We start from the raw sequence: 57,671 nt of genomic DNA, 5'->3' as shown, positions 1-57,671 counted from the left end.
GCGATGATCTGTTTGTGACCAACACCAAGATCCTCAAGCGTGGGATTGATGAGCAGATCGGTAACTCCATCCTGATCAAATTCAACCAGATTGGTTCGCTATCGGAAACGCTGGACGCCATCAGGATGGCCCAGGATGCTGGTTTTACTGCAGTAATTTCTCATCGCAGTGGTGAAACAGAAGACACCACGATTGCGGATCTGGCCGTGGGGACTAAGGCCGGTCAGATTAAAACAGGTTCACTGTGTCGCTCTGACCGCGTTGCCAAATATAACCGTCTTTTGGTTATTGAGGCAGAGCTGGGGAACGTTAACTACCCAGGTCGCAAGGCCATTAAAGGGCAGTAAACACAAAAAACGAAGCCATTGCGTACGACTTGTCTTCAGTTTTTGTAAGAAATATCTTACATGTGGCGTAGAGAATAGCGCAAAAACAAGTGTTTATCCGGGCAGATGTAACATTCTTGCCGGTTAATTGGTTGTTTTATGCTTTAAATGTTACACAAGGCGGGCCAAGTGGCCCGCCTTGTGTATTTTGGACGCCCTTGAGCCATCGGATAAATCTGCCACAATGCGTATATGGACAAGGGGAGGCAAGGAAGCTCTCAAGCAGGATGCAACGGGATAGACAGGTACGCTGGGTGATACCAAGAAGGTTGGCCTCGGCAGGGAATGTACCTGGGGATTGTTGGCACAGGCTGTGCCAATGGAGTTGCTAGGAGCAGGCGGCCTTCGGGCCGCTTTTTTTATGTCTGGCGCTTTTTATGCCTGGATGGCTAGCCTTCGTTGAGGCGGTTACGTTCGCGTCACATCATGACGTCACTTTACTGCTGGCTGAAGGCGCATTTCCTGAACAAAAACTGCGGCACTCATGAAAAAATCGAGCGCCGTAGTACGGTTGACCAAGAACGCAACATCCAGGTGTTTAGCGTTCCAGTTTTTCAAGCTTACCCGACTTGCCATCCCATTCTTCTGCATCGGGTAGCGGGTCTTTCTTCTCGGCGATATTGGGCCATACCTCAGCCAGCTCGGCGTTGATTTCGATAAACTGTGTTTGCTCGTCAGGCAGTTCATCTTCGGAAAAAATCGCCTCCGCCGGGCATTCCGGTTCGCACAAGGCGCAATCGATGCACTCATCCGGATGAATAACGAGAAAGTTGGGGCCTTCGTAAAAGCAGTCGACCGGGCAAACTTCCACGCAGTCAGTGTACTTGCATTGGATGCAATTCTCGGTCACGACAAACGTCATTGCTAATTCCCTCTTCACGTGCTGGTTATGTCGTCAGGTGGCATTTCCAGACTGGTTTAATAACATTTAAGAATAAAAAACTTTTTTTATATAAATAAGATGCTTTATTTTAGGGCGTGACACCTACCGGCGGCAAGTGCCATCTGCCTCCAATTCTATTACAGGCGTTCACGCCACTGATATAACAGGGCAAGTGCCTCACGCGGAGACAGGTCGTCAATGTGCAGCGATTCCAGTGCCTCTACGACCGGGTGCGTGGCCTGAGCAAAAAGATCATTCTGCAACGGGGTGTTGCGCGAAGACTCCGTGTCCGGCAGCGGGCCAGGCAAACTGTCGGTGTCACGCTTTTCCAGGCTATGCAATGTTTCTCTGGCCCGCCGGATAACCGCTGTGGGAACGCCTGCCAGCTGGGCAACCTGCAGGCCATAACTCTGGCTGGCCGGGCCCGGCTCAATGCGATGCATGAAGACAATACGGTCGCCATGCTCGGTCGCTGTCAGGTGAATGTTGGCAACACCGTCAGCATGCTCCGGCAATGCTGTCATTTCAAAATAGTGCGTGGCAAACAGGGTCAACGCGCGAAGACTGGCGAGGTGTTCGGCACTGGCCCAAGCCAGTGACAGACCATCAAACGTGCTGGTCCCACGGCCAATTTCGTCCATCAATACCAGGCTCTGCGACGTGGCGTTGTGCAGAATATTAGCGGTTTCGGTCATTTCCACCATAAAGGTTGAACGCCCGCCAGCCAGGTCATCGGAGGAGCCAATACGGGTGAAAATACGATCAACCGGGCCGATTTCCGCTGCATCAGCAGGCACAAAGCTGCCGCAATGCGCTAGCAGAGTGATCAGCGCTGTCTGACGCATATAGGTCGATTTACCCCCCATGTTCGGGCCGGTAATGATCAACATGGCCTGCTCGGGGCTAAGGGTGACATCATTGGGAACAAAAGGCGTTTCGCTGACCTGCTCGACGACCGGGTGTCGCCCGGCATGAACCCGGATGCCGGTTTCTTCCTGCAAAGTCGGGCGTACCCAGTTCAGGGCGTCAGCACGTTCGGCAAAGGCGCATAGCACGTCCAGCTCGGCCAGAGCACGAGAGGTTGCCTGGAGGTCATGCAATTGGCCGTTTAAGTCATCGAGAAGGCGTTCGTAAAGCCATTTTTCGCGGCTCAATGCGCGTGATTTAGCGGATAGGGCCTTATCCTCGAATTCCTTGAGCTCAGGAATGATAAAGCGTTCGGCGTTTTTCAGCGTCTGACGCCGAATATAATCGGCGGGCGCCTGCTGTGCCTGAGCGCGGGGAAGCTCAATAAAGTAACCGTGCACACGGTTATAGCCTACCTTGAGATGGCTGAGTCCTGTGCGTTCGCGTTCACGGGTTTCCAGTGCCACCAGGTACTCGCCGGCATTTTCCGCCAGGCCCCGTTGTTCATCCAGGGTGTCATCAAAGCCTTTGGCAATCACGCCACCTTCGCGAATTACCACCGGCGGGTTTTCAATAATCGCGCGTTGCAGGGTGTCGCTAAGTTCCGGATACGGCTGGATGTGTGCGCGCAGTTGATCAATTGTGCTGCCGTTTTCAATGGCACTCAAATGTTCACGCAGTTGGGGTAGTGTGGCCAATGCATCACGCAGCCTGGCCAGGTCTCTTGGGCGGGCGCTGTAGAGTGCCACGCGGGAAAGAATACGTTCAACATCGCCGACCGCGTTCAGGGTCTCACGCAAAGCTTCGTAGGCTACCTCTACCTGTAGCAGGGCAACGCCCGCCTGACGGTTGTTGACTATATCGCGCTGGCGCAGCGGGCGGTTAAGCCAGCGTTTGAGCAGCCGCGAGCCCATTGCTGTCGCACAGGTATCCAGTACGCTGGCCAGGGTGTTTTCGCTGCCACCGCCCAGATTGGTGTCAATTTCGAGGTTGCGCCGACTGGCGGCGTCGATCACCACGGCATCATCACGATTTTCAACACTGATAGACGTGACATGGGGCAGGCGGGAGCGCTGGGTATCGCGTGCATAGTCAACCAGTACCCCAGCCGCCACCAGCGCTGTGGTCAGGTGGGCGCAGCCAAACCCTCGCAGGTCCTGCACTTCAAACTGGTCGCAAAGGCTGCGGGTGGCGCTATCCAGGTCATACAGCCACTCACCCTGACGGCGCAGGCCGCGCAGTGATGACAGCGGCTCAGGCAGCGTCAGGTTCTCCGGTACCAGCAGTTCCGCTGGCGAGAGGCGAGTCAGCTCGGCGAGCATTTCTTCATCGCTATCGACCTCAAGCAGGCTGAAGCGACCACTGGAAAGCTCCAGCCAGGCAAGGCCCCACTTGGCCTGATGAGGCGCAATCGCCGCCAGAACATTATCGCGTCGCGCATCCAGCAGGGCTTCATCATGCAGGGTGCCAGGCGTTACGATACGAACCACCCGGCGCTCTACCGGGCCTTTGCTGGTGGCGGGGTCGCCGATCTGTTCGCAGATGGCAACGGATTCCCCCGAGCTGACCAGGCGTGCCAAATAGCCTTCTGCGCTATGAAAGGGAACGCCCGCCATCGGGATTGGCTGTCCGCCGGATTGGCCACGCTGGGTTAGCGTAATATCGAGTAACGCGGCGGCCCGTTTGGCATCGTCGAAAAACAGCTCGTAAAAGTCCCCCATGCGGTAAAACAGGAGAACCTCGGGGTGTTCACGTTTGATATTCAGGTATTGTGCAATCATCGGCGTATTTGCCGGGCTGGTAGTGGCCATGAGCGTCCTGAAATAAGCAGGGCGCAAGCTGAAAAGGCTTGCGCGCGGTTCCATAAATAACGTTTTACGCTTGAATGGGTTAGCGGCTTTTGGCCCCTCACATTCTTTGGGCACGCAAAAGCCGTTATTCTACGCTGAAGTCATCATCGACATGAAGGAGTGAGCATGGAACCAGACGTCGAAAGTCTGAAAAATCTTGATTTGACGCTACTCGCGCAACGCTTAGGTAAGCTCTGCCAGCGCCATCAGCTTGAAGTCACTACCGCTGAGTCCTGCACCGGTGGCGGTATCGCTAGTGCCATCACGGCAGTGCCTGGCAGTTCTGCCTATTTTTCGACGGGCTACGTGACCTACGCCAATGCCGCTAAAACGCGACTTCTGGGCGTGGAAGATACGCTGCTTGCCAATGACGGAGCGGTTAGCGAGGCGGTCGTCAAGGCGATGGTGGCAGGTGCCTGTAGAGAAAGTGGGGCGGATCTCGCCGTGGCAGTGAGCGGCGTGGCAGGCCCGGATGGCGGAAGCCCGGATAAACCGGTCGGCACGGTCTGGCTGGCCTGGGGGAGCAGGAATGAGCAGCACGCTGAATGTCTGCATTTTCCAGGAGACCGCCATGCCGTAAGGGAGCAGACGGTGCGCCAGGGGATTGCGACCCTGATCGTGTATATTAGCCATCAATACGGCGAATAAAGCGCAGCCTTCGCGTTGGGAATAAACGCATGTAATCCATGCCAGGGCATTTGCTTATGCCGCGTTTTTTGGCATACTACTGGCTAACTATACAGCATTTTTTTGAGGATTTTATCAATGGCTCAGGACGAAAACCGCACCAAGGCGCTTAACGCAGCGCTAAGCCAGATCGATCGCCAGTTCGGTAAAGGCACTGTCATGCGTTTGGGGGACACCCCGCGCGTGGTCATGCCGTCTGTGTCGACAGGCTCTCTGGGGCTGGATATCGCCCTGGGTATCGGCGGTCTGCCGTTCGGGCGTGTCTGCGAAATTTTTGGCCCGGAGTCATCGGGTAAAACTACCCTGACACTATCGGTTATCGCCCAGGCACAAAAACAGGGCAAAGTCTGTGCCTTTGTTGATGCCGAGCACGCGCTGGACCCGAGCTATGCGGAAAAACTTGGCGTTAATCTTGATGACCTGCTGGTTTCTCAGCCGGATACCGGCGAGCAGGCCCTGGAAATCACTGACATGCTGGTGCGTTCGGGGGGTGTCGACGTCATTGTGATTGACTCGGTAGCCGCACTGACACCACGGGCGGAAATCGAAGGCGAGATGGGTGACTCCCACGTTGGCCTGCAGGCGCGCTTGATGTCTCAGGCGCTGCGCAAAATTACCGGCAATATCAAAAACGCCAACTGCCTGGTGGTGTTCATCAACCAGATTCGCATGAAAATCGGCGTGATGTTCGGTAGCCCGGAAACCACTACCGGCGGTAACGCGCTGAAATTCTACGCCAGTGTGCGTCTGGATATTCGCCGCACGGGGTCGGTCAAGTCGGGCGATGAAGTCACCGGTAACGAAACTCGCGTCAAGGTCGTCAAAAACAAGATAGCGCCGCCGTTCAGGCAGGCCGAATTTCAGATTCTCTACGGCAAGGGGATTTATCATGCCGGTGAGGTGATTGACCTGGGTGTTCAGTGTAGCCTGGTCGACAAGGCCGGAGCCTGGTACAGCTATAAAGGCAAAAAGATTGGTCAGGGTAAAGCCAATGCGGCCCAGTATCTGGAAGATAACCCGGATACCATGGAAGAAATCGAAAGCCAGATCCGCGGGCAGCTTTTAGCGCAACCTGAGCCTAAAGATAAAAATAAAGAAGAAGGCGCGGATAAAGAAACAACCAGCGCTAAAAAAGGCAAGAAAGCCGCGCAGGAAGATGCCGCCGCTTTCGAACCCAACAGCGACGACTTGCTGTAACGTCCATGTCTCAATGGTTTGGGCCGTTTCATGGCATTTGATACGTCACAGCGTTCCCCCCGTGAGATCGCCATTGCCTTGCTGGCGCGGCGTGAATATTCCCGCGCCGAGCTGGCCTCAAAGCTGGCCGCCAAGCAGGTGCCGCCAGACGAGATAGACGCCTGCCTGGAGGATCTGGCCGCCAGGGAGTGGCAGTCAGATTCCCGTTTTGCGGCCAGCTTTATCCGTACGCGTATTTTGCGTGGCCAGGGCAAACGCCGCATTGAAAGCGAGCTACACCAGCGCGGCGTTGATAGCGCTACCATCCAGGCAGCGCTATCCGATGTTGTTGAACAGGAAGCGGTGGATTGGTTTGAGCTGGCGCGGGAAGTGCTGGAGAAGCGCTTTGATTCTGCGGGGGAAAGCCCTAAAGAGCGTGCCAAACGTGAGCGCTTTTTACTTGGCCGTGGCTTTGATTTCGAACAGATTCGCTATGCACTCTCCTGTCTGTAAGCGGTGCCTGCAGGCGCTTTGAGCCGTTCTTTTCGTACTTTGTTAGCGGCTTCTTATACTATTTTCAGCGTCTTCTCCTTCTCTGCGGCTTTAGTCGTTTGACAACTACGCTATAATGTCGCCTTTGCGACCCCGTCGGGTAGCGGCTAAAGCGCCCTGGGGCATCACGCCTTCTTGTTTACGGATACCCTATGAAAAGCGCAGAAATCAGACAGGCCTTTCTTGATTACTTTGAACAGCACGGGCATACCCCGGTGGCATCCAGCTCGCTGGTGCCGGGGAACGACCCGACGTTGCTGTTCACCAATGCAGGCATGGTGCCGTTCAAGGATGTGTTCCTTGGGCATGACCCGAGGCCTTACGTGCGTGCTGTCTCAGCGCAGCGCTGTGTGCGTGCCGGGGGCAAGCACAACGATCTGGATAATGTGGGTTATACCGCTCGCCATCATACGTTTTTCGAGATGATGGGGAATTTCAGCTTCGGCGATTATTTCAAGCGTGAGGCAATTAGCTTTGCATGGAATTTTCTGACTCAGACCCTGGGCCTGCCCAAGGAAAAACTCTGGGTGACCGTGCATATCAGTGATGACGAGGCCGAACGCATCTGGAAAGATGAAGTTGGTATCGACCCGACACGCTTCTCCAAGCTGGATGAGGATAATTTCTGGCAAATGGGAGATACCGGCCCCTGTGGCCCAAGCTCGGAAATCTTTTTTGATCACGGCCCTGACGTTTGGGGTGGGCCTCCCGGAAGCCCGGAAGAAGACGGCGACCGCTATATCGAAATCTGGAACCTGGTCTTCATGCAGTTTGACCGGGATGCCGAGGGCACGCTGAACCCACTGCCAAAACCGTCGATTGATACCGGTATGGGGCTCGAGCGCGTGGCGGCTGTCATGCAGGGTGTCCATTCCAACTATGAAATTGACTTGTTCCAGAACCTTCTTAAGGCGTCAGCTGCGGCGACTGGGCATGCGGATACCACGACACCTTCGTTACGCGTGATCGCCGATCACATTCGCTCCTGTGCGTTTCTGATTACCGATGGCGTGCTGCCGTCCAATGAAGGCCGAGGCTATGTACTGCGGCGGATTATTCGTCGTGCGGTACGCCACGGCCATAAACTTGGCGCCAGTGAGCCATTTTTCCACACCCTGGTGGAAGCGCTGGACGCGGAAATGGGCGGGGCCTACCCGGAACTACGCAAAGCGAAAGAGCAGATTGCCCGCATTCTGCTCAAGGAAGAAGAGCAGTTCGCGCGTACCCTGGACCATGGTATGGGGCTTTTGGAAACGGCGTTGGAAGAGCTGGATGGCAAGGTGCTGTCCGGTGCGACGGTGTTCAAACTTTATGATACCTATGGTTTTCCTTACGACCTGACCGCTGATGTTTGCCGTGAGCGCGGTGTCACTCTTGATGAAGACGGTTTTCAGCGTGAGCTGGAAGCTCAGCGTGAGCGGGCACGGGCAGCCAGTCAGTTCGGCGCGGATTACAGTGCCTCGATTTCGCTTGAGGGTGAAACCACGTTTACGGGTTACGAACAGCTGAGCGATGATGCCACCGTGACCGCCATTCTGGATGACAGTGGCAATGAGCGGTCGACCCTGGAGGTCGATCAGAAAGGGGTTGTTGTGCTTGATCGCACACCGTTTTACGCCGAATCCGGCGGTCAGGTGGGCGACAGCGGGTATCTGCATGTCGACGGCGGGCGTTTTCAGGTGACAGATACCCAGAAGCAGCGTGGTCATCACCTGCATCATGGGATCATGGTGGAAGGCGCGCTTAATGTGGGTAGTCATGTAAAACCGCAAGTCGATGCGTCGCTGCGTGCCGCCACGGTTCGTAACCATTCGGCAACGCATCTGCTGCACAAGGCGTTACGCATGGTGCTTGGCGAGCACGTTCAGCAGAAAGGTTCATTGGTAACGGCTGAGCGCCTGCGTTTTGACTTTAGCCACTTTGAGCCTTTGACCCGCGAACAGCTCAAGGAAGTCGAGCGTCTGGTCAACGAACAGGTTTTGGCCAACGCGCCGACGAAAACCGAACAGATGAGCCTGGATGAAGCCAAGGCGAAAGGGGCTGCCGCGCTGTTTGAAGCCAAGTACGCGGATGATGTGCGAGTGCTGACCATTGGCGCCGATGATTTTTCCATTGAGCTGTGTGGTGGTACGCATGTGGCGCGCAGCGGTGATATCGGCTGTTGCCACGTTGTTTCGGAAGTCGGTATTGCGTCCGGTGTCCGGCGTATTGAAGCGATTACGGGCGAAAACGCGTTGCAGTATTTCTATCAGCAGGAAGCTCGCGTCAATCGCATTGGCGAACGCATTAAGGCTAAGCCGGAGCAGGTGGAATCTCGTGTTGAGTCACTGGTTGAGCGTAATCGCCAACTGGAAAAAGAGTTAGAGCAGCTCAAGGCGAAACTGGCCAGCGCAGCAGGCAGCGATATGCTGGATCAGGCGCAGGATATCCAGGGCGTCAAACTGGTTGCTACCCAGCTGGAAGGCGTGGCAGGTAAGGAGCTGCGCAATGTCATGGATCAGCTCAAAAACAAGATGGGCTCCGGTGTCATTGTTCTGGGGGTTGCGGATAAAGAGGCCTCCAAGGTCAGCCTTATTGTTGGCGTTACCCAAGACCTGACAGATCGCATTAAAGCGGGTGAGCTGGTCAATCATGTGGCTTCACAGGTCGGCGGTAAAGGCGGTGGCCGTGCGGATATGGCCCAGGCGGGAGGCAGTCAGCCAGATGCCTTGCCGGATGCTTTACAGAGTGTTTCCAACTGGTTGGAAACAAAGCTTCGTTGATTTCAAGGCCGGTGACATCAGCGTTACCGGCCTTTATAGTTATGGGTGTACATATTTTTTAACACTTAACCCTTCATTTCCGAACGCAACAGGAAAAAAACCTATATGGCACTTTACGTTCAGAAGTTCGGCGGTACCTCGGTGGGCTCTGTCGAGCGCATCAAGGCAGTGGCGGAAAAGGTAAAAGGTTTTCGAGATCAAGGGCATCAGATAGTTGTCGTAGTCTCGGCCATGAGTGGTGAAACCAATCGCCTGACGGATATGGCAACGGCGCTGAACAGTGAACCATCACCGCGTGAAATGGATATGCTGCTCTCGACGGGTGAGCAGGTGACAATCTCATTGCTTGCCATGGCCCTTCAAAGCCTGGGAGTGCCTGCCACGTCTCATACCGGTGCGCAGGTGGGCATCCACACGGATAAGGCCTACACCAAGGCGCGTATTCAGCGCATTGAAACCGATGACCTGCGAGAAGACCTTGATGACGGCAAAGTCGTCGTGGTGGCAGGTTTTCAGGGGGTCGACGAGGAAGGCAATATCACCACGCTTGGCCGGGGTGGCTCGGATACCACCGGTGTAGCGTTAGCCGCTGCCCTGAAAGCGGATGAGTGCCAGATTTATACCGACGTCGATGGTGTTTACACCACTGACCCGCGCGTCTGTTCGAAAGCGCAGCGCCTGGAAAAAATCACCGTAGAAGAAATGCTGGAACTGGCAAGCCTGGGTTCCAAGGTGCTGCAGATCCGTGCCGTTGAATTTGCAGGTAAATACAACGTTCCCCTCCGGGTGCTGTCGAGCTTTCAGGACGGCCCCGGTACGCTTATTGTTGCAGACTCTGACCAAGACGAGGACTCCATGGAAGAACCGCTTATCTCCGGTATTGCCTTTACCAAAAACGAAGCCAAGCTGACTCTGTTAAACACCCCAGACGTGCCAGGTGTCGCATCGCGTATTCTCGGCCCGATTGCCGATGCCAATATCGAAGTCGATATGATTGTGCAAAACGTGGCACCTGCAGGTGATTACACCGATTTCACCTTTACGGTTGCTAAAGGTGATTACAAGGCGACCAAGCGTATTCTGGAAGAAACGGTTATACCTGACCTGGGTGGCGGTGAGCTGCGTGGTGACGACAATATTGCCAAGGTATCGCTGGTGGGGGTCGGGATGCGCTCACATGCCGGTGTGGCATCCAAGATGTTCCGCGTGCTGGCTGACGAAAATATTAACATTCGTATGGTGTCGACATCAGAAATCAAAATTTCTGTTGTGATTGATGAAAAACATATGGAACTGGCAGTTCAGGCGCTTCATGACGCCTTTGGCTTGAGCAAGTCGGATATTGAATCCGAGTGATTTTACGCCTCTGATCCTTCCTGACGACGAAAAGTTCATCACCATCAGGTGATGAGCTTTCTTTCAACGAAGAATTGATGTGTTATATTCGGTGTTCCAAAAGTGAAATAAAGTGTCATGCCCGTTAGGGCGAAATATTTCGCTGGCGGGATCCCGTTGCATTAAAAACGTCTGAGAAGGAGATCAGCCATGCTCATCTTAACCCGCCGAGTCGGCGAAACCCTGATGATTGGTGATGACATCACAGTGACTGTGCTAGGTGTCAAAGGTAATCAGGTACGCATCGGTGTGAACGCACCGAAGGATGTCTCTGTCCATCGCGAGGAAATCTATCAGCGCATTCAGCGTGAGCGCTCAGCTGACGTCAGCGAGGAATGACCTGATTTTTCGCGAGACGGAAAGCATGATGGAAATGAGAGCGGGCCATTCGTTGTTACCTCAGTGGGTGTCGTTTCGTTTCAGCGGCGCGTTTCTGGCCCGCTTCTCTGGTTAAACTGAAAAAAATTGTCGCAGGACTGGACAACGCCAGGTTAAATCGGTAATATTTGCGCCGTGCTGTTGAGGAGAGGTGGCCGAGTGGCTGAAGGCGCTCCCCTGCTAAGGGAGTATAGGGTTTATAGCCCTATCGAGGGTTCGAATCCCTCTCTCTCCGCCAACCAGCGGTACAAAAGTTTAGTCTGTATGCGCCCGTAGCTCAGCTGGATAGAGTATCTGACTACGAATCAGAGGGTCGGAGGTTCGAATCCTCCCGGGCGCGCCAGCTAGATGTTTTAACAGGCATCTTTAGCCTGAACAGAAGTACATTTTTATACGCGCCCGTAGCTCAGCTGGATAGAGTATCTGACTACGAATCAGAGGGTCGGAGGTTCGAATCCTCCCGGGCGCGCCAGATTCCAAACCCGCTCTCTCCTGAGAGCGGGTTTTTTGGTCGATATACGAATGAATTGAACTGGGTTGAATTGAACCAGCTTGAGTTGAGCCAGGTTAATGTGTTTCCTTAAGCTGGATCGGTTGTAGCTCGCTGCCGATCCTGCGATCGTCTAGCGCCCTCCGCTTATTGGCGGCAGGGCGCTTTTTTTATTCAGGCGTTTTCTGCAAGAAGAGAGCTGGCGTCTTCCGTTCGCTTGATATTGTCTTCGGGCGTTATCAGGGCGCCAAGTAAGGCGTCTAGCTTTGTGATACGTTTGAGGCGATGAAAGTGCTGGTTGGCTTCCGTATTACCCTGGCGCATCTGAGCCAGCCATTGCTTGACCAGTGATGTGACAACGCGTTCGGGTAGTTTCTGGCATTGCAGGTAGGCATACGTCTTTAATACCTCAGCGCGCATGTTCCAGGTGGTTTCCGGCAGGCGTTCGCCGGTAGCCTGCCAGTGACGAATGCGTGGTGCCAGCCAGGGGTCTGCCAACGCCGCTCGGCCGAGCATGACATCACAGCAGCCCGACAGCGTGCGTGCCTTCCAGTAGTCTTCCAGCGTCCAGATATCGCCATTGGCGACCACGGGAATGTTAACGTGATGGCGTATTTTGCCAATCCATTCCCAGTGGGCGGGAGGGCGATAGCCTTCATTGCGGGTGCGGCCATGCACGACAAGCTGGCGGGCACCGCCGGCTTCCACTGCTTTGGCACAGGTAACGGCCTGGAGGCGATTGGCGAAGCCAAGGCGTATTTTGGCAGTGACGGGAATGGCACCGTCAAGTGCTTCTGCGACGGCGTTAACCGCATTGAAAACCCGCTCAGGGTTGCGCAACAGAGAGGCGCCACCGTCATGACGGTTGACAAGTTTGGCCGGGCAGCCGAAATTCAGATCAATGCTGATAGCACCTAACTCCAATGCCTGGCGTGCATTGGCGGCGAGTGTTTTCGGGTCGGAACCGAGTAGCTGCAGGTGCACAGGAACACCGCTGGGCGTTGCCACGGGGGATTGCTGTAACGGTTGCAGGAGTTCCGGGCAATGCTTATAAAACACGCGTGGAGGAAGGCGCGCATCCACGACGCGGACAAACTCAGTGACCGCCCAGTCAAACCCTGCTTCTCGGGTGAGCAGGTCCCGGGTCAGTGCGTCGATAACGCCTTCCATCGGGGCTAGGCCTATTCTGCCTTTATGTAGTAAATTAACAACGTTGACTTCCACTATGGGTCCATTGCATTTAATAGTGAGTGTGGCAGTTTAGTGTACCACCCTTATCGCACGAATCATGGTGTTGGCTCTTTCGCTAGGCATTGACCAGGCGCTTACCCGGCACCGAGGCTCGAAACAAGGAGCAACTCTCATGCAGGATACGAATTTGCTGAACGAAGGCCTCTCCCTGATGGGGATGGGTATGGGGTTTGTGTTTATCTTTCTGACGGTTCTGGTGATCACTGTCACGCTGATGTCGGGTGTCGTCAGGCGATTTCAGCCTGCCGCACCTGCCCCGGCAGTAAAGCGTTCGACGAGCTCTAATGCCGCTGCCATCAATCAGGATGAAGAGGTGATGGCGGTTATAAGCGCTGCAGTTCATCGCTATCGTCGTCATAAAGATCTCTGAAAAAGCCGAAATACCCCTTTCTTTTTTGCGTTTAGCTACGTAAATTAACCACGTAAAGGTCATTCATATAGATGAGTGGTGGAGCAATCTTCAACCGCTTAACAGCTGATTTTTAGCGGCTGGTTTGTAGCGGCTCATTTTTAACGGTTTACTTTTAACGACTCACTTTTCAATGCGAGATAACGTCATGAAAGAGACGAAGCGCCCTTTGGGGATCACGGATGTTGTGCTGCGGGACGCCCACCAGTCGCTTTTTGCTACGCGTTTGCGCCTGGATGACATGTTGCCAATCGCGGAGAAGCTCGATCAAGTCGGCTTCTGGTCCCTGGAGTCCTGGGGCGGCGCCACCTTTGATGCCTGCATTCGTTATTTGGGCGAAGACCCATGGGAACGTATTCGGGCACTAAAAAGTGCTATGCCGAACACGCCTCAGCAAATGCTGCTGCGTGCTCAGAACCTGTTGGGCTATCGTCATTATGCTGATGATGTCGTTGACAAGTTTGTCGAGCGTGCCAAAACCAACGGTGTCGATGTGTTCCGTGTGTTTGACGCAATGAATGACCCGCGTAATTTTGAGCGCGCCATTCAGGCGGTACGTAATGTCGAAGGACATGCTCAGGGCACTATTTCCTATACGGTAAGCCCGGTACATACCCTGGATAGCTGGATAGATCTGGCCAAGTCTCTTGCTGATATGGGTGCAGATTCGCTGGCTATCAAGGATATGGCGGGGCTGTTAACGCCTTACACGGCGTTCGAGCTGGTGACGCGCCTCAAACAGGAACTGTCGATCCCCATTCACATGCAATGCCATGCCACGACAGGGCTCTCGACGGCAACGATTCTCAAAGCAGTGGAAGCGGGCATTGATAATGTAGATACCGCGATTTCCTCGATGTCCATGACGTATGGCCATAGCCCGACAGAGTCCGTTGTCGCGATGCTCAAGGATACGGATCGTGATACCGGTCTGGATCTGGAGTTGCTGGAAGATATTGCGGGTTACTTCCGGGAAGTGCGTAAAAAATATGCGGCTTTTGAAGGGTCTTTGAAAGGCATTGATTCGCGCATTCTGGTCGCGCAGGTGCCGGGTGGCATGCTCACCAACATGGAAGGCCAGCTGAAAGAGCAGGGCGCAGGCGACAAGCTGGATGAGGTGCTCAGCGAGATTCCCCGTGTCCGTGAAGACCTCGGTTTTATACCGCTGGTGACGCCTACCTCACAGATTGTAGGTACGCAGGCGGTGATGAATGTGATGATGGGCGAGCGTTACAAGTCCATTTCCAAAGAAGTGCAGGCACTGCTTAAGGGCGAATATGGTGCCGCACCTGCGCCCCTTAATGCTGAGCTGCAAAAGCGTGTTCTGGAAGGTGGTAAGCCAATTACCTGCCGTCCTGCAGATAACCTGCAACCGGAAATGGATAAGCTGACAACAGAGCTTCGCGACAAAGCCAAATCCGATAATATCCGCCTGGCAGAAGGTGAGCGCCAGATTGACGACGTGCTGACATATGCGTTGTTTCCACAGATTGGCCTCAAGTTCCTGAAAAACCGTGATAATCCGGATGCCTTTGAGCCAGCGCCTCAGATGCCGGACGATAAGGCCGCCTCTGCAAAAGCGCCGTCAGCGGCACCTAAGGCAGTTTCGCAAGGGCCGGAAACCTATACCATCAAGCTGAACGGTAAAGCGTTTGTTGTCGAGGTCTCTGAAGGCGGTGAAATCGCTGATGTTCAGCAGCAAGATGGCAAAGAAACTACTCAAGCTGCGCCAGCCGCTCCGGCGCCTAGTGGTGAAGCCATTAATGCGCCGTTGGCAGGCAATATCTTCAAGGTGAATGTTAAGCCGGGGGATGTCGTCGCATCGGGGGATGTCGTGATCATCCTTGAAGCGATGAAGATGGAAACCGAGGTGCGAGCCGCCAGTGACGGAACGGTATCAGCCGTGAAAGTCAGTGAGGGCGATAGTGTCTCCGTTGGCGATACGCTGATCGAACTCTAAGGGGCTTGCGCGTTATGGATAAGTTAATCACGTTATGGGAAGGCTCGGGGCTTTATAACCTTGAGCTGGGCCAGGCGGTGATGATTGTTGTCGGACTTTTGTTGCTTTATCTGGCAATTTATAAAAAGTTCGAGCCGTTATTGCTGGTGCCGATCGGTTTTGGTGGCATTCTGGCCAATATTCCTGAAGCCGGGTTGGCAATCTCTGCGCTGGATCAGGCCATTGAAGTGGCCAAGCCCGCAGTACTGCAGCAGATTGCACCGGCATTGGGTGTCGTGCTGGATCCGCTGGGCAACGTGGAAAGCTGGCGAGAAGCCCTGAAAAGCGTGGCGCATGGCGAGTCTTCCGCTGAAGCGCTACGTGCGGCAAAAGATGTAGCCACGAATGTGGGTTACAGCGATGGCATGCTCTACAGCTTTTACAAAGTGGCGATTGCTTCCGGGGTCGCGCCTTTGCTGATTTTTATGGGCGTTGGTGCGATGACCGATTTCGGCCCGCTGCTGGCTAACCCGCGGACCCTGTTTTTGGGCGCTGCTGCCCAGTTTGGCATCTTTGCGACCTTGTTCGGGGCGGTTCTGTTGACGTCAATGGGCGTTATGGACTTCTCGCTTAATCAGGCCGCTGCGATAGGGATTATTGGTGGCGCTGATGGCCCGACATCCATCTATGTTGCCAGCGTTCTGGCACCAGAGCTGCTGGGTGCGATTGCGGTGGCGGCCTATGCCTATATGGCACTGGTGCCGCTTATTCAGCCGCCAATCATGCGTTTGCTGACCACGCAAAAAGAGCGTGAAATCTCCATGACGCAGTTGCGCCCGGTCTCCAAGCTGGAAAAAATCATTTTCCCGTTGATGTTGCTGATACTGGTGGCGCTGTTTCTGCCTGATGCTGCACCACTGCTGGGAATGTTCTGTTTCGGCAACCTGATGCGGGAATGTGGTGTCGTGGAGCGTCTTTCCGACACGGCCCAGAATGGGTTGATTAATATTGTAACCATTATTCTGGGGTTAGCCGTGGGTTCCAAACTGATGGCAGAAAGCTTCCTGTCAGTGGAAACCCTGGGCATTCTCGGTTTGGGAATCGTGGCGTTCGGTATCGGCACCGCCGCCGGGGTGTTGATGGCCAAGCTGATGAATCTGGTCAGCCGTATGCCGATTAATCCATTGATTGGTGCAGCAGGCGTGTCAGCGGTGCCAATGGCGGCGCGCGTGGCCAATAGAGTCGGGCTGGAAGCCAATCCACATAACTTCCTCTTGATGCATGCCATGGGGCCTAATGTGGCGGGGGTGATTGGCTCTGCCGTTGCAGCCGGGGTGATGATCAAGTACCTGGGCTAATGCTGATGAAGCATGAATAGGGTAAACCCTGGTGTGGCAAAACAGCGGTAACAATGCGGCATGTGCGATTTTCGCGCATGCCGTATTTTTTTGTCTGTTAGTAGGCATTAATCCAGGGCGCATTAAACCCAGGGCGATTGATTATCGGTTTCGATGTTGAGTGTCGTTTTGAGACGGTTTTCCAGGGGGCTTAGATCCTGTGGCTCATCACGCGGCCAGCCGAAAGATAACTTAACACCGTCCCCATCATAGTCAGCATGCAGAATGGGTAAGGTATTCTCCTCGCACCAGGCACGGGCCTGAGCCTCCTGAGAAAAATTCAGGCGTATCGTCAGGGTGTCGCGTTCGATGATTTCACGGCTAGGTAGGGTTTCAAGCGCCTGGCTGACAGCCTGGGCATAGGCACGTGCCAGCCCGCCAGTGCCTAACTTGGTGCCGCCGAAGTAACGCGTTACGACACAGCCGATTTCACCGATGTTGCTACCATTGAGCACCTGAAACATGGGGCGGCCTGCGGTGCCGCCGGGTTCGCCATCATCAGAAAAACCGATGGCGGTCTGTTCTCCCGGTGCACCCGCAATAAAGGCACTGCAATGATGACTGGCATTAGGGTGTTCATGCCTTGCCGCTTCTAATAGGGCATGAAACCTGTCAGTGGAAGGGGTATGTGCCACCCAGGCAATGAACTGGCTTTTTTCAATCTCGATTTGATGGGTATGCCAGGTATGCGCGTCCAGCGCAGGAACAAGGTAGCGCATTAATGCTCCGTTGGATGATGTTCAACCCCCATCACAAGACTTAATACCTGCATGTCCTGATTGTGCAGATAAATGGCCGGTGAATCATCTTGTGGCAGGAGTCGCAAACCATGGCGGTCAATGGCCAGGCTTTGCAGTTTGATCGGCTGATGATTGATTTCTGCGCTTGCCGTTTCTTGAGCCGTTCCTACTTGGCAACGCCGAATGATAATGACATCTCCATCAAACAGGTTGCAATCACACATGCGATTCCCACGAATCCTGACCGCATAGGTGTTGTGGCGGGTGGTTTTACGATGTTGGGTGCTGAGGGGCATAGTGTTGGAGTGGTTGATGTTGAGGCGAGCCGCTGGCGGCAGCGGTTGATCGAAAGAGATAGCAGTCGAAGGGCTCATCAAAAATCTCCAGCATCAAAAGCGTTATGTTCGATAAAACAAGAATTGGTTGTTTTGCATAAACATGTTTTTTCATACAGTAATTTCAGTATACATGGTTTTTCATACAGTTCAATTTCCTTGCGCCAAGGGAGTTATCTGTATGTTGACGCTGAGTACATGGGGTGGATGCGACCTGGCGCCGCAGGAGGTGACTGGCGGGATTGACGCTTTCCGTGTAGAGTTCTCGGCGAATTCAAATCTGTCTGGAGAGCGCCTTGAGCCTGTGTCTTCAAGCCCGACAGCTAGCTTGCGAGCGAGATGAGCGCTGGTTGTTCAGTGGCCTTGATGTGGACATTCGCAGTGGTGAAGTTGTCCGTATTGAAGGGCCCAATGGCAGCGGTAAAACCACGTTACTCAAGATCTTTTCCGGGCAGCTGAGCGACTACCATGGCGAGCTGATCTGGAACGATGAGCCCATGCGTCAGGTGCGTGAGCATTTTCTGGCCAACCTGCTTTATCTAGGTCATTCCCCCGGCGTGAAAACGGGGTTGAGTGCGCTTGAAAACCTGGCCTGGTATCAGGCACTGGATGGTCAACAGAATAACGAAGCGGCCAGCTGGGAAGCGCTTGAAACGGTCGGGCTCGCTGGCTTTGAAGATGTGCCGGCTGGCCAGCTTTCGGCTGGTCAACAGCGCCGTATTGCACTGGCAAGGCTGACCTTGACCCCACGTATATTATGGGTGCTGGATGAACCGTTTACTGCCATTGACCGTGACGGTGTGGCGGCTCTGGAGGCACAGCTGACGGCGCATGCTAATAAGGGTGGGTGCGTTATCGTAACGACCCACCATGAGTTATCATCATCACCCGCCTTACGCCGCATCCAGCTCGGGTAATCATGAAGGAGAGAGTGGTGTCGCAGTATGAAACCGCCAAAGTTGCCCCGAGCCTGGAACCGCGTTTGAAAGAACCCGGGGACGGCATCGCACTGGCGCTGAAGGCCACCCTCAAGCGGGACCTGGTGTTGATGCTGCGCCGTCGTGGCGAAGTGCTCAACCCATTAGTGTTTTTTGCTTTGGTGATTACCCTGTTTCCGATTGGTATTTCACCAGACCCGGACTTGCTGGCACTGATAGCACCAGGGCTTTTGTGGGTGGCGGCACTATTGGCGGCGCTGCTTTCGCTGGACAGCCTGTTCCGCAGCGATTACGACGATGGCAGCCTTGAACAGCTGCTACTTGCTCCGCAACCGCTTTCGGCGCTGGCGTTAGCCAAGGTGGCGGTTCACTGGCTGTTGACCGGTCTTCCGCTGGCACTCATGGCGCCAATATTGGGTATCATGCTGGCGCTTCCGGCGGGCAGTTATCTTGTGCTGGCGATTTCGCTGGCACTCGGCAGTGCCACGTTAAGCCTGATTGGTGCCATCGGTGCAGCGCTAACTGTTGGGTTGGCACGAGGCGGCGTTCTTTTATCTCTGCTAGTGCTGCCGTTATATATACCCGTACTTATTTTTGGTGCCGGTGCCGTTCAGGCAGCGATTGTCGGCGATGCGGTTACCGCTCATCTGGCCATTCTCGGTGCATTGCTGGCGGTTGCCCTGATGCTGGCACCCTGGGCGATTGCAGCATCGTTGCGAATCAGTATTAACGGTTGAGGACACGCGGACATGTGGGCTTTTATTCATAAGCTGGGCTCGCCCAAATGGTTTTATCGAATCAGCGCGAAGCTGCAACCCTGGTTCTGGGTGGCCGCCACTGTGCTGATTGTCATCGGAACGGTGTGGGGGTTGGTATTTGCCCCGGCGGATTACCAGCAGGGCAACAGCTTCCGGATCATCTATGTACACGTGCCAGCGGCTTTTCTGGCGCAGTCCATCTTTGTCTCCATGGCGGTTGCCGGGCTGGTATTCATGGTCTGGAAAATCAAGGTGGCAGACATGGCAGCCGCCGTGATGGCACCGCTAGGGGCAGTCATGACGTTTGTTTCGCTGTTTTCCGGTGCCGTCTGGGGAGTGCCTACCTGGGGTACCTGGTGGATGTGGGATGCCCGCCTTACCTCGATGTTGATCCTGCTGTTTCTTTACCTGGGTGTCATTGCATTGAGAGGGGCGTTTAATAGTCGCGACAGTGCCTCGCGGGCAGCCTCTGTGCTGGCCATGGTGGGAGTGATCAATATTCCGATCATTAAATATTCAGTTGACTGGTGGTACACCCTTCATCAGCCAGCCACCTTCACCGTCACGGGTCGCGCGGCTATGCCCTCTGAAATGTGGTTGCCGTTACTGATTATGGTACTGGGCTTTTACAGTTTCTTTATCGCGCTGACGCTAATGCGTACGCGCAACGAAATTCTGCGCCGTGAGTCGAATAAACGTTGGGTACGTGAGCTGATAGAGGAGGCCAGGTAAATGGCATTTAGCTCTTTCGCCGAATGGATCGCCATGGGCGGTCATGCCCCCTACGTATGGTCTGCCTGGGGCGTAACACTTTTGCTGATGATGGCGTTGGCGTGGCATGCGCGATATGAACGCCGGCAGCTTATTGATGGGCTCAAACGCCGCGCCCGCAGGGAGCATGCACGCCTACGGCAAAGCGATACGCAGGCGACGGTTTATCCAGTTGATCAAGGGGAGTCATGATGACGCCTAAACGTAAGCAGAAAATGTTCGTGATTCTCGGCCTGGTGTCGCTTACTGCTATTGCTGTTGGGCTAACGCTTTACGCGCTGAGAGCCAATATCAACCTGTTTTTCAGCCCGGTGCAGATTGCCCAGGGCGATGCTCCGCTGGAGCGTACCATTCGCGCTGGCGGCATGGTGAAAGAAGGCAGCGTGGCGCGTGATACTGAAACGCTCGATGTGGAATTTGTGGTGACGGATTATGTCGATGATCTGGACGTTTATTACAGCGGTATTTTGCCGGATCTGTTTCGTGAAGGGCAGGGTGTCGTTGTTGTCGGCCAGCTACAGGCAGATGGCCGGTTCCGCGCTGATGACGTGCTGGCCAAACATGATGAAAGCTACATGCCTCCAGAGGTTGCTCAGGCGTTGGAAGAAGCAGGATACAAACCGGAAGACTATCAGGCTAAAGCGGCAGAAGTTGGCAAGCGCCTTGAAGCCAGGAGTGCATCCGAAGCGAGTGAATAACAAGCAAGCGGATAATAAGTAAGTGAATAACAAGTAAGTGAATAAAGAGGCAAATGCATAACCAGGTACTGCCTCGCTATGAAAACCGTTACGTGCTGACCCGGAGCAACCATGTTCACTGAAATGATTCCTGAAATAGGCCATTACGCCCTGGTACTGGGCCTGTTAATGGCGGCTGTTCAGGCCGTTATGCCGTTGGCCGGTGCGGCGATGCGCAAACCTCTATGGATGGCGTATGGCCTGCCGATGGCTGTTGGCCAGTTTGTGTTTATCGGCATTGCTTATGCGTGCTTGACGGCCAGTTATATGCTGGATGATTTCAGCGTTGCCAACGTCGCGAATAACTCCAACTCACTGCTGCCCTGGTACTACAAATTCAGCGCCGTCTGGGGCAACCATGAAGGTTCCGTGCTGCTGTGGAGCCTGATGCTGGCCGGGTGGAGTTTTGTTGCCGCGCTGTTTTCGCGCAACCTGCCGCGTGACATGGTCGCTCGGGTGACCGGTGTGATGGGCTCTGTATGTGTGGGTTTTCTGCTGTTTATTTTGATGACGTCGAATCCTTTTGAACGCTTGTTGCCCGGCATTCCTCAAGACGGCGCTGATCTTAACCCACTGCTGCAGGATTTCGGTCTCATCATTCACCCGCCGATGCTCTACATGGGCTATGTTGGCTTTTCGGTTGTGTTTGCGTTTGCGATTGCCGCCTTGCTTGGCGGTCGTCTGGATGCGGCCTGGACCCGTTGGGCTCGCCCCTGGTGTAACGTCGCCTGGGCATTTCTTACTGTCGGTATTGCGCTTGGCAGTTGGTGGGCCTACTACGAGCTTGGCTGGGGCGGCTGGTGGTTCTGGGACCCGGTCGAAAACGCATCGCTGCTGCCCTGGTTAACCGGCACGGCGCTGATCCACTCGCTGGCAGTCACTGAAAAGCGCGGCTCGTTCAAAAGCTGGACGGTCCTGCTGGCGATTGCCACGTTCTCACTGTCGTTGATGGGCACCTTCCTGGTGCGTTCCGGCGTGCTGACATCGGTTCACGCCTTTGCCAATGACCCGGCGCGGGGCTTCTTTATCCTGATGCTGCTGGCGATAACAGTGGCCATATCGCTGTTTATTTTTGCTCTGCGTGCGCCACGGGTGAGTCATCAGGTTGGCTTTAACTGGCTATCTCGGGATGCCTTATTGCTCATTAACAATATCATGCTGGTTATCATGACAGTGACAGTGCTGCTGGGTACCCTGTATCCACTGATTCTCGATTCACTGGACCTTGGAAAAATCAGCGTGGGGCCTCCCTATTTCAATGCGCTGATTGTGCCATTGACCGTCATCATGTGCCTGTTTATGGGCATGGGGCCGGTATCGCGCTGGAAGCGTATGCCGGGCCGCGAGCTGTATAAGCGGTTATGGCTTTCCGGTGTGGCTGCGCTGGTGATAGGTGCCCTGATCCCGGTGTTTTACGGCCCGGAATGGAATGTCTGGGTGGCCATCGGCATGATAACGGCACTATGGATCGTGATTCCCATGCTGCGCGATATCGTTGATAAAGTGCGCCATGCCAGCTCCTTCATGGCGGGGTTGAAAAAGCTCTCGTTTGCCTATTGGGGCATGGTGCTGGGTCACCTGGGGATTGCCGTTCTGATTGTGGGGGTGGCCGTGGTGTCCAATTACAATCTGGAGCGCAATGTCAGGATGTCACCAGGTACCAGTGTTGAGTTGGGCGGTTACACCTTTACCATGACGGAGTTAACAGACCGTCGTGGCCCCAATTTTCTGGCGGATACGGCGATCATTAACGTTCAGCGCAACAGTGGTGGACGCAGCTTCATTATGCGCCCTGAAAAACGCCTCTATCTGGCAACCGGCATGCCGATGACTCAGGTAGCGCTGCGTCCTGGTTTGCTCCGCGATCTGTACGTGGCAATGGGCGAAGATCTGGGCGATGGCAGTTGGGCCATGCGTATTCAGTTCAAGCCCATGGTGCGCTGGCTGTGGCTGGGCGGGCTCCTGATGGCTGCTGGTGGGTTGCTGGCGGTGGCAGATAAGCGTTACCGGCGCGTCAGAGTGCGTGAGCAAAAACCAGCGCCTTCTACCAGCGTTGCTGCTCAGCCACAAAGCGCTCAGCTGAAAAACATGGCACGGGAGTCTGGCGTATGAACCGGCGCGTGTTGTTATTTCTCCCTTTGCTTGGGTTTGCCGGGTTGGCGCTGTTCTTTTATTACGGGCTTGGACAGGACCCCTCCTATCGGGATTCCGCCTTGATGACCCGAGACTTTCCGGCGTTTGAAGCCTCTACGCTGGAAGACCCGGAGCGCCAGGTGGATAACTCCTTGCTGACGGGCGAAATTACCCTGGTCAATGTGTGGGGCGAATGGTGTCCCGCCTGCAAGCAGGAAATGCCACAGCTGCTTGATCTTGCTGATCATGGAATTCGCATGGTGGGTATCAATTACCGCGATACCCGTGAAAAAGGCCGCGAGTTTCTTGATGAGTTCGGCAATCCCTTCGAGATCAATATTTTTGATCCTGAAGGAGAACTGGGTTTTGATTTAGGCGTTTATGGCGCACCGGAAACGTTTCTGGTGGATGCGCAGGGGGTGATTCGCTATCACCATACCGGCTACATTTCACCAGAAGACGTGCGTAATACCCTGCTGCCCGAGGTGGAAAAATGGCGTTAATTCGGTGGGTGACAGCCTTGGCTGCCTTGTTGATAAGTTTCAGCGTAATAGCCGCTGGTATCGAACTGCGTGAATTCGACGATCCCGTGATGGAAGAGCGCTACCGTGATCTGACAGGCTCAATGCGCTGTCCGCTATGTGAAAATCAGGCGATTGATGATTCCGATGCGCCCATCTCAGGGGATATGCGCGAGCGCATCTATCAGCTGTTACAGGACGGGCAGTCGGATATCGAGATCACCAATCATATGGTCTCGCGCTTTGGGGAATATATTCTGTACAACCCCCGCCTGGAAAACCGTACCTATCTGTTATGGGGTATTCCTATCGCGCTTCTGCTGGGAGGCTTCCTGCTGGTGGTGCTGATAGTACGGACGCGGCGTAATGCGTCGGCATCATCGTTAAGCGCGGAAGAGCAGGCCCGCCTGAATGAACTTATTAATCGCGAGAGGTCTTCATGACGCCGCTGTGGATTGCCTTTGCTGTCTTGTTATTACCCGCTATCTGGCTGTTGATATTGCCGCTGCGTCAAGCCCGCCCATTGCACGACGCCCAGCGGGATTATGAAGCCAATGACACAACGGCTGAACAGAATGTCGCGATTTATAAACGTCGTCTGGCCTCGCTGGAGGCTGCCAGGCAGCGTGGTGATATCGATGACGCCCGTTTTGCTGATGATCGGCTGGAGCTGGAACGCAGTTTGCTGGAAGATACCGCCACTGTGAAGCGTCGCCCGCTCAAGACGTACACATCAGGACGCTTTGCCGTGCCGCTGGTGCTGCTGGCGGTCATTGGAACCAGTGTGGTGTGGTATCAGTTTGAGGGAGCCGAGGGCGACCTGATGCTACTGCAGACTCAGCGTGAGGTGCAGAACCATCCGGAAGGCTCGTTGGCCATGTATCTCGAACGGATGGAAGAGCAGGCGGTGCTCCAGCCAGACAATCCAAACGTCTGGTCTGAACTGTTCCCCATCTATCGTCAGACAGGTCAGTCTGAAAAAGCGGTCGATGCACTGGAACGCCTGATTGAAATCGAAGGCCGTCAGGCACCGTTGCTGGCTCAGCTCGCGCAGATACGGTTTTTTATGGCCGAACGTCAACTGACCCCTGAGGTTCAGGCATTGGTGGACGAAACGCTGGAAAAGGATTCCAGACAACCTACCGTGTTGGGGGTGATGGGCATTCATGCCTTTGATTCAGGGGATTATGAAACCGCCATTGACCGCTGGCGTCGGGCTATTGCCAACATCCAGGACCCTGACACCGCTGCCTCTCTGCGCGAAGGGATCCGCGTCGCTCAGCAACGCCTGGGTGTCGAACCCTCAGCTGAACAGGTCCAGGGGCCCGCGATTCGTGTCAATGTCACCCTGGATGATGCACTGGCCGAGCAGGTGTCACCGGAAGCAAGCGTCTTTGTGGTTGCGCGAGACCTGGCCGGTGAATTACCGCCATTGGCGGTTGCCCGTGCTCAGGTCGCTAACTTACCAACAACGTTTGTGCTTGATGCCAGCAGTGCCATGTCGCCGCAGGCGTCGCTGAGCCAGGTAGACGAAGTGCGCTTGATGGTACGTGTATCGCCCACCGGCCAGGCAACGCCTCAGCCGGGAGATCTGTTTGGTGATCTGGATAACGTCGCGGTAGGTGCGGCGGGCGATGATACCGAGGCTGTCAATGTCGTGATTGACAGTGTTTTTGAATAAGCGCTCTTTGAATGAGCGTTCTTTGAATATGCCACGTAGCCAAGCCTTATGCGCCTGACGTCGATTCGTCTGGTCGGATTCAAATCCTTCGTTGACCCCGTTAACGTCCCCTTCGATGGCAACATGACCGCCATCGTGGGGCCGAATGGCTGTGGAAAATCCAACATCATCGACGCCGTTCGCTGGGTGATGGGGGAATCCTCCGCCAAGACGCTGCGCGGCGAATCAATGGCCGATGTCATTTTCAATGGCTCCAGCGCTCGTAAACCTGTTGGCCAGGCAGCCATAGAACTCAAATTTGATAACCGTGATGGCAGCCTGGGCGGTGCTTACGCCCAGTACGCCGAAATTGCCGTCAAGCGTCTCGTATCTCGGGATGGTCAATCTAGCTACTTCTTTAATGGTCAGAAATGTCGGCGTCGTGATATCGCCGATCTATTTATGGGTACCGGCCTTGGGCCGCGTTCCTACGCCATTATCGGCCAGGGCATGATTTCCCGGTTAATTGAAGCGCGACCTGAAGAATTGCGTTCCACCCTGGAAGAAGCGGCGGGGATTTCCAAATATAAGGAGCGGCGTCGCGAAACAGAAAACCGCATGCGCCGCACGCAGGAAAACCTCGACCGTCTTGATGATATCCGCGAAGAGCTGGATAAACAGCTTGAGCGCCTTAAGCGTCAGGCGGAAGCCGCACGTCGCTATCAGGACCTGAAACAGCAGGAGTATCGCCTTAAGGGCGAGCTGGCGCTGCTGCGTGGCCGCGCCTTGCGGGCTGAACAGCAACAGCAGGAGCACCGTGTACGGGAACTGGAAATTGCCGTCGAGAAAGATGTTTTCGGGGTGCGTGAATGTGAAAACCGCCTCGAACAGGCCCGTGAACAGCACGATCAGCTAGCTGAAGTGCTCGAACGCCATCAGCAGCAGTTCTATGACACCACTACGCGCATTGCGCGTCTTGAGCAGGACCAGTCTCACCGGCGCAGCCGCCTGGCGCAGCTGGCCAGCGATATTGAAAATGCGCGGCGTGACCTGGAACAGCAGCGCCTGGTCAGTCGAGCGGATAGTGAACGGTTACTTGCCATAGATGAGCGATTTGAAGCGCTGCTTCCTGAATGTGAAGGGCTGGAAGAGCAACTTTCCACCTTGGAAGACGCACTGAACGAGGCGTCACCTTCCCTGGAGCGCGCGCAGGAGGCTTGTGCCGATGCGGATGAAACCTGGCGTCAGGCATCGCGACAGGCCGAGCGCTGCCAGGACCAGGTACGCGATCTCGAACAGCGCATCCAGCGTTTACATAACGATCAACAGCGCCGTCTTCAACAGCGCGGTGATATTGAAGACCTGGCGTCACTTCGCAATGCCCACGCGCAAGCCGTTGAATCTCTGCAGGCCGCCGATGAAGAAGCCAAGCGGCTTGATCAGCAGCGCGATGCATGGCAACAGCAAATCAGTGATGCAAAACAGTCACAGAGCAATGCCGGCAAAGAACGCGAAACCGCCCAGGCAGCGTTAAGCCGTCTGGAAGGTGAACGCTCTTCCTTGGAGGCGTTGATCAACGCGGCCCTGGCAGACCATGACCCTGCGATCGACCAGGCCCTTGATAGCATGGGGCTTGGTCAATCGCCGCGTCTGGGTGAGCAGGTTCAGGTGACGGAAGGCTGGGAAGGCGTCGCCTCCTGGTTGCTCAAACCCTGGCTGAATGCCCGATTGGTGCCAGCGGCGCAGCTTGCCACCTTGCCGGAGGCGCTTTCCACGGACTGGTGCCTGCTGGCTGACATGCCAGATAACCAGCCGTCAGTGGGCCGCTTTGCTGCGCTACTGAGCGGCGCTGGTGCGCTAAATGAATGGTTGAGCACCATTCACTGTGTAGAAACCGCTGCGGACATTCCAGACGCCCTGGCAGAGTTGCCCGACGGGCATAGCGTTCTGAGCCGTGATGGCGTTTGGCAGTCAGCCCGGTGGCTGCGTCAGCAGGCTGACGGAGAAGGCGTTGACGCACTGCTGGTGACGCGTAAACGTCATGCTCAATGTATGCAAATGATCGAGGAGCAGAACGAAACGCTGGAACAGTCTCAGCAGCGTCTGGAGGATGCCTCGGCCGCGCTTGAAACGCTTGAGCAGCAGCGGGATGCGGATGCTGAAAGCGAGCGCTTGCACTCTCAGGAGCGCCAGCAACTGGCACTCAAGGAGCGCAGCCTTGCCCAGAAAATGGAGCATCTGGAAAGCCGGGTGACGGAGCTGGACGATGAATTAACCCGGCTCAAGGAAGACGAGGCTGAGCTTGCCCTTACGCTTGAGACGTCACGCGGTCGTTGGGATGACGCCATGGCAAGCCTTGAAGTCGCCGCCGCTCAGCGGGAAACCTCGAATGCCGAGCTGCAAGCGCATCGTGAGCAGCGTGACCGTCTGGCCCAACAGCTTACGCCACTGAAGTCACATCAACAGGAATTAGCCCTTGAACGCGAGCGCCTGAAAACCGAGCGTGAGAGCCTGAATGCTCAACAAGCGCGAAGTGGCGAAACGGAAGAACGTTTACAGTTACGCATTGCCGAACAGGAGGAAGCCCGCGAAGCGCTGATTGAACCGGATGAAATGGCCGGCGAAGAGCTTGAAATGCTGTTTGCCGAACGCGAAGAGCAGGAAGAGCGTCTCAACGCGACTCGTGATCAGGCCAGTGAGCTGGCGGAACAGCTGCGTAACGATGAGCAGGCTCGTCAGGCTCATGAGCGTAATCTGGAAAAAAGCCGCGAGCAGCTCCAGCAGCGGCGCATGGAAGTTCAGGCGCTGACTTTGAAGGCCACAACTCAGGATGAACAGTTGGCCGAGCTTGGCCATGATGCCGATGCGCTTGCGCAGATGCTGCCAACGGACGCAGAAGAGCCAGATTGGCAACACAAGCTTGATGCGACAACAGATAGAATACGCCGTTTAGGCGCGATCAATCTGGCCGCGATTGAAGAATACGATCAGCAGGCACAACGGCGTAACTATCTTGAAGCCCAGCACGCAGAACTGACCGAGGCGCTTGATACACTGGATCGCGCCATTCGGCGGATTGATCAGGAAACCCGGGCACGCTTCAAGCAGACCTTCGAGCAGGTCAATCAAGGTTTCCAGGCTCTGTTTCCGCGTGTTTTTGGCGGCGGCAGTGCATGGCTTGCGCTAACCGACGATGATCTTCTGGAAACAGGGGTTGCCATTATGGCTCGCCCGCCAGGCAAGAAAAACAGTACAATCCATTTACTTTCCGGGGGAGAAAAAGCACTGACAGCGTTGTCATTAGTCTTTGCTATTTTCCAATTGAACCCTGCGCCTTTCTGTATGCTGGATGAGGTAGATGCGCCGCTCGATGATGCTAACGTAGGGCGCTATGCTAAATTAGTAAAAGAAATGTCCGAGACAGTGCAGTTTATTTATATTACTCACAACAAGATTGCCATGGAGGCGGCGGAGCGTTTGATGGGAGTAACGATGCAGGAACCGGGTGTATCACGATTGGTGGCAGTGGATGTCGAAGAGGCCGCAGCACTGGCAGACGCTGTTTAAGCGTTTACATTGCGTTTAAAGCGGTTTTTTGCGATTTTAATGTAGAACTTGCCCAACTAGCCTACCTTTAAACTATTGGCTTCAGTAGGTTGCATTGGCCTTGTGAAACGCTGTAAAACATGAAAAATTGTTAAAAATCCCAAATTGTCAGGCAATCGCGCTATCCTTGATATAAACCCGTGATTGGTGTAGGTGATTATGTTGTGTCATTATCGCAATCAAGCACCATAACTTATGCCTGATAATTTCAAGCAATAAAGCTTGCCTCATTATTGTTATTGGCAAACGACCCATGGAATGTACAACATGGAACTAAGAGAGTGGCTTATCATTTTAGGGCTGGCGCTAGTATCGCTCATCGTCGTTGACGGTGCTCGACGGCTTCAGCGCCAGCGGAAATTTCCGCGTCTTGATCAGGCTGGTTCAGCAGATGACGATGGCGCTGACCCGGAAGAGGCTGAGCGTGTTGCCGAACTCAGCTGGGAACTGCCAAATGGCGGTGCCCGAGTAGTTAAACCGGCGGATTACAGCAGCCTTTCCAGCAAACCCAAGCTGAAGCGCCAAGAGCATCCCGGCCCTTCAAAAGTGCTCTCTGAATTCCGTCGTAAACAGTCAGCTTCTGCGTCACATGCCCCAGCCCAGGGTGCTGCGCACTCAGGTGCTGCTCAGCCATCGCCTGAAAGCGTAAACGTCAAGCACACTCGATCTGTCAAGAACACTCAATCTGTCAAGAGCACTCAGTCTGAAGAAAGCCATTCTCCTCCGCTGACATCGTCTGTCGAGCCGGAAAAAATTGATGCTGCCTCCGAAGCTCCGTTGGCTTTCGGAAAAATCAGTGCGCTGGATGACGCTGATGATACGGTCAATGCCAAGGTGTCAACGTCAGACCATGCACCGGCAGCACCAGCAGACCAGGGTGCAACAGTTCAAAGTTCAACAGTCCAGAGTGCAACAGTAGAAACGAGTGACAAGCCGCATTTAAACGAACATTTAAACAAAAATGCGAGCGCGAACACCGGAAGCACAAAAAATCCTCACCAGGAAGCTGCTGTTAAGCGTGATATCAAACGACGCCAGTTACGCAGCTCTACGGTGGGGGAATATTCCGATGAAGAAGACCTTTCCTATCAGCTGGTCGATTTCGAAGGTATCCGGGATTCGTTCAAGCACCGTATGGTGGAACGTATTCAGGATAGGAAACAGAAGAAAATTGATAAGGAAAAGCGTAAGGAACAGCTGAAAAAGGAAAAAGCTCAGCGTGCCGCCGAAGCCGAAAAGCTGAAAGAGCAGCGAGCCTATGAAGAAGCTCAACGTCGGCGTGAAGCACAGGCTCTGGCCGATGCGCAGGAAGCCGAGCGGGCGCGTCAGGCGCAAGAGCAGGCGGAACGGCTTAAAGCACAGCATGAAGCCGCTGCGGCAGATCGTGATAACAGCTACGATGACCGGTTCGTGGATGCTGATGAAGAAACGCTAGACGAATCGTATGCGGCTGATGAATATTACGATGATGTGGTTCGTCCACATCCGACGCTTGCCAAAGCCATCCGAAACGATGTCTCTGGCAAGCATGCGGGCAATACCTTGCAGAGTGCCGAAGAAGTGGTCGTGATTTCGGTAATGTCTCGCGATGAAAATGGTTTCGAAGGCGCAAAGCTGCTTGAACTGCTGATGATGTGCGGACTGCGATATAGCAGTCATATGGGCATTTTTCATCGTCTGGAAACTGAGCATCCTGAAAGCGAACTGCAGTTCTCGATGGTGAATGTCGTCAAACCAGGCACTTTCCCCATTCAGGAAATGGACGAATTTGTCACCCCAGGCGTTACTTTCCTGATGCCTCTGCCCGGTTCAGAAGACAGCTCTGCGGCCTTCGAGGCCATGGTGGAAACCGCTATGGTGGTGGTAAGGCACATGGGAGGAGAACTCAAGGATGAAAACCATAGCGTCATGACGGCTCAGACCATTGAGTTTGCCCGTCAGCGCGTGCATGATTTCGAGCGTCGTCATCGGTTGCATCGCCATATGCAAGCCCACTGACGCCGCCTTGCTTGAACACCCGCCTTTCTCCAGGAAGGCGGGTGTTTTTGTTATTAAATGTCTATTTTTTGTCTGTCGGAATCTCTGAATGAGTCAGCCTGAGTCAACCTTGCGGGAAGAGATCAGCCAATTACGCGCGGATCTGAACGACGCTAACTATCGCTATTACATCCTGGACGAGCCAACGCTGACCGATGCAGATTATGACCGCAAGCTGCAACGGTTGATGCAACTGGAATCCGAATACCCCAGCGAAGTGACACCGGATTCACCGACCCAGCGCGTGGGTGCAAAACCGCTAGATGGCTTTCCCGAAGTCGTTCACGCGATTCCCATGTTATCGCTGGATAATGCATTTAATGGCGAAGATATCACGGCGTTTGCCCTGCGTGTTGCAGAGCGTCTGGAATGCGACCCGGATACGCTGGTGTTCAGCTGTGAACCCAAGCTGGATGGAGCGGCGGTTTCTCTGGTCTATGAGCAGGGGCAGCTGGTCAGCGGTGCTACCCGAGGGGATGGCAGAACGGGCGAGGGGATTACCTCCAATTTACGTACCTTGCCTTCGGTGCCTTTGGTCCTGCGTGGCGAGAGCGTGCCGGAATTGCTGGAAGTGCGCGGCGAGGTCATCATCGGTCATGCCGGGTTTGAATCTCTCAACCAGCGGGCCCGTGAAACGGGGGGGAAAGTGTTTGCCAACCCGCGTAACGCAGCGGCAGGCAGCCTGCGTCAGCTTGACCCCCAGATCACCGCCACACGGCCACTGATGTTTAACGCCTATCAGGCGGTGCGCCTGGAACCGGATATGGGTGATGCGTCACACAGTGACTTGATGCAGCGTCTGTCAACGCTGGGCTTTCGCGTCAGCAAAGAGCTGGCTGTCATGAAAGGGCCGCAGGCGGTGATTGATTACTGCCATACGCTGGGTGATAAACGCGACCAGCTCGGCTATGACATTGATGGCGTGGTCATCAAGGTGAACGATCTGCGTCATCAGCGCGAGCTTGGTTTTGTGGCCCGTGCGCCGCGTTGGGCGGTGGCGTTTAAATTTCCGGCCCAGGAAGAAGTCACCACGCTTAACGACGTAGAGTTTCAGGTTGGCCGTACCGGTGCCATTACGCCAGTGGCGCGCCTGGAGCCGGTTAGCGTGGCGGGCGTTACCGTCTCTAATGCCACCCTGCATAATGCTGATGAAATTGCCCGCCTGGGAGTGTGCATCGGGGATACGGTGAGCATACGCCGCGCCGGTGATGTGATTCCCCAGGTCGTGCGGGTGGATCTCTCCCGGCGGCCAGCGCAGGCACGTCCGATTGAATTTCCCGAGCATTGCCCCGTTTGTGACTCCGATATTGAACGCCTTGAAGGCGAAGCCGTCGCGCGCTGTTCAGGTGGGCTCTACTGCCCGGCGCAGCGAAAAGAGGCACTGAAGCACTTTGCCAGCCGTAAAGCGCTGGATGTGGATGGTTTAGGGGAAAAGCTGATTGAGCAACTGGTGGATCTGGATTGGGTCAAAACCCCGGCTGACCTTTTTCACCTGACGACTGAGCAGCTGAAAAATCTTCCGCGCATGGGGGAAAAATCCTCTGCGAATCTGGTGAGTGCGCTGGGTAAGGCTAGACAGACCACGCTGGCGCGTTTTATATATGCCCTGGGAATTCGCGAGGTCGGAGAAGCGACCGCGTCCAATTTAGCCAGCCATTTTGGTACGCTTCAGGCGCTTCAGGAGGCAGAGGCTTCAGCGTTGGAAGCGGTGAGCGATGTCGGCCCCATAGTGGCGGCCCATGTGCACACCTTTTTCCGTCAGCCCCACAACCTTGAGACGTTGCAGGCGCTGATTGATGCGGGTGTTACGTGGCAGGAAAGCGAAGTCACACAGGGCCCAACGCCTCTGGAGGGGCAGACCTGGGTGCTTACCGGCACTCTGTCGAGCATGACCCGCGATGAAGGCAAGGCACGCTTACAGGCGTTGGGTGCCAAGGTGGCAGGCAGCGTATCGAAAAAAACCTCCGCCCTGGTGGCCGGTGAAGCTGCGGGAAGCAAGCTGACCAAAGCCGAGCAGATGGGCGTTGAAGTGCTGGATGAAGCGACCTTTTTGAACCGACTGGAAACCTGGGAGACCTCATGAGCCGATTTATCGAAGTGCCGGCCCGTATGCTACCGGCAGATACCCTGGCTTCCCTGCTGGAAACCTTCGTGACCCGCCAGGGCTACGATACCACGGATACCCAGGATGGCATGGGCGGCTGGGTGGGTGAGCTCAAGCAGCAGCTTGAGCGGGGAGAACTGATCATCGCCCATGATCTGGAACTGGAAATGACCGAAGTGATGACCCTTGAACAGTGGCGCAGCTTCGGCCGTGACCTGGCGGATGACGAGGAAGAAGGCGATTACTGAGCACGGATCAGTGCGCTGATAATCCGTCGTCCTGGATGTAAGTGATCGACCAGAGGCGCTTCCAGCGGCAGGGGCTCATCACATAGCCGAGAGGAGATCACCTCAGCACACAGCGGCGCACTGGCCAGGCCCCGTGAGCCGTGGGCCGCACTGATCCAAAGCCCTCTGTAATGCTGGCCTTCCCGCTCAGGTATTCGGGTCGCATCCTTGCTGAGTGACGCATAATCCTCTCGCCAGGCGGCTTCCATGGGGATAGGCCCTGCATAGGGCGATTTATCCGGGCTGGCCGCCCGCACGGCGGCACGCCCGCTGAGGTTGGCTGGCGTCAACTCAATGCCTGCGTTTTCTATCGCTGTTGCCAGAGCGGGAGCTGTCTGACGCAATTCATCGATGTTGCGTTGATGATCCTGGTCCTGCACGTCAGTCGTCGCGTTATTGGGAAGAAAGCTGGCACCAAAGGTCAGAACGTTTTCCAGCGCTGGAGGAACGTAGCCGCCAGCGCACACCACACTGTCAGGCCCCTTAACCCCGGTGGGCAGCGTCAGGGATGACACCTGGCCACGCACCGCCTGAAGCGGTAGGGCTTGAGTCTGCTCGAACTGGTTGGCCAGGTGTGCGTTGGCAATCACCACCTGATCTGCCTCGATGGTGGTGTCGTCAGCCAGCTGGATGCGCCAGTCATCGCCGCTGTCTTTCAGCTGCAGCACCTCGCCTTTGACCCTTTCGATGCCCGGCCTGGAAAGTAAGTGCTCACACAACTGTCTGGGTTTGACCCAGCCAGCCTGTGGATAGAAAAGCCCGCCTTGAGCAGACAGATCAATACCTGCTGCATGGCTGAGCGACGCTGCTTTTTTTGACGTCATCACGCTATCCGGCAAGGAATGACCGTCGAGAAAACGCTGTTGGCGAGCGGCTTCCTTATCGTTCAGCGCCAGTTGCAGCACACCGCAGTCATGCCATAGGTGATGTTCCGGGTCCATATTTTCCAGCCAGCGTCGGCTGAATAACAGCCCGGCAAGGTACACGCGGCTCTGGTCGTTGGTCTGGGCAGCCAGTTTGACGTAAAGCGCCCCCTGCCGGTTGCCGGAGCCCCCAGCACCCACCGCGTCCTTTTCAATCACGCTAACCTTCACGCCACGCCTGGCAAGTGCCGCCGCCACGCTGCTGCCGGCAATGCCTGCGCCAATCACAACGACGTGGCGTGGTGCCACCGGGGCGGGAGGCGTAAACCATGGTGTGCGTTGACGACGGGTATCCGCCGGTGGCGTGTCAATGTGGCCTGCGAGCATTTCCCGTTTTCGCCCGAACCCGGGGACTTTCTGCCAGGTGAAGCCAGCGGCTTTCAAGCCACGCTTAACCACGCCTGCACAGGTGAAGGTCGCAAAGGTGGCGCCGGGGCGTGAGCGCGCCGCCATATGGTGGAAAAGTTCCGGTTGCCACATATCAGGGTTTTTGGAGGGCGCAAACCCATCCAGAAACCAGGCATCGACCTGGCCGTCAAGCAGTGCCAGACGCTCACAGGTATCACCGAAATGCAGGTCCAGTGTCACTCTGTCACTCAGCAGTAGCCTGTGCACACCGCTAACCGCCTCTGGCCATTGCGAACTGAGCGTCTGTGCATAACTTGCCAAAGATGGCCAGGCACTTAATGCCTGGACCAGCGCATCATAGGGGAGTGGGAACTTCTCAGTAGAGATAAGATGCAACCTGGCATGTGCGGGGGCATGGCGTTCAAAGCACGCCCAGGCACACAGCATATTGAGCCCTGTGCCGAAGCCGGTTTCACCAATCACAAAGGCGCGCCCATGTTGCCAACCTGCAAAGCGTTCGGGAAGGTGGTTGGCCCCCAGGAAAACATGCTCGGTTTCGGCGCGGCCGTCCTGCCTGGAGAAATACACGTCGTCAAACGCCTCCGAGTGGGGCGATGCGTCATTCCAGGTCAGCCGTGGCGCGGTTAATGCCGAGAGCGGGGGGAGTGCTTTGGGGCCTTGGGTCACGCAAGTATCCCTGTGTTGATAAAAAGAGTCGTTTATTGGTTAAAAAATAACCAATTTGTTAAGCAGGGCGCTATCTCTTGCTTTGGGAAAAGCGTCCGCCGGGTTTTCACAGAGTTTTCCACAGGCTTTGTGAAAAAGTGAACAAGCTTCATCCCGTTGAGCCTGAGTCAAGGTAATACTTTTTTGAAGGGCTTGACGGTGACCTGGGCATAGACGCCAGCAATCACATAGGGGTCTGCATCCGCCCAGGCTTGCGCTGCCTCCAGGTCACTGAATTCTGCGATCACCAGGCTGCCACTGAAACCGGCATCACCTGGGTTGTCCGCATCAATGGCAGGATGTGGGCCCGCCAGCAGCAGGCGTCCTTCATCGCGCAGGGCTTCAAGCCTTGCCAGGTGATCGGGTCGGGCCGTCAGGCGGCGTTCCAGGCTATCCGCTACATCTTCACTGATAATCGCATACAGCATAAATGACTCCTCGATAAAAACGCGTGCAATTGACCGCACCAGTCCAAGCCCGCACTATAACCTGACTTTTGTTTAGCCAGAGTCCGTTATTTTGACAAACTCGAATCACGCCGTCATGCCTGAAGCCGTACTTCCGGGTTCGCTGGATGCGGACAGGCGTTACCCCTTTGATTTACATATGCATTCTACGGCATCTGACGGCGCGCTGGCGCCCAGTGAGCTGGTCGCGTTGTGCGCGCAGCGCGGGTTGCAGCATATCGCGTTGACCGACCATGACACCATGGACGGCGTTGACGAAGCTCAACAGGCTGCCCGGCAGCAGGGCATTGGCCTGTTACCCGGCTGTGAATTATCCACACGCTGGAACGGTGTCGGCATTCATATCGTCGCGTTAATGCCCGAGGGTGCACAGGGCGTGTTGGTGGAAGGGCTGGTGCGGCAACGCCAGGCGCGTATTGAGCGTGCGTCGATGATTGCCGAGCGGCTGGAAAAAATTGGCCTGTCCGATGCGCTGGCTAAGGCCCGTGAACAGGCAGGCAGTGAACGACCGTTAGGGCGCCCCGATTTTGCCCGTGCGCTGATTGATGCTGGCCTCGCGAAGGACTGGGCCGATGCGTTCAAGCGCTACCTGGGTAGCGGTAAAAAAGGCGATGTGAAAGCCCAATGGCCGGAAGTCGCAGAAGCCACGGAGTGGATCGTGGCATCGGGTGGTGTGGCCGTCATTGCCCACCCGCTTCGCTACAAGCTGACGCGGCGTAAGCGTGGGCTTTTAATGGATGCCTTTACACAAGCCGGGGGGCAGGCGGTGGAGTTGGTGAATGGCCAGCAAAACGGCGACGCCACGCGTGATCTGGCCCGCCAGTTAGTTGAACGAGGGCTCTATGCATCCATCGGCAGCGATTTTCATTTTCCGGGGAGCTACGCTGCCCCCGGTAGCATGAGCCTGGTGCCGCGCACGGCAGCGCCGCCCGTGTGGCAGCATCCACGCCTGGTAAAGCATTTCACACACGCCAGCCATCGTGATACCTCTTGCTAGCTGGTCGGTATTTACGTTATCGATAGAGTGCCCAGATAGAAAATGCAGGCGGGAAAGCGGTTCTCGTTGTATTCAATCTATCGCTATTTTTTAACCAAAGAGTGACCGTCATGAGCCAGTTCTTTCAGATTCATCCCGACAATCCACAAAAGCGCCTGATAGATCAGGCCATCGAGATTATTCAAAAAGGGGGGGTCGTCGCCTACCCCACGGATTCCGGCTATGCGCTGGGCTGCCACCTGGGAGAAAAGAAAGCCATAGAAAAAATCAAATGGCTGCGTTCGCTGGATGACAAACACAACTTCACTCTGGTGTGCTCGGATCTCTCCGAAATCGGCACCTACGCCAAAGTGGATAATGATGTTTTCCGCTTATTGAAAGCGCATACGCCAGGGGCATACACCTTTATTCTCGATGCCACGTCTGAAGTGCCAAGGTTGCTGTTGCATCCCAAACGTCGTTCGATCGGGGTGCGTGTACCGGATCATCGCATCACCCATGCTTTATTGGCCGCGCTGGGTGAGCCTCTGATGAGCGTGACCCTGATTCCCGTCGGGGAAGATGTGCCAATGACCGATGCCGATGAAATACGTGAGCGTTTTGGCGCGCACCTGGATGCCATTATTGATGGCGGCGCCTGCCATATAGACCCCACGACGGTGGTCGACCTGCGCGACCTGCCGCCGAAGATCCTGCGCGAAGGACGAGGTGATACTGCCCCGTTCAGCAGTTAAGCTCCCTATCTTGCTGGCAGCCCCTGATATAAGGTTTTGTGGGGCTGCTAACTGCTATTAGCTTTTTGTGCTGCTTAAGGAAAAGCGGGCGATCAGAATAAAGGCTTTTTTCAACATTGTTTATTTAGCGCTTTCTGAATCATTTAATGTTGGTTGGTTGTCATAATTGCATGCTTGTATTTTCGCTGATAATGTCATTCTGTAAATTGAATACACGCCACTGAAAGTTTCAGCATTAATAAGGAGATTGTTATGGAAAGAGTGCATTTTGGCAGCGACGATATTGAAAATAGCCTAGCGTCGATGGATGATAAAAAATTGGATAGTCTCGCCTTTGGTGCTATCCAGTTAGATAAAGATGGAAATATTTTGCAGTATAATGCCGCCGAAGGCAGTATTACTGGCCGCGACCCTAAAAGCGTGATTGGTAAAAACTTCTTCAAGGAAGTTGCACCTTGTACTCAGGGGAAAGAGTTTGAAGGTCGTTTTAGGGAGGGGGTGAAAAATGACGACTTAAATACAATGTTTGAGTACGTTTTTGATTATAAGATGCAGCCAACAAAAGTAAAAATACATATGAAAAAAGCCATTTCTGGCAGCACTTATTGGGTTTTCGTTAAACGTTTGTAAATCCAGATAACTCAGTGATTTATAATTGATTAAAAATAAGGAAAGCCATTTGTGTTTAGGTGGATGACCCCGCCGTTAATTCGCGCGGTTCTGGACTCCCTATTGCCATCAGAGCTGAGTGCCTATAGAGGTGTCTCGCTTTCTTCGATGTCTGACGTTCCTGCGATTGATTCGCTTGAGCGTCTTTATTTAGCGTCCAGTGTGGCGGAGTTCTTCTGTTTGCATGAAACAGGTATGGAAGACCGCCTGTTGATGGAAGAAAGCATTGAGGCATGGGTAACGCTGATTTCGCAGGCAATACCCTACACATCTGGGGTGGTCTTCCACACGTCGGGCAGTACCGGTGAACGTAAGGCTTGCTATTACCGTTGGGCAGATATCGACGCCGAAGCGCTGTCTCTGCATCAGCGTATTTCTGAACAATTAAACCCTGAGCGTGTCGTGGCTTGGTTGCCGCTTCATCACCTCTACGGCTTTATGCTCGGTGTCGCTTATCCTGCTGTCAATGGGCGTGAGATATACGTGGCGGATAGAACCCTACCCACGCTGCGGGAAGGCGATATCGTCGTCACTGTGCCGCCGCGATGGGCTTATCTTGCCAAGGCTCGCTCTAACTGGCCGCACAGTGTGCTGGGAGTTTGTTCAACGGCGCCGTTACCCGGGCAAGTAGCCAGAGAGCTTGCTGATCAAAATATGCCCGTCATGGAGATTTACGGAAGTTCGGAAACCGGCGGCGTTGCCACCCGCTTTAGTCCCGACAAGCCTTATAGCCTGCTTTCCCACTGGCAAAGAGAAACCTCCGATACGCTTGTCGCTATCGATAAGCCTCATCAACAGGTTCATCTGCCCGATCAGGTGACATGGGAGGATTCACGACGCTTCATGCTGGGTAACAGGCACGACGACGTGGTGTCAGTGGGCGGCGTCAATGTGAGCCCTCAGGCGGTCGCGCGGGAGTTTGAAGCGCTGCCGGAAGTTCATCAGTGTGCTGTCAGGCCCACTCAATCCAATGGTCAGACACGCCTTAAAGTCTTTGTCGTTCTCAGTGACAGTTGCCGCGACGAGGCAGCAGTTCGCTTAGAAAAGGTAATCACCACCTGGCCATCCGCTAAGCGGCCCGTGTCGATGACTTATGGCGATGCACTCCCCACCAATGCTATGGGTAAGTTAACCGATTGGTAGCCCCAAAATAAGGACGTTGTGCATGCTGACATCCCTCACTCTTGAGCAGCTTGAAGCCGTGGCGCTGGCGCGTGACGTTGTAGAGCTATCGCCCCATGAGCGTGAAAAAGTGAGAAAAGCGCACGCCTTTCTGCTCAGCCGCGTCGAAAAACGTCAGCGGATTTACGGCGTCACCACCGGATATGGTCCGCTGGCCAGTACTTATGTTGCGCCAGAGAAATCCGCTCTCTTACAGCGAAATTTGATATATCACCTGTGCAGCGGGGTGGGAGAGCCTCTCGCCATCGACCAGGTGCGTGCGCTGATGACGGCCCGTTTGGTCAGCCTCTGCCAAGGCCACTCCGGGGTTAACCTGGCGCTTATTGAGCGCGCGCTTTTCTGGCTGGCACATCATATTACTCCAGAAATTCCCGCGCGTGGCACTGTCGGTGCCAGTGGCGATTTAACCCCGCTTGCGCACTGGGCCCGTGCCCTGGGTGGTGAAGGGCGGGTCTGCGTAAAAGGGGGTCCGTGGATATCCAGTGCTGACGCACACCGCCAATTTGGCATTGAGCCGCTGATATTGGCGCATAAAGATGCCATTGCGCTGGTCAATGGCACCTCTGTTACCGTGGGTATTGCCGCGCTCAACACGGTCCGCGCGCAGCGCGCAGTAAAGCTGAGCACGCTGTTAGTGTTGCTCTACGCCGAACTATTGGAAGGGCACCGGGAAGCGTTTCATCCACAGATTGGCGCATTACGCCCACATCCAGGGCAACAAAAACTGCATCATTGGCTTTGGGCGCTTTCCGCCGAAAGCGGAGCGCTTAAACCGCTTGATACCACCACGCTGCCGAGCTCGCTGGATAGCATTGCTCGCGACCAACCGTTACCGCAAGATGCTTACACCTTGCGCTGTGCCCCACAAGCTTTGGGCGCTGTCTGGGATGTCTGCACACAACATGCAAACAGTGTAGAAATCGAGCTCACCTCAGTGAGTGACAACCCGTTATTATTTCCGGACGAGGGAAAGATACTCCACGGTGGCAACTTTTTTGGTCAGCATCTTGCCTTTGCGAGCGACCACTTAAACAATGCAGTCATACAGCTTGCGCTTTATAGTGAACGGCGCATTGCCCGTATCACTGACCCGATGCGTAACAACGGCTTACCTGCGTTTATGCAGCCGCAAGATACCGGTTTGCATAGCGGTTTTATGGGTGCCCAGGTCAGTGCCACAGCGCTGGTGGCTGAGCTTCGCAGCCACGCCATGCCCGCTTCCATTCAGTCGATACCTACCAATGCAGATAATCAGGATATAGTACCGCTTGGAACCATCGCGGCACGCCGCGTTGGTACTAGCCTCACTCAGCTCTATCAGATTCTTGCGATAGAAGTGTTGGTACTGGCACAAGCGGTGGATATTAGAGGCTCCCAGGCGTTAAGCCCAGCTTCTCAGGCGCTGCATCAATGGGTACGCCAACATGCCGCCACCCTGCAGGAAGATCGGCCTTTAGCCGAAGATATCTCAACGGTGGCGCAAACACTGATGGATCCGGATCAGGTTGAAAAATTGCTGGCGCTCTTGGTCTAAAAGGGGGGGGGCGGCATACCATTCAGCTATAGATGGGAAGACGGGCAAAGCGACGCATAGATTGAAGAACCTTCCCTTGTCTATTGAGAGTGTCATGATCTGGACGCATTATTCGGGCGTATCGTGTTTTTCCGCCTTCCGCGGGTCTTCGCTGTTTTCATCCAGCCAGGTGCCACACCGCAGGCAGTAGTGCGCTTTCTTGTCATGGCGGTCATGGCCGCAGCCGGGGCAGGCTTCTTCGGAGTAGCGTTCCTCACGGATCGAGCGAATCACCTGGGCGGAAAACACCCCGGTAGGTACCGCAATAATCGAATAACCAATCAGCATCAGCACCACCGTAATCGATTTACCTAACGGCGTCATGGGCACGATGTCGCCATAGCCCACGGTAGTCATGCTGACGATTGCCCAGTAAATCGACATTGGGATACTGGTAAAACCCGCCTCGGGAGACTCGATGGCGTACATCAGGGCGGCAAATAACATCACCACCATCAGAATGCTGAAGAAGAACAGAAAAATCTGTCGCAGACTTCTTCTTAGCGCCTCCATGAGTACGCGCCCTTCACCAACAAACTCCATCAGCCTGAGAATGCGGAATATCCGTAAGGCACGTAGCACCCGGATCATGACCAACCCATGGGCGCCGGGTATCAGCAACGCCAGCCAGGCGGGCAGAATGGCAAGAAGGTCGACAACCCCATAAAAGCTTTTCAGATACAGCCAGGGGCGCTCCAGGCAGTAAATACGTATGGCCAGTTCAAGCGTGAACAGCAGCGTGAATATCCATTCAATTGCTCGAAAGACGTGGCCAAAGCGTTGATGATAATCTTCGACGCTATCCAGCAGTAGGGCGGCCACACTGATCAGAATGGCAATGATCAGCGCGATATCAAAGGCTTTGGCACCGGGCGTATCGGATTCGAAAATGACGTGAAAAAGGCGTGTTCGCAGACCTTCGGAAGCTGGGCTTAGGTGCATGGCATCGTCCTTGGCAAACAGAAGGCGTAGGGAAGTTATTCGCTAGCTTAATGCACTTGGCTCAGCAAAACGACGGGCAAGTGTCAGGGCACTAACACCATAAGCGCTGTCAGGCTGGCCGTGGTCACTCAGACCGGTGAGCAGTTGACTGGCCAGAAAATGCATTTTCTCGTCGAGGTTTGAGTGGTCGGCTAACGCCTGCAGCGTATCCCGTGCGTTATCAAGATAGCTCGCCTGCTGGCTATCATGAAAGGCATCCAGGGCGACGGTTGCACGATGTAGCAGGGCGCCTGGAGAGCTGGCTTCAGGTAGATGCCAGCGCTGCTCGGCCAGCCACTCGCCGCGTACCGCCTTGCTGCTATCCGAGGGGCGTAGGGGCACTGTCTGGGCAATCAGCGTGGCGACGTCCCACAGTGTGTCCGCCTGGCCGCTTTTTAATTCCAGCTCAACTTCCCGAATCGGCGCCGTATACTGGCCGCTCACTATCTCGCCTTCATCCAGCACCAGCTCGATCAAACTGCCTGCCTGCTCGATCTCCCAGCGTGTACGGGTGAAATTGGTCTCCAGCTTGGGAGCGAGTGTGGTTAGCAGATCGTGATCCAACTCAGCAAAAGGGGGAAGCTTTGTCAGGCCCGCAATGTCCAGCTCGAACTGCGGTAATGCCCACTCCCATTCGCCACGGGTAGATAAACCGCCGCCACCCTGCCCAGCGGTTTTTACCGTTTGTAAAATCTGGTTATCGTCACGGCGCAGGCGCAACGCAATGCGTGCGTTAGCCAGTAATCCCTCAGGAGTATCAAAATATGTGTTCGTCAGCGTGTGCCGTTCTGCCTTCTGGTTGGCAAGCAGGGCGTGGTGCTTGAGCTGTGGTATGGAAGCCTCAGGAATCGCCAGTTTCAGCTCGATTTCCTGTGGTGAGTTTTCGGCGTGATTCTGTTCAACCATGACAGTTGCCACCTTTTTTGATGAACTTAAAATTAAATTTATATGACAATGTGAACTTTTTGTGACGAAACGGCGACCAAACTTTATACTGCGGCGCTTGTTGTATGAATTCAGTTTTCCGGCTCACCGAAAACAGGCTAAAAGGCTTTATGGTTACCCCCAACCCTTTTTCTGCAATGTTTGGCCGATCGCCATTCCAGCCGCTTCTGGCACATATCGTCAAATCCCATGAGTGCGCAGAGCTTCTGCTCCCGTTCTTTGAAGCCACCCTTGAAGGCGACTGGGAAGCTGCCGCCCGGCTGCGTGAAGACGTTACGCGTCTGGAGCATGAGGCAGACGTGCTAAAAACCGAATTACGTCTGAACCTTCCCAGCACCATGTTTTTGCCCGTCTCGCGCTCTGATCTGCTTGATTTGATCAGCGTGCAGGACAAGATTGCCAACAAGGTACGCGATATTACCGGCATCATGCTGGGTCGAAAAATGTGTGTGCCTGACGCGCTGGCCGAAAACATGCGGCTATATATGCGTACCAGTGTGGCCTGCGTGGCTCAGGCACGCCAGGCGCTTGAAGAGCTCAAGGAACTGCTTGAATCCGGCTTTGGCCGTAATGTGTCGGATGTGATGCAAAACATGATTCGTGAACTGCATACCCTCGAAAACCAGGCAGACAGCCAGCAGGTTGCCATTCGCCGTTTGTTGTTCGAACTGGAAACCGAGATGCCGCCGATTGATGTGATTTTTCTTTATCAGATCATCGATTGGGTGGGTGAGTTGTCCGACCGCGCCGAACGCGTCGGTAGCCGCTTACAAATCCTGACAGCTCGCTAGGGGGTAACATGCAGATCATTGCACAGCACGGCGAGGTGTTCATCATCCTTGCCTGCGTTTTCGGCTTTTTCATGGCCTGGGGGGTGGGTGCTAACGATGTGGCCAATGCCATGGGCACCTCGGTAGGCTCCCGCGCTATTACCATCAAGCAGGCGATCCTGATTGCCGTGGTGTTTGAGTTTCTCGGGGCCTGGCTCGCCGGTGGTGAAGTCACCAATACCATCCGCAAAGGAATCATCGACCCGACGTTACTGGAGGATGACCCACAGCTGCTGGTTTATGGCATGTTATCGGCGTTACTGGCAGCGGGTACCTGGCTGATGATTGCGTCCATGAAAGGCTGGCCAGTCTCCACGACCCACTCGATTGTCGGTGCGATTGTCGGTTTTGCGGTAGCAGGCCTGGGCGCTGCGACAGTTGACTGGAGTGCCGTGGGTACCATCGCGGCCAGCTGGGTTGTCTCACCGCTGCTGGCGGGAACCGTCGGGTTTGTGCTGTTCAAATCCATTCACCACCTGGTGTTTGAAGCGCAGAACCCGCTGGCTGCCGCCAAACGTTATCTGCCTGCCTATGTGTTCCTGGTCGGCTTTGTGGTCACGATGGTGACCATGACCAAAGGGCTCAAACACGTTGGCCTGTCGCTGACGTTTTCGCAAAGTCTGGTGATATCAATCCTGTTTGGTCTGTTGCTCACCGGGATTGGCGTTTTAATGGAGCGCCGGGTGGTCTACGTAAAAAGCAGTGAAGACCATTTTGGCTACGCTAACGTTGAGCGTGCCTTTGGGGTGCTGATGATTTTCACCGCCTGTGCCATGGCTTTTGCCCACGGGTCCAACGATGTGGCAAACGCCGTCGGCCCTTTGGCGGCGGTTATCAGCGTCGTACAAAGCGGTGGTGAGGTTGGCGGCGCGGCGCTGGTGCCATGGTGGGTGCTGGTACTCGGCGGCGCCGGTATCGTGGTGGGCCTTGTAACCTACGGGCACAAGGTGATTGCCACGGTCGGCACTGGCATTACCGAACTGACCCCAAGCCGTGGTTTTGCCGCGACACTGGCGGCGGCTACCACCGTGGTGCTGGCTTCCGGCACCGGCCTGCCGATTTCCACCACACACACCCTGGTGGGTGCCGTGCTGGGGGTTGGTCTGGCGCGCGGCATGGCAGCATTGAACCTGCGCGTGATTGGCACTATCGCCATGTCGTGGTTGATCACCCTGCCGGCGGGCGCGAGCCTGGCTATCCTGTTCTTCTTTATGTTCAAAGGCATGTTCGGCTAGGTTTGATTCTTTCTAGCCACATCCTGTCTAGTCAAACCCTGAAAGACCCGGAGCGGCATCTTTTCGACATAAGCTTGTGTTGGAAAGGTGCCGCTCTTTTTTAGTTGCTGGTAAAGTAGTCGCAAACCTGACGGTTCGTCGCATGAAAGATGAGACAGAACCCGGTCAGGTAAGATTCGCTGATATGAAAGGCTTCATTCACCTGCTGCCGGAGAGCGGCCCTTGGATACACGCTTCCCCTTTGTTGACTGGTTTCGCAACGCATCACCCTATATCAACGCGCACCGCGGGCGAACCTTCGTCATTCTGGTCGAAGGTGAGGCGATTGCATCGCAGCGCGGTGAACAGCTGATTCAGGATCTGGCGCTGCTGCACTCACTTGGTGTGCGCCTGGTAGTGGTGTTTGGTATTCGCCCCCAGGTGCAGGCCGCGCTGCAGATGGCAGAGGTGTCGCCACGCCTGGTGGGTGGCCGCTGGGTGGCCGATGCCGCCGTGATGAGTCAGGTGGAACAGGTTGCTTCCCATCAACGTCTCTGGCTGGAAGCGCGCTTATCGCTGGGCTTGCCCAGTACGCCGCTGCATGGTGTGGAACTCAGCGTGATTTCCGGCAACTTGGTCACCGCCAAGCCGCTGGGCGTGCGGGAAGGGGTTGATTTTGACCACAGCGGTGAAGTGCGCCGGGTGCGCGCCGGGGCCATCGAAGGGCTTCTGGATAAAGGCTCGCTGGTGCTGTTGCCGCCACTCGGCTTTTCCAGCACCGGCGAGGTGTTTGATCTTGATGCCGCTGACGTGGCGCAACATGCCGCCGTGGCACTGAAAGCCGATAAGCTGATTCTACTGGGGGAATCGGACGGGCTGGAAAACGAACAGGGCGCCTTGCTGCGCCAGTTAACGCCCGACGAAGCCGAGCCGCGTTTGACGGCGGCTGAAGCAGGCAGCGAGCTTTCGCGCCATCTGCAGGCGGCCTGCACGGCTGCCAGGGAAGGCGTGGCACGCACTCACCTGCTGTGCTGGCGCAATCATGATGCGCTGCTCGGGGAGCTATTCACCCGGGATGGCGTGGGCACCATGATTACCCAGCATCACTACGAGCAGTTACGGCCAGCGACCCTGAACGACATCGCGGGGCTACTGGATCTGCTGGAGCCGTTAGAACGCCGAGGCATGCTGGTCGCGCGCTCCCGCGAACGCCTGGAGCACGAAATTGATGATTATCTGGTCATCGAGCGGGATGGCATGGTGATTGGCTGCGCTGCCTTGCATATTTTCCCACAAGCCGATATTGCCGAGCTTGCCTGCGTGGCGGTGCATTCCAGCTACCGTGGCGGCGAACGGGGAGAGCGGCTGGTTGAAGCGATTGAGCAGCGGGCGCATCGTCACGGAATTGGCGCTATCTTTGTGCTCACCACCCATACCGCCCACTGGTTTGTAGAACGGGGTTTTGAGTCGGCCAGCATCGATGATCTGCCGTTGCTCAAACGTGAAACCTACAACCATGCACGCAAATCCAAGGTGCTGATAAAGACACTTGTATAATTCACCCTGACGGCAGCAAAGGTTTTACGCCATGACTGATCAAACCCATGCCCTTGGCTGGCAAACCATTTATGGCACGCCTTATGGCATTGGCGTTTGTCTGGGGCAGGCCGGACGGGAAGCGGTGCACCGTCATTTGTTACCCAGCCGCATCTGGACAGAAGTGACCGCATCGCGTCATCGTGATGACGTGGCCGTTATGGCTGCCAATACTCGGCGTTATTTTCCTGCTGTCTGGGAAGAGCTGGAAGGACTGGCAGAAGGGCTTGAGCTGCCTATCCAGGCGGTCTTCGCCTGGAATTGTCGTGGCGACCTGCTGACGCATACCCCCGACGGTTGTACCACCCTGGTCATTCCCGGCGATACACCTGTGGTAGCGCATAACGAAGATGGCCTGCCGTTTTTTAAGGGGCACTGCTTTATGGCGGAGGTAAACCCTGACCATGAGAGTGGGTTCATGGCGTTTTGCTATCCGGGTTCGATTCCAGGCCACGCCCTTGCAATAACGCGCCGGGGCCTTGTACAGACAGTCAACAACTTGCGCCTACATGGTGTCGTTCCCGGAATGCCACGCATGGTGCTGGGCCGCGCTGCCTTGTACGAAGCCAGTGTGGCTGAGGTGATCGCACTGCTGGAGCAGTACACCGAATGTGGCGGCTTTCATTTTACATTGGCCGAACGTGGCCAGCGCGAGGTAGTCAGCGTTGAATTTGGGGCGGGTAGCCTGGCGCAGCGGACGTTGAACACTCCTGCGGTGCATGCCAATCATGCGCTTTTTCAGCCGGTGTCCTCTCAGACGATCACGGCGTCTTCCCGTGACCGTCAGCAGCGTGGTGAGCAACTACTGGCAGCAGGAGAGCGGCGGCCCCTGGTAATTCTTCACGATCAGCAGGCGGCTGGCTTGCCCATTCTGCGCCTTGCCGCTGACGATCCGGATGACGAAAATACCCTTGCCACGGCGGTGATGCGCATTGAGGCCGATGGTATTGCCTGGCAAATCCATGACCGCCCCCATGCACCCCCTGCCTATGCAGGAAAGCTGGCGTTTGTTTTTCACTAAACCCTTTTCACTGACCTCTTTTCGCTAAACCCTTTTCACTGAATCCTTTTCACTGAATCCTTTTCACTGAACCCTGGCCGCTAACCGCTATTTTCCCCGGGTAAAGCGCCGCTTGACCTCAACGCTTAACTTGCCTTCACCCAGCCGTAGTTTGAGCTTCTGGCCGGGCTGGGTGTCTTCCGCACGGCGAATGATCTGCCCCTTTTCATCCTGAGCAATGGCATAGCCGCGCCCCAGTACTGCCAGCGGGCTGACCGCGTTCAACTCGCGGGCGAGGCTGGTAATACGCGCGTGACGCCTTTCCAGCTGCAAGGTCATGGCGTTTTGCAGGCGGCGGTTCAGCGTATTCAAGCGGGTTTGTTCTGCCTGATGGCGGCGGTCTAGTTCCTGGCTGTTCAAACGTTTTTGCAGCTGCACAATACGTTCGCGCTGCTGGGCCAACTGTAGCTGCATGGTGCGCTCAAGCCGCTGGCCCAGGGCGGTAACGTGCTGGCGCTGCTGCTTAAGTTGCTCGCCTGGGTGGCGAAGCCGGGCACGTAGCGTATCCAGCCGTTGGCTATCGCGTTCCAGGCGTGCCTGCATGGCGCGATGCAGGCGGGTTTGTGCCTGTTCCAGCTGGCCTTTTAATGCCCGCCGATCAGGCACCAGGCGCTCTGCTGCCGCTGATGGCGTCGGGGCGCGTACATCCGCCGCGAAATCCGCCAGGGTGACATCCACTTCGTGGCCCACCGCCGACATCACCGGCAGCCGCGAATGAAATATCGCCCGCGCCAGATGCTCGTTATTAAACGCCCAGAGGTCTTCCAGGCTGCCGCCGCCACGGGTGATAAGCACCACATCACGCTCGGGGTCCAGGCGCGGCTGACGGTTGAGCAACCCCAGTGCCGAAATTAACGCAGGGGCGGCTTCAGCACCCTGCACCGGCACTGGAATAATAGTCACATCCGCCAACGGCCAGCGGGCGCTGAGTACCGCCAGCACATCGCGAATAGCAGCGCCGCTGGGCGAGGTTAAAATCAACAGACGGCGGGGAGGAAAGGGCAGCGGTCGGGCATTAGCGAAGATGCCTTCCCCATCCAGCCGGGTTTTTAATCGCTCAAACGCCGCCAGCAGCTCACCCAACCCGGTGGCCTGTACAGCCTCAACAATCAGTTGATAATCACCGCGTGGCTCGAACAGGGAAACGCGCCCACGCAAACGTACCTGGTCGCCGTCGCGCATGGGGGCGGCGATAAACCGCGCCCGCTGGCGAAACAGCGCACAGCGTACCTGAGCACTGTCGTCTTTCAGGGTAAAGTACAAATGCCCCGACGCAGGCCGGGAGACATTGGAAAGCTCACCTTCAACCCATACGTCGCCCAAGCCATGCTCAAGAGCCTGACGTGCCTGCTGGTTCAGCTGGCTGACGGTAAGGGCGTTGTGATTATCTGCCATGGGCTAACTCGCTAGCGGGAGAAAAGAGCAAAAGGAGAATAGTAAACCGTCAATGATTTAAGATGAATGATGACATGAATTGCTGCCTTGGTCGCATAGGCGTTACAATGGGGGATTAACATTTTTCCCACCTCAATGGGTGTTGCCGCTATGCTACGTTTGGCCCAAGAAGCACTTACGTTTGATGACGTACTTCTCGTCCCTGGCTTCTCAGACATTCTTCCCAAGGATGTCAACCTCAAAACCCGCCTGACCCGCAACCTTTCGCTGAATATCCCTCTGCTTTCCGCCGCAATGGATACCGTTACCGAAGCGCGTCTGGCCATTGCCATGGCTCAGGAAGGGGGCATTGGCATCATTCACAAAAACATGACCATGGCTCAGCAAGCCGCTGAAGTGCGCAAAGTCAAAAAGCACGAAAGCGTGATTGTTAACGATCCAGTCACTGTCAGCCCGAAAGCCAAGTTGGAAGACCTGCTGGCCATGGCCCGCGAATACGGTTTCTCCGGTTTTCCCGTGGTAGAAGGGGAGACGCTGGTAGGTATCGTGACAGAACGTGACATGCGCTTCCAGCCAAACCACGGCGATAGCGTCGCGGATATCATGACGCCGCGAGAGCGCCTGATCACGGTTCCCGTAGGTACCGAAATTGAAATCAGCAAAGCCAAGATGCGCGAACACCGCATTGAGAAAATGCTGATCGTCGACGATGCCTTCCACTTGCGTGGTCTGGTGACGTTTCAGGATATCGAAAAAGCCCGCACCTATCCGCTGGCCGCTAAAGATGATGAGGGCAGTTTGCTGGTTGGAGCAGCGGTTGGCACCGGCCCGGAAACGCCGGACCGCGTCGCGGCACTGGCCGAAGCCGGGGTTGATGTCATCGTCGTGGATACCGCTCACGGCCACTCCAAAGGCGTGATTGACCGCGTTCGCTGGGTCAAGGAACACTTCCCGAACATCCAGGTAATCGGTGGCAACATCGCCACGGGTGAAGCTGCCATCGCCCTGGCTGAAGCTGGCGCAGATGCCGTTAAAGTCGGTATCGGCCCGGGCTCCATCTGCACCACGCGTGTGGTGGCAGGTGTCGGCATGCCGCAGATTACCGCCGTCTCCAATGTGGTCGAAGCATTGAAAGAATACGATATTCCGGTGATTGCTGATGGCGGCATCCGCTATTCCGGCGACCTGTCCAAGGCGATTGCGGCGGGCGCAAGCTCAGTCATGGCGGGTGGCCTGCTGGCGGGTACTGAAGAGGCACCGGGTGAAGTCGAGCTTTACCAGGGCCGTACCTACAAGGCCTATCGCGGTATGGGCTCCATGGGTGCCATGTCGCAGAACCAGGGCAGTGCCGACCGTTACTTCCAGGATAAAGCCGAAGGCGCCGAAAAACTCGTGCCAGAAGGCGTTGAAGGCCGTGTTCCTTATAAAGGCATGATGGGCGCGATCGTTCACCAGATGATGGGCGGGCTACGTGCCTCCATGGGCTACACCGGTTGCTGTACGATCGAAGAAATGCGCACCAAGCCGGAGTTCGTCAAGATTACCGGCGCAGGCTTCAACGAATCTCACGTCCACGACGTGCAGATCACCAAGGAAGCGCCCAACTACCGCGCCAGTTAATCTGTCAATTCCCTATCACAGCGGCGAGGCTATCCTCGCCGCTTGCATTTTGGCCTTATCAGCGGCCCCCATACCGCTTAACCGAGACCCCGCCATGAGTGACATTCACGCCCATAAGATTCTGATTCTCGACTTCGGCTCACAGTACACCCAGCTGATCGCCCGCCGTGTACGTGAAATCGGTGTATTCTCCGAAATCCGCGCCTTCGATATCACCGAAGAGGAAATCCGCGAATACAACCCCAACGGCATCATCCTCGCCGGTGGGCCGGAATCCGTGACCGAACTGGACTCACCACGTGCGCCCGCGTGCGTGTTTGAAATGGGCCTGCCGGTGTTTGGCATCTGCTACGGCATGCAGACCATGGCCGAGCAGCTTGGCGGTAAAGTGGAAGGTTCCAACAAGCGTGAATTCGGTTACGCCCAGATTCGTCTGGACGAAGAAACCGCGCTGTTCAAAGGCATTAAAGACCACGTCGATACGGACACCGGCAAAGCGCTGCTGGATGTATGGATGAGCCACGGCGATAAAGTCGCCCAGGCACCGGCGGCGTTCACGGTAACCGCCTCCACGCCCAGCTGCCCGATTGCTGCCATGGCCTGGGAAGAAAAGCAGTTCTACGGCGTACAGTTTCACCCGGAAGTGACTCACACCCAGCAAGGCCAGCGGATTCTTGAGCACTTTGTGCTGGATATCTGTAAAGCCGAAAAACTTTGGACGCCCGCGCAGATCATCGAAGATCAGGTACAACGCGTGCGCCAACAGGTGGGCGACCGCCATGTACTGCTTGGCCTTTCCGGCGGTGTCGATTCCTCCGTGGTTGCCGCACTGCTGCACAAGGCAATTGGCACCCAGCTGACCTGCGTGTTTGTGGATAACGGCCTGCTGCGTAAAAACGAAGGCGACCAGGTGATGGAAACCTTCGCCAAACACATGGGCGTCAAGGTCATCCGCGTTGATGCCGAAGACCTGTTCCTCAACAAGCTGAAGGGCGAAAGCGACCCGGAAGCCAAGCGCAAAATCATCGGCAACAAGTTCATTGATGTGTTCGATGACGAAGCCAGCAAAATTGAAGGCGTCGAATTCCTTGCCCAGGGCACCATCTACCCGGACGTGATTGAATCCGCCGCCTCGAAAACCGGCAAAGCGCACGTCATCAAATCCCACCACAACGTCGGTGGCCTGCCGGAAACCATGAAGCTCAAGCTGGTCGAGCCGCTGCGTGAACTGTTTAAAGACGAAGTGCGCAAACTCGGCCTTGAACTCGGCCTGCCGTACGATATGGTCTACCGTCATCCGTTCCCTGGCCCCGGCCTTGGCGTTCGTATCCTTGGTGAAGTGAAGAAAGAGTACGCCGACATCCTGCGTGATGCCGATGCCATCTTCATCGAAGAACTGCGCGCCTTCGGCTGGTACGAAAAAACCAGCCAGGCCTTTGCCGTCTTCCTGCCGGTGAAGTCAGTTGGCGTTGTCGGCGACGGCCGCCGCTACGAATGGGTCATCGCGCTACGTGCGGTAGAAACCATCGACTTCATGACCGCCCGCTGGGCGCACCTTCCCTACGAGCTGCTGGAGAAAGTCTCCAACCGCATTATCAATGAGCTGGAAGGCGTCTCCCGCGTCACCTATGACGTGAGCAGCAAGCCGCCTGCTACGATTGAGTGGGAGTGATTGCGTCCCATTAGGCGATAACTGGCTAGACTGATAAAGGCCGCTCGATGCATTGAGCGGCCTTTTTGCATTTTTATGGCCGGTTCCAGGGGCAGGCAATACTGAAATTTGAGAGATGAGCTTCCGGGCTATACGGGTAGCAATTCCAGGTTGTTCCAGGGTGCGGTCTCGATACTCGTCGATAGAATTCACGACGTCATGTTGAAACAGCGGCAGTCCTTCATTCTGGATATGATCGTCAAAGATACCGACGGGGCGAACCAGCATTGGGAATCAGATATCGATTCGATTGATGCCTTCCTACCAGAACGCTACACTTACGATCAGTTAGAAAGCCTACTGACAGGCGGGTATAAAAAATGAATGATCAGGTTTCGAAGTCGACCCCTTTGACCCATTTTGCGCGTCATATGAGCGCCGAACAGAAGCAGGTAGTAAGAAAAAAGGTTATAGACAATGCTATAGCCCGACAGAAGCGTGTTCTTGAGCAGGCTAAAGAAGCCCATAGATAGATAAACGAATGACTGCCTTATTCGTGAGAGCCCGCCATTGAGCATCGTAGACAATATCGACTTCATGACCGCCCGCTGGGCGCACCTGCCCTATGAGCTGCTGGAGAAAGTCTCCAGCCGGATTGTCAATGAATTGGAAGGCGTTTCGCGCGTCACCTATGATGTCAGCAGCAAGCCACCTGCTACGATTGAGTGGAAGTAATTAGGCATAAATTTTATTGAATTATTTTTTTAAAACCCACAGAATGTGGGTTTTTTTATAACCATTTTTAGGGGTTTAAAGATGGAAAAATCATTGCTTCAGAGATGTATCCTTCAGGACTCGAAAGAGATCTTTTTGATTTTTTAGATACTAATTCAGGTAAGTGTAAGCTAGAAGACTCGGTTATTTATTTTGGTTTTCCTGTTTTTAAAGGATATGAGGGAGAGTCAATAAAAGCACAGTTTCTGATTCTTTCCCCATCCAAAGGTTGTATTATATTTGACGTTGCAAGTAGTGTGGATCTTGATGAAAAAGATGAGATTGTCAGTGATGCGTTTAATTTTATCGAGGCATCTTTTCGTAAAAGTAAAATTTTAAGATTTAATAAAAGGAATTTAAAATTCCAAGTTCAAAGCTTTTTGCTTTGTTTAGGTTATAACGAAGAAGATAATGTGGATAGTGATCTGATAAGTAGTTATGAAGACCTTTTTGACTTCTTTAACTTGCTGCCAGAAGATGAAAACGTTACAGATGAAGAGTTTGCTGAAATGCGCTCTATTGTAGAAGGGGCTAAGTCGCTAGCACGTAAAGTTACTAGAAAGAAAATTAATGATAATCCACATAGCAAGTCGAATATATTGATTGAGCTTGAGAAGGAGATAAATAATTTTGATGTGGAACAGAGAAAAATTGCTATTAATTTAATTAATGGACCTCAAAGGATAAGAGGGTTAGCTGGTTCTGGAAAAACAATTGTCTTGGCTATGAAGGCTGCTCATATTCATCTACAGCATCCAGATAAAAATATATTATTTACATTTTATACTAAGTCGCTTTATGATTTGATTAAAGACAGTATCAGTAAGTTCTATAGACATTTTTCTAATGAAGACCCTAACTGGGAAATGATAAATATTTTTCATGCTTGGGGCGGAAAACGTGCGGCTGGTGTTTATTATAATGCCTGTGTAGATAATAAAGTTTTTCCTATGGACTTCAGTACAGCTAAATCGAAAAGCTCTGATCCGTTTGGTTTTATATGCAAAGATATAATTAAAAATGAAATATCAGAAAAATATGACTATATACTTATTGACGAAGCACAAGATCTGCCGAGTGATTTCTTTAAATTATGCTATAGATTAGCAAAAGGGAAAGCAGGTAAAGAAAAAAATATTGTATGGGCGTATGATGAACTCCAGTCAATATTTAATATATATCAAAGAGCAGCAAAAGAACTTTTTGGTTCTTTTGAAAATGGCATGCCATATATTGATTTAGAGAGTTTTGCTTCTGATTTGGGAGCGTGTCAGAGCAATGATTTGGTATTGCATAAATGTTATAGAAATCCACTTGAAATACTTGTTACTGCGCATGCATTGGGGTTTGGTATATATTCAGAGTTGCCTGTGCAAATGCTTGAAAACCCAAAGCATTGGAGGGATGTAGGATATCAAGTTTCACAAGAAGAGTTCTCAATAGGTGAAGAGGTAACTATAACGAGACCTTTAGAAAACAGTCCAATGAGTATTGGTAAGTATCAGAATAAATATGATGTGGTAAAGTTTAGCTCTTTCAGTAATATTAATGATGAGATTGAAAATACTGTTAAGATAATCAACGGTTTTATCGATGATGGTGTTCTTCCAGAGGATATGCTTGTTATTTGTTTAGATGATACAAATGCTAGAAGATATTTTTCAAAAATCTCTAGTAACCTTTTAGATTATAATATTAGAACTAATAATCTTCTTGTTTCAGACCTTGCTACACCCCCATTTGTCTTAGATAAAATGGTTACGCTTTCAACAGTACACAGAGCAAAGGGTAACGAAGCGCCTGTGGTAATAGTAATTGGTATCGATGCAATATACGAAATGCGGAAAACAAGAAAAGGTAGAAATAGAATTTTTACTGCATTTACAAGATCTAAAGCTTGGCTAAGAGTTTCTGGAATTGGTGAGCATGCTGATTTTTTTGGCAAGGAAATTAATGAAAGTATAGAAAAATCTCCCTCTTTAGTTTTTGAATTTCCAAGTCTGGATGCTATTGATACTATTCAGCGAGATTTGGCTGATAAGTCTAATAACCTAAATAAGTTCAAAGAGCAATATCAAGATTTGCTGGATCAAGGTTATACAGAAGAACAGATACAAATGGAACTTTCATTTGCTGGAAGGGTTAAGAATGACTAAGTGTATATCTGACAGTGTTCGCAAGTGTGTCGATCTATTGATTGAGATTGATTTTTTGCGTCAGGCTAGTGTGTTAGAAAGCTTAAATCTGAATGCTGATTTTATGTATACCGCGTTTAGGACAAAGATATATCAAGATGTTTATGATTCGGCAATCGAAAACCAATGCTTTAATTTTGCTATGGCTGATGGGGCTTTATTCCAATTTACTGAAATAGATGAAAATACGTCCAGGTATGCATTTTTTCCAAATCCTTATTCGTTTGAAAGTTATAAAGAGCACTTGGGTGAGATTGAGAGAATATCCCATGAGGAAGGTATTAGTTTGGAAGAGTGTGAACAGATACTTTCAGAAGGAAGTTTTTTTAATATTGATATGCCTTGCATCAGATTTGACAAGGATTACAATGCATATTGTAAAGACTATCATCCAGTCGCACACTTGCACGTTGGTTTCTTCTCAGAAAATAGATGGCCTGTAAAAAAAATACTAACACCATATGCATTTTTCTTGTTTGTATTAAGAACGTATTACCAAGAAAAATGGATTGAGTATAAAGAAAAACTGGATTTAGACGAAATTTATTTAATGGAATTAGATAGAGTGAATTTTATTAGTGAAGATTTCTTTTCATCTGAAGAGAAGAGAAGAATTCACTTGACATAAATTCCATATTTTATTTGATGTGGATTTTTATTTTCACTAACTATTGAGCAGTGATTTTATAGATAAGGGGGTGCTAATAATATTTTTATATCTTATTTTTTTGATAATTACTGGTTAATTTATGAAAGGTGTTAAAGAACACACCTTTCTTGCCTACGAGCCTATTATTGCTTCTTTAGGTAACGGCTAACATAGATTCTATAGCTGTATGTTTAATTCCCACTTTTCTTTAACTTTGGCTGTTACTAGTACGTTAACCAAATATAACCCATAATCGGCTTATAATATGATCTGAATAGGTGGGGCAATCGGCTCATGTATCTCTGGGAACAGCGCAACTGGCCGCATTTTGAGTGGGATGAACCTGCTTTACGGCCTACGTTGGATGCCGTGCGGCTTCTGCAGGGCCGCGTGCTGGGTAAAACCGAGGCCGCTCTTGGTCAGGCGGATCTGGACGTGGAAATGGATGCGTTAATCCAGAATGCGATTCGTACCAGCGAAATCGAGGGGGAGCGCCTGGACGTTGGTTCCGTGAGGTCTTCTGTTGCACGGCAGCTAGGCATCGAGCAGGCCGGTGTCTCTGCCAGAACAACACCGGAATCTGAGGCGCTGGTTGAGCTACTGCTACAATCCATTCACCAGCTGGATGAGCAGCTTAGCCGCGAAAAGCTGTGTCTTTGGCAGTCCATGCTTTTTGTGCAAGGCCCCGGCGTGCTTGGCAATGTACGTGTAGGCGAGCTGCGTGGCGATCACCCCATGCAAGTGGTGTCGGGTCGGCTTGATCAGCCTACCGTTCATTTTGAAGCGCCACCTCGTAGGCAACTGGAGGCTGAATTGGATGCGTTTATTACCTGGTTCAATCACCCACCCCAGGGAGTTGATGCGCTGGTTCGTGCCGGTGTTGCCCATCTCTGGTTGATTACCTTGCACCCCTTTGATGATGGCAATGGTCGCGTCACCCGTGCGGTGACAGACCGAGCACTGGCACAGGCAGAGCATCAATCTGTCCGCTTCTATTCACTAAGCGCTGCCATCATGGCAAGGCGCAGCGCGTACTACGATCAGCTTGAAAGCGCTCAGAAAGGCAGCCTCGATATTACGCCGTGGTTGTTGTGGTTTCTGGGCACGTTGAAAGAGGCGCTTGAACAGGCACTGTTAAGAATCGACCGCGTATTAATCAAAGCTACCTTCTGGCAGCGCCATGCCACGACAGTGCTAAATGAACGGCAGATCAAGGTGCTGAACCGTTTGCTGGATACCGCAGGGGAGGAATTTGAGCAGGGGATCAATGCCCGTAAGTACCAATCGCTGGCTAAAGTGAGTAAAGCCACCGCCACGCGGGATCTGGCCGATTTGTTAGCCAAAAAATGCCTCTGTCCGCTGCCCGGTGGTGGGCGCAGTACGCGTTATAAGGTGTTGCTTGGGCAAGCTCATGAAGGCACGCAGTAAGTGGTGGGCTTGGTCAGTGAGGCCATATCGTTTGCTATGAAAATCGACCTATAGCAAGTGAGTGCCTTTTCCTCAAAGCACTGTGAAGGTAACTCACCCGCTGTGTGCTTTACTATCTACAAGGTTCATTCACGGAGGAAGCATCCATGGCTATAGGCGGCTTGATTGGATTACTGGACGACATTGCCGCGTTGGCGAAGTTAACTGCAGCATCGCTGGATGGTATCAGTGCCGCCGTTGGGCGTGCGACAGTGAAAGCGGCAGGGGTGGTGGTCGATGATACGGCCGTGACGCCGCAATATTTGCAGGGAGTGGCGGCGGAGCGTGAGCTGGCGATTGTGAAACAGATCGCACTGGAGGCCGAGATCAAACGAAACCTCGGGGGCTTGGGCTATGAGCTCTGAACACCCGCTCTGGGATGAAATCCAACAGGGCGAAGGCAAAACCCTGGAGTTCAAACAGCAACTCCCCAAAGGAGACCAGCTGGCCAAAACCCTGGTGGCCTTTGCCAATACCAGTGGTGGCAAGCTGATCATCGGCGTGGATGATCAGTGTCAGGTAGTCGGTGTGCAAGGCGACGAGTTTGATCTGATGGATCAGATTGCTTCCATGCTCTACAGCCAGTG

Annotated in this window: 50 protein-coding genes, 3 tRNA genes and 1 pseudogene (2 of these 54 cut by a window edge); 44 read left to right on the top strand and 10 right to left on the bottom strand. The window is 54.1% G+C overall.

Annotated elements, in window-relative coordinates; all coding sequences use genetic code 11:
• Window positions 1–347: the 3' portion of a phosphopyruvate hydratase gene (eno, locus tag ACU6TU_RS12970; protein WP_447141817.1), read on the top strand. It extends 943 nt beyond the left edge of the window; 347 of the gene's 1,290 nt are visible here — the last part of the coding sequence; its start codon lies beyond the left edge, outside the window; it ends in the stop codon at window positions 345–347.
• A gap of 577 nt (window positions 348–924) precedes the next feature.
• On the opposite strand, the gene fdxA is transcribed toward eno, so the two are convergent.
• Entirely contained in the window at window positions 925–1,248 is a 324-nt protein-coding gene (gene fdxA / locus ACU6TU_RS12965; protein ID WP_447141816.1) for a ferredoxin FdxA, read from the bottom strand.
• Window positions 1,249–1,406: 158 nt separating this feature from the next.
• Window positions 1,407–3,986 carry a DNA mismatch repair protein MutS gene (gene mutS, locus ACU6TU_RS12960; protein ID WP_447141815.1) on the bottom strand — a complete coding sequence of 860 codons (2,580 nt, stop codon included), beginning with the start codon at window positions 3,984–3,986 and terminating at the stop codon, window positions 1,407–1,409.
• Window positions 3,987–4,151: 165 nt separating this feature from the next.
• Here mutS and ACU6TU_RS12955 point away from each other — a divergent pair, with 165 nt between their 5' ends.
• From ACU6TU_RS12955 to ACU6TU_RS12915, 9 genes are all read left to right on the top strand, one after another.
• Entirely contained in the window at window positions 4,152–4,673 is a 522-nt protein-coding gene (locus ACU6TU_RS12955) for a CinA family protein (protein WP_447141814.1), read from the top strand.
• Window positions 4,674–4,790: 117 nt separating this feature from the next.
• A complete protein-coding gene (gene recA, locus ACU6TU_RS12950; protein ID WP_447141813.1) occupies window positions 4,791–5,909 on the top strand; it encodes a recombinase RecA in 1,119 nt (372 codons plus the stop codon).
• 30 nt (window positions 5,910–5,939) lie between these two features.
• Window positions 5,940–6,401 (top strand): regulatory protein RecX, encoded by a 462-nt coding sequence (locus ACU6TU_RS12945; RefSeq protein WP_447141812.1) that lies wholly within the window; start codon window positions 5,940–5,942, stop codon window positions 6,399–6,401.
• A gap of 191 nt (window positions 6,402–6,592) precedes the next feature.
• Complete coding sequence (gene alaS, locus ACU6TU_RS12940; RefSeq protein ID WP_447141811.1) at window positions 6,593–9,202, top strand: alanine--tRNA ligase; 2,610 nt, start codon at window positions 6,593–6,595, stop codon at window positions 9,200–9,202.
• A 105-nt stretch (window positions 9,203–9,307) separates the two neighbouring features.
• A complete protein-coding gene (locus tag ACU6TU_RS12935) occupies window positions 9,308–10,558 on the top strand; it encodes an aspartate kinase (RefSeq protein WP_447141810.1) in 1,251 nt (416 codons plus the stop codon).
• Window positions 10,559–10,747: 189 nt separating this feature from the next.
• Entirely contained in the window at window positions 10,748–10,936 is a 189-nt protein-coding gene (gene csrA, locus ACU6TU_RS12930; protein WP_447141809.1) for a carbon storage regulator CsrA, read from the top strand.
• A 184-nt stretch (window positions 10,937–11,120) separates the two neighbouring features.
• Window positions 11,121–11,213 (top strand) — tRNA-Ser (locus ACU6TU_RS12925).
• A gap of 28 nt (window positions 11,214–11,241) precedes the next feature.
• Window positions 11,242–11,318, top strand: a tRNA-Arg gene (locus ACU6TU_RS12920).
• A 52-nt stretch (window positions 11,319–11,370) separates the two neighbouring features.
• A tRNA-Arg gene (locus ACU6TU_RS12915) sits at window positions 11,371–11,447 on the top strand.
• Between the two features lie 192 nt (window positions 11,448–11,639).
• On the opposite strand, the gene ACU6TU_RS12910 is transcribed toward ACU6TU_RS12915, so the two are convergent.
• Window positions 11,640–12,635, bottom strand: coding sequence for a tRNA dihydrouridine synthase (locus ACU6TU_RS12910; protein WP_447144252.1), 996 nt, complete (start codon window positions 12,633–12,635; stop codon window positions 11,640–11,642).
• Window positions 12,636–12,828: 193 nt separating this feature from the next.
• Here ACU6TU_RS12910 and ACU6TU_RS12905 point away from each other — a divergent pair, with 193 nt between their 5' ends.
• The 3 genes from ACU6TU_RS12905 (at window position 12,829) to ACU6TU_RS12895 (ending at window position 16,422) form a co-directional block, all read left to right on the top strand.
• Entirely contained in the window at window positions 12,829–13,086 is a 258-nt protein-coding gene (locus ACU6TU_RS12905) for an OadG family protein (protein ID WP_447141808.1), read from the top strand.
• Window positions 13,087–13,273: 187 nt separating this feature from the next.
• Complete coding sequence (gene oadA, locus ACU6TU_RS12900) at window positions 13,274–15,085, top strand: sodium-extruding oxaloacetate decarboxylase subunit alpha (protein ID WP_447141807.1); 1,812 nt, start codon at window positions 13,274–13,276, stop codon at window positions 15,083–15,085.
• Between the two features lie 14 nt (window positions 15,086–15,099).
• Window positions 15,100–16,422: a sodium ion-translocating decarboxylase subunit beta gene (locus ACU6TU_RS12895; protein WP_447141806.1), complete on the top strand. Its 1,323-nt coding sequence runs from the start codon at window positions 15,100–15,102 to the stop codon at window positions 16,420–16,422.
• Between the two features lie 122 nt (window positions 16,423–16,544).
• On the opposite strand, the gene ACU6TU_RS12890 is transcribed toward ACU6TU_RS12895, so the two are convergent.
• Window positions 16,545–17,180 carry a YigZ family protein gene (locus tag ACU6TU_RS12890; protein ID WP_447141805.1) on the bottom strand — a complete coding sequence of 212 codons (636 nt, stop codon included), beginning with the start codon at window positions 17,178–17,180 and terminating at the stop codon, window positions 16,545–16,547.
• Entirely contained in the window at window positions 17,180–17,575 is a 396-nt protein-coding gene (locus ACU6TU_RS12885) for a S24 family peptidase (RefSeq protein WP_447141804.1), read from the bottom strand. Before ACU6TU_RS12885 ends, ACU6TU_RS12890 begins: the two co-directional genes overlap by 1 nt.
• Window positions 17,576–17,832: 257 nt before the next feature.
• Here ACU6TU_RS12885 and ccmA point away from each other — a divergent pair, with 257 nt between their 5' ends.
• From ccmA to ACU6TU_RS12820, 13 genes are all read left to right on the top strand, one after another.
• On the top strand, window positions 17,833–18,453 hold the full coding sequence (ccmA, locus tag ACU6TU_RS12880; protein ID WP_447141803.1) for a cytochrome c biogenesis heme-transporting ATPase CcmA: 621 nt from the start codon (window positions 17,833–17,835) through the stop codon (window positions 18,451–18,453).
• Between the two features lie 53 nt (window positions 18,454–18,506).
• On the top strand, window positions 18,507–19,211 hold the full coding sequence (gene ccmB / locus ACU6TU_RS12875; RefSeq protein ID WP_447144251.1) for a heme exporter protein CcmB: 705 nt from the start codon (window positions 18,507–18,509) through the stop codon (window positions 19,209–19,211).
• 12 nt (window positions 19,212–19,223) lie between these two features.
• Complete coding sequence (locus tag ACU6TU_RS12870; RefSeq protein WP_447141802.1) at window positions 19,224–19,964, top strand: heme ABC transporter permease; 741 nt, start codon at window positions 19,224–19,226, stop codon at window positions 19,962–19,964.
• Window positions 19,965–20,195 carry a heme exporter protein CcmD gene (gene ccmD, locus ACU6TU_RS12865; protein WP_447141801.1) on the top strand — a complete coding sequence of 77 codons (231 nt, stop codon included), beginning with the start codon at window positions 19,965–19,967 and terminating at the stop codon, window positions 20,193–20,195.
• Window positions 20,195–20,701, top strand: coding sequence for a cytochrome c maturation protein CcmE (gene ccmE, locus ACU6TU_RS12860; RefSeq protein WP_447144250.1), 507 nt, complete (start codon window positions 20,195–20,197; stop codon window positions 20,699–20,701). Before ccmD ends, ccmE begins: the two co-directional genes overlap by 1 nt.
• A gap of 111 nt (window positions 20,702–20,812) precedes the next feature.
• The gene (locus tag ACU6TU_RS12855; RefSeq protein WP_447141800.1) at window positions 20,813–22,852 is read left to right on the top strand and encodes a heme lyase CcmF/NrfE family subunit; all 2,040 of its coding nucleotides are present in this window, start codon (window positions 20,813–20,815) and stop codon (window positions 22,850–22,852) included.
• Window positions 22,849–23,376 carry a DsbE family thiol:disulfide interchange protein gene (locus tag ACU6TU_RS12850; RefSeq protein ID WP_447141799.1) on the top strand — a complete coding sequence of 176 codons (528 nt, stop codon included), beginning with the start codon at window positions 22,849–22,851 and terminating at the stop codon, window positions 23,374–23,376. The genes ACU6TU_RS12855 and ACU6TU_RS12850 overlap by 4 nt, the downstream gene beginning before the upstream one ends.
• Window positions 23,367–23,837, top strand: a complete 471-nt coding sequence (locus tag ACU6TU_RS12845) for a cytochrome c-type biogenesis protein (RefSeq protein ID WP_447141798.1) — start codon at window positions 23,367–23,369, stop codon at window positions 23,835–23,837. Before ACU6TU_RS12850 ends, ACU6TU_RS12845 begins: the two co-directional genes overlap by 10 nt.
• Complete coding sequence (ccmI, locus tag ACU6TU_RS12840; RefSeq protein WP_447141797.1) at window positions 23,834–25,075, top strand: c-type cytochrome biogenesis protein CcmI; 1,242 nt, start codon at window positions 23,834–23,836, stop codon at window positions 25,073–25,075. Before ACU6TU_RS12845 ends, ccmI begins: the two co-directional genes overlap by 4 nt.
• Before the next feature lie 48 nt (window positions 25,076–25,123).
• Window positions 25,124–28,621 (top strand): chromosome segregation protein SMC, encoded by a 3,498-nt coding sequence (gene smc, locus ACU6TU_RS12835; RefSeq protein WP_447141796.1) that lies wholly within the window; start codon window positions 25,124–25,126, stop codon window positions 28,619–28,621.
• 306 nt (window positions 28,622–28,927) lie between these two features.
• Window positions 28,928–30,658 (top strand): cell division protein ZipA, encoded by a 1,731-nt coding sequence (zipA, locus tag ACU6TU_RS12830; protein WP_447141795.1) that lies wholly within the window; start codon window positions 28,928–28,930, stop codon window positions 30,656–30,658.
• Between the two features lie 88 nt (window positions 30,659–30,746).
• On the top strand, window positions 30,747–32,780 hold the full coding sequence (ligA, locus tag ACU6TU_RS12825) for an NAD-dependent DNA ligase LigA (protein WP_447141794.1): 2,034 nt from the start codon (window positions 30,747–30,749) through the stop codon (window positions 32,778–32,780).
• Window positions 32,777–33,049, top strand: coding sequence for a YheU family protein (locus ACU6TU_RS12820; protein ID WP_447141793.1), 273 nt, complete (start codon window positions 32,777–32,779; stop codon window positions 33,047–33,049). Before ligA ends, ACU6TU_RS12820 begins: the two co-directional genes overlap by 4 nt.
• On the opposite strand, the gene mnmC is transcribed toward ACU6TU_RS12820, so the two are convergent.
• Together mnmC and ACU6TU_RS12810 are read right to left on the bottom strand one after the other, a co-directional pair.
• On the bottom strand, window positions 33,043–35,046 hold the full coding sequence (gene mnmC, locus ACU6TU_RS12815; RefSeq protein WP_447141792.1) for a bifunctional tRNA (5-methylaminomethyl-2-thiouridine)(34)-methyltransferase MnmD/FAD-dependent 5-carboxymethylaminomethyl-2-thiouridine(34) oxidoreductase MnmC: 2,004 nt from the start codon (window positions 35,044–35,046) through the stop codon (window positions 33,043–33,045). The two genes, ACU6TU_RS12820 and mnmC, sit on opposite strands and share 7 nt — an antisense overlap.
• A 167-nt stretch (window positions 35,047–35,213) precedes the next feature.
• Window positions 35,214–35,513 (bottom strand): YciI family protein, encoded by a 300-nt coding sequence (locus tag ACU6TU_RS12810; RefSeq protein ID WP_447141791.1) that lies wholly within the window; start codon window positions 35,511–35,513, stop codon window positions 35,214–35,216.
• A gap of 115 nt (window positions 35,514–35,628) precedes the next feature.
• Between ACU6TU_RS12810 and ACU6TU_RS12805 the strand changes: the two genes are divergently transcribed.
• The 5 genes from ACU6TU_RS12805 (at window position 35,629) to ACU6TU_RS12785 (ending at window position 40,668) form a co-directional block, all read left to right on the top strand.
• Window positions 35,629–36,549, top strand: a complete 921-nt coding sequence (locus ACU6TU_RS12805) for a PHP domain-containing protein (RefSeq protein WP_447141790.1) — start codon at window positions 35,629–35,631, stop codon at window positions 36,547–36,549.
• A 110-nt stretch (window positions 36,550–36,659) separates the two neighbouring features.
• Entirely contained in the window at window positions 36,660–37,283 is a 624-nt protein-coding gene (locus ACU6TU_RS12800; protein WP_447141789.1) for an L-threonylcarbamoyladenylate synthase, read from the top strand.
• Between the two features lie 252 nt (window positions 37,284–37,535).
• A complete protein-coding gene (pyp, locus tag ACU6TU_RS12795; RefSeq protein ID WP_447141788.1) occupies window positions 37,536–37,913 on the top strand; it encodes a photoactive yellow protein in 378 nt (125 codons plus the stop codon).
• Between the two features lie 51 nt (window positions 37,914–37,964).
• The gene (locus ACU6TU_RS12790) at window positions 37,965–39,095 is read left to right on the top strand and encodes an AMP-binding protein (RefSeq protein ID WP_447141787.1); all 1,131 of its coding nucleotides are present in this window, start codon (window positions 37,965–37,967) and stop codon (window positions 39,093–39,095) included.
• A 22-nt stretch (window positions 39,096–39,117) separates the two neighbouring features.
• Entirely contained in the window at window positions 39,118–40,668 is a 1,551-nt protein-coding gene (locus ACU6TU_RS12785) for an HAL/PAL/TAL family ammonia-lyase (RefSeq protein ID WP_447141786.1), read from the top strand.
• 108 nt (window positions 40,669–40,776) lie between these two features.
• Here ACU6TU_RS12785 and ACU6TU_RS12780 read toward each other — a convergent pair whose 3' ends face one another.
• A complete protein-coding gene (locus tag ACU6TU_RS12780) occupies window positions 40,777–41,649 on the bottom strand; it encodes an ion transporter (RefSeq protein WP_447141785.1) in 873 nt (290 codons plus the stop codon).
• Between the two features lie 42 nt (window positions 41,650–41,691).
• A complete protein-coding gene (locus ACU6TU_RS12775; protein WP_447141784.1) occupies window positions 41,692–42,594 on the bottom strand; it encodes a CYTH domain-containing protein in 903 nt (300 codons plus the stop codon).
• 149 nt (window positions 42,595–42,743) lie between these two features.
• Between ACU6TU_RS12775 and ACU6TU_RS12770 the strand changes: the two genes are divergently transcribed.
• The 4 genes from ACU6TU_RS12770 to ACU6TU_RS12755 all read left to right on the top strand — a co-directional run bounded on the left by ACU6TU_RS12770 (window position 42,744) and on the right by ACU6TU_RS12755 (window position 47,294).
• A complete protein-coding gene (locus ACU6TU_RS12770; protein ID WP_447141783.1) occupies window positions 42,744–43,424 on the top strand; it encodes a TIGR00153 family protein in 681 nt (226 codons plus the stop codon).
• 8 nt (window positions 43,425–43,432) lie between these two features.
• Window positions 43,433–44,698 (top strand): inorganic phosphate transporter, encoded by a 1,266-nt coding sequence (locus tag ACU6TU_RS12765; protein ID WP_447141782.1) that lies wholly within the window; start codon window positions 43,433–43,435, stop codon window positions 44,696–44,698.
• A 222-nt stretch (window positions 44,699–44,920) separates the two neighbouring features.
• Window positions 44,921–46,234 carry an amino-acid N-acetyltransferase gene (gene argA / locus ACU6TU_RS12760; protein WP_447141781.1) on the top strand — a complete coding sequence of 438 codons (1,314 nt, stop codon included), beginning with the start codon at window positions 44,921–44,923 and terminating at the stop codon, window positions 46,232–46,234.
• Between the two features lie 31 nt (window positions 46,235–46,265).
• Window positions 46,266–47,294, top strand: coding sequence for a C45 family autoproteolytic acyltransferase/hydolase (locus ACU6TU_RS12755; protein WP_447141780.1), 1,029 nt, complete (start codon window positions 46,266–46,268; stop codon window positions 47,292–47,294).
• 87 nt (window positions 47,295–47,381) lie between these two features.
• On the opposite strand, the gene xseA is transcribed toward ACU6TU_RS12755, so the two are convergent.
• The gene (xseA, locus tag ACU6TU_RS12750; RefSeq protein ID WP_447141779.1) at window positions 47,382–48,728 is read right to left on the bottom strand and encodes an exodeoxyribonuclease VII large subunit; all 1,347 of its coding nucleotides are present in this window, start codon (window positions 48,726–48,728) and stop codon (window positions 47,382–47,384) included.
• 150 nt (window positions 48,729–48,878) lie between these two features.
• On the opposite strand from xseA, the gene guaB reads away from it, so the two are divergent.
• From guaB to ACU6TU_RS12705, 9 genes and pseudogenes are all read left to right on the top strand, one after another.
• Window positions 48,879–50,348 carry an IMP dehydrogenase gene (gene guaB, locus ACU6TU_RS12745; protein ID WP_447141778.1) on the top strand — a complete coding sequence of 490 codons (1,470 nt, stop codon included), beginning with the start codon at window positions 48,879–48,881 and terminating at the stop codon, window positions 50,346–50,348.
• A gap of 94 nt (window positions 50,349–50,442) precedes the next feature.
• Complete coding sequence (guaA, locus tag ACU6TU_RS12740; protein ID WP_447141777.1) at window positions 50,443–52,020, top strand: glutamine-hydrolyzing GMP synthase; 1,578 nt, start codon at window positions 50,443–50,445, stop codon at window positions 52,018–52,020.
• Window positions 52,021–52,218: 198 nt separating this feature from the next.
• The gene (locus tag ACU6TU_RS12735) at window positions 52,219–52,383 is read left to right on the top strand and encodes a hypothetical protein (protein WP_447141776.1); all 165 of its coding nucleotides are present in this window, start codon (window positions 52,219–52,221) and stop codon (window positions 52,381–52,383) included.
• A gap of 186 nt (window positions 52,384–52,569) precedes the next feature.
• Window positions 52,570–52,734, top strand: a pseudogene (locus ACU6TU_RS12730) (GMP synthase (glutamine-hydrolyzing)); the annotation flags it as partial.
• Between the two features lie 104 nt (window positions 52,735–52,838).
• On the top strand, window positions 52,839–54,929 hold the full coding sequence (locus ACU6TU_RS12725) for a DEAD/DEAH box helicase (protein ID WP_447141775.1): 2,091 nt from the start codon (window positions 52,839–52,841) through the stop codon (window positions 54,927–54,929).
• A 37-nt stretch (window positions 54,930–54,966) separates the two neighbouring features.
• Window positions 54,967–55,596 (top strand): DUF2290 domain-containing protein, encoded by a 630-nt coding sequence (locus ACU6TU_RS12720; protein WP_447141774.1) that lies wholly within the window; start codon window positions 54,967–54,969, stop codon window positions 55,594–55,596.
• Between the two features lie 315 nt (window positions 55,597–55,911).
• Complete coding sequence (locus tag ACU6TU_RS12715) at window positions 55,912–57,045, top strand: Fic family protein (RefSeq protein ID WP_447141773.1); 1,134 nt, start codon at window positions 55,912–55,914, stop codon at window positions 57,043–57,045.
• A gap of 146 nt (window positions 57,046–57,191) precedes the next feature.
• Window positions 57,192–57,449 (top strand): DUF808 family protein, encoded by a 258-nt coding sequence (locus ACU6TU_RS12710; protein ID WP_447141772.1) that lies wholly within the window; start codon window positions 57,192–57,194, stop codon window positions 57,447–57,449.
• Window positions 57,439–57,671: the 5' portion of an RNA-binding domain-containing protein gene (locus tag ACU6TU_RS12705; protein ID WP_447141771.1), read on the top strand. It continues 1,174 nt past the right edge of the window; 233 of the gene's 1,407 nt are visible here — the first part of the coding sequence; its start codon is at window positions 57,439–57,441; its stop codon lies beyond the right edge, outside the window. Before ACU6TU_RS12710 ends, ACU6TU_RS12705 begins: the two co-directional genes overlap by 11 nt.

It is taken from the genome of Halomonas sp. LS-001 (genome assembly GCF_052983955.1).
The sequence above is the reverse complement of the archived record's forward strand: the minus strand, read 5'-3'. Positions and strand labels throughout refer to the sequence as shown.

Excerpts from the sequence above, each read along its gene's own strand:
- guaB (WP_447141778.1), top strand. The coding sequence starts at position 48,879 with ATGCTACGTTTGGCCCAAGAAGCACTTACGTTTGATGACGTACTTCTC.
- ACU6TU_RS12945 (WP_447141812.1), top strand. The coding sequence starts at position 5,940 with ATGGCATTTGATACGTCACAGCGTTCCCCCCGTGAGATCGCCATTGCC.
- ACU6TU_RS12905 (WP_447141808.1), top strand. The coding sequence starts at position 12,829 with ATGCAGGATACGAATTTGCTGAACGAAGGCCTCTCCCTGATGGGGATG.
- ACU6TU_RS12895 (WP_447141806.1), top strand. The coding sequence starts at position 15,100 with ATGGATAAGTTAATCACGTTATGGGAAGGCTCGGGGCTTTATAACCTT.
- ACU6TU_RS12910 (WP_447144252.1), bottom strand. The coding sequence starts at position 12,635 with ATGGAAGGCGTTATCGACGCACTGACCCGGGACCTGCTCACCCGAGAA.
- csrA (WP_447141809.1), top strand. The coding sequence starts at position 10,748 with ATGCTCATCTTAACCCGCCGAGTCGGCGAAACCCTGATGATTGGTGAT.
- ACU6TU_RS12935 (WP_447141810.1), top strand. The coding sequence starts at position 9,308 with ATGGCACTTTACGTTCAGAAGTTCGGCGGTACCTCGGTGGGCTCTGTC.
- ACU6TU_RS12820 (WP_447141793.1), top strand. The coding sequence starts at position 32,777 with ATGAGCCGATTTATCGAAGTGCCGGCCCGTATGCTACCGGCAGATACC.
- ACU6TU_RS12780 (WP_447141785.1), bottom strand. The coding sequence starts at position 41,649 with ATGCACCTAAGCCCAGCTTCCGAAGGTCTGCGAACACGCCTTTTTCAC.
- ACU6TU_RS12890 (WP_447141805.1), bottom strand. The coding sequence starts at position 17,180 with ATGCGCTACCTTGTTCCTGCGCTGGACGCGCATACCTGGCATACCCAT.
- oadA (WP_447141807.1), top strand. The coding sequence starts at position 13,274 with ATGAAAGAGACGAAGCGCCCTTTGGGGATCACGGATGTTGTGCTGCGG.
- ACU6TU_RS12725 (WP_447141775.1), top strand. The coding sequence starts at position 52,839 with ATGTATCCTTCAGGACTCGAAAGAGATCTTTTTGATTTTTTAGATACT.
- ACU6TU_RS12710 (WP_447141772.1), top strand. The coding sequence starts at position 57,192 with ATGGCTATAGGCGGCTTGATTGGATTACTGGACGACATTGCCGCGTTG.
- ACU6TU_RS12955 (WP_447141814.1), top strand. The coding sequence starts at position 4,152 with ATGGAACCAGACGTCGAAAGTCTGAAAAATCTTGATTTGACGCTACTC.
- ccmI (WP_447141797.1), top strand. The coding sequence starts at position 23,834 with ATGACGCCGCTGTGGATTGCCTTTGCTGTCTTGTTATTACCCGCTATC.
- ACU6TU_RS12845 (WP_447141798.1), top strand. The coding sequence starts at position 23,367 with ATGGCGTTAATTCGGTGGGTGACAGCCTTGGCTGCCTTGTTGATAAGT.
- fdxA (WP_447141816.1), bottom strand. The coding sequence starts at position 1,248 with ATGACGTTTGTCGTGACCGAGAATTGCATCCAATGCAAGTACACTGAC.
- ACU6TU_RS12805 (WP_447141790.1), top strand. The coding sequence starts at position 35,629 with ATGCCTGAAGCCGTACTTCCGGGTTCGCTGGATGCGGACAGGCGTTAC.
- smc (WP_447141796.1), top strand. The coding sequence starts at position 25,124 with ATGCGCCTGACGTCGATTCGTCTGGTCGGATTCAAATCCTTCGTTGAC.
- zipA (WP_447141795.1), top strand. The coding sequence starts at position 28,928 with ATGGAACTAAGAGAGTGGCTTATCATTTTAGGGCTGGCGCTAGTATCG.
- ACU6TU_RS12755 (WP_447141780.1), top strand. The coding sequence starts at position 46,266 with ATGACTGATCAAACCCATGCCCTTGGCTGGCAAACCATTTATGGCACG.
- recA (WP_447141813.1), top strand. The coding sequence starts at position 4,791 with ATGGCTCAGGACGAAAACCGCACCAAGGCGCTTAACGCAGCGCTAAGC.
- ACU6TU_RS12765 (WP_447141782.1), top strand. The coding sequence starts at position 43,433 with ATGCAGATCATTGCACAGCACGGCGAGGTGTTCATCATCCTTGCCTGC.
- ACU6TU_RS12855 (WP_447141800.1), top strand. The coding sequence starts at position 20,813 with ATGTTCACTGAAATGATTCCTGAAATAGGCCATTACGCCCTGGTACTG.
- pyp (WP_447141788.1), top strand. The coding sequence starts at position 37,536 with ATGGAAAGAGTGCATTTTGGCAGCGACGATATTGAAAATAGCCTAGCG.
- ccmE (WP_447144250.1), top strand. The coding sequence starts at position 20,195 with ATGACGCCTAAACGTAAGCAGAAAATGTTCGTGATTCTCGGCCTGGTG.
- guaA (WP_447141777.1), top strand. The coding sequence starts at position 50,443 with ATGAGTGACATTCACGCCCATAAGATTCTGATTCTCGACTTCGGCTCA.
- ACU6TU_RS12770 (WP_447141783.1), top strand. The coding sequence starts at position 42,744 with ATGGTTACCCCCAACCCTTTTTCTGCAATGTTTGGCCGATCGCCATTC.
- ACU6TU_RS12785 (WP_447141786.1), top strand. The coding sequence starts at position 39,118 with ATGCTGACATCCCTCACTCTTGAGCAGCTTGAAGCCGTGGCGCTGGCG.
- ACU6TU_RS12800 (WP_447141789.1), top strand. The coding sequence starts at position 36,660 with ATGAGCCAGTTCTTTCAGATTCATCCCGACAATCCACAAAAGCGCCTG.
- ACU6TU_RS12735 (WP_447141776.1), top strand. The coding sequence starts at position 52,219 with ATGTTGAAACAGCGGCAGTCCTTCATTCTGGATATGATCGTCAAAGAT.
- ACU6TU_RS12775 (WP_447141784.1), bottom strand. The coding sequence starts at position 42,594 with ATGGTTGAACAGAATCACGCCGAAAACTCACCACAGGAAATCGAGCTG.
- ACU6TU_RS12810 (WP_447141791.1), bottom strand. The coding sequence starts at position 35,513 with ATGCTGTATGCGATTATCAGTGAAGATGTAGCGGATAGCCTGGAACGC.
- alaS (WP_447141811.1), top strand. The coding sequence starts at position 6,593 with ATGAAAAGCGCAGAAATCAGACAGGCCTTTCTTGATTACTTTGAACAG.
- ccmD (WP_447141801.1), top strand. The coding sequence starts at position 19,965 with ATGGCATTTAGCTCTTTCGCCGAATGGATCGCCATGGGCGGTCATGCC.
- ACU6TU_RS12885 (WP_447141804.1), bottom strand. The coding sequence starts at position 17,575 with ATGAGCCCTTCGACTGCTATCTCTTTCGATCAACCGCTGCCGCCAGCG.
- ACU6TU_RS12850 (WP_447141799.1), top strand. The coding sequence starts at position 22,849 with ATGAACCGGCGCGTGTTGTTATTTCTCCCTTTGCTTGGGTTTGCCGGG.
- ligA (WP_447141794.1), top strand. The coding sequence starts at position 30,747 with ATGAGTCAGCCTGAGTCAACCTTGCGGGAAGAGATCAGCCAATTACGC.
- xseA (WP_447141779.1), bottom strand. The coding sequence starts at position 48,728 with ATGGCAGATAATCACAACGCCCTTACCGTCAGCCAGCTGAACCAGCAG.
- ACU6TU_RS12870 (WP_447141802.1), top strand. The coding sequence starts at position 19,224 with ATGTGGGCTTTTATTCATAAGCTGGGCTCGCCCAAATGGTTTTATCGA.
- ACU6TU_RS12715 (WP_447141773.1), top strand. The coding sequence starts at position 55,912 with ATGTATCTCTGGGAACAGCGCAACTGGCCGCATTTTGAGTGGGATGAA.
- mutS (WP_447141815.1), bottom strand. The coding sequence starts at position 3,986 with ATGGCCACTACCAGCCCGGCAAATACGCCGATGATTGCACAATACCTG.